This window comes from Nibrella viscosa (genome assembly GCF_039541875.1).
Taxonomy (GTDB): domain Bacteria; phylum Bacteroidota; class Bacteroidia; order Cytophagales; family Spirosomataceae; genus Nibrella; species Nibrella viscosa.
The window spans coordinates 229816-287486 of the sequence record NZ_BAABHB010000001.1; the positions used below are offsets into that span (position 1 = coordinate 229816).

The 57671-nt window shown below is 54.9% G+C and carries 50 protein-coding genes and 1 tRNA gene (1 of these 51 running past the window's edge); 30 read left to right on the forward strand and 21 right to left on the reverse strand.

Annotated elements, in window-relative coordinates:
• From ABD931_RS01015 to ABD931_RS01030, 4 genes are all read right to left on the reverse strand, one after another.
• A protein-coding gene (locus ABD931_RS01015; RefSeq protein WP_345263030.1) for a sulfatase crosses the window boundary here: on the reverse strand, positions 1 to 1336 show its 5' portion. It extends 101 nt beyond the left edge of the window; only the first 1336 of its 1437 coding nucleotides appear in the window; the start codon lies at positions 1334 to 1336; the stop codon falls past the left edge of the window.
• 110 nt (positions 1337 to 1446) lie between these two features.
• Positions 1447 to 4332, reverse strand: a complete 2886-nt coding sequence (locus ABD931_RS01020; protein WP_345263032.1) for a T9SS type B sorting domain-containing protein — start codon at positions 4330 to 4332, stop codon at positions 1447 to 1449.
• 139 nt (positions 4333 to 4471) lie between these two features.
• Positions 4472 to 5470: a glycosyltransferase family 2 protein gene (locus ABD931_RS01025; protein ID WP_345263034.1), complete on the reverse strand. Its 999-nt coding sequence runs from the start codon at positions 5468 to 5470 to the stop codon at positions 4472 to 4474.
• Between the two features lie 96 nt (positions 5471 to 5566).
• On the reverse strand, positions 5567 to 7054 hold the full coding sequence (locus tag ABD931_RS01030; protein ID WP_345263036.1) for a circularly permuted type 2 ATP-grasp protein: 1488 nt from the start codon (positions 7052 to 7054) through the stop codon (positions 5567 to 5569).
• A gap of 115 nt (positions 7055 to 7169) precedes the next feature.
• On the opposite strand from ABD931_RS01030, the gene ABD931_RS01035 reads away from it, so the two are divergent.
• Complete coding sequence (locus ABD931_RS01035; RefSeq protein ID WP_345263038.1) at positions 7170 to 8711, forward strand: DUF5723 family protein; 1542 nt, start codon at positions 7170 to 7172, stop codon at positions 8709 to 8711.
• Positions 8712 to 8762: 51 nt separating this feature from the next.
• Here the strand turns inward: ABD931_RS01035 and ABD931_RS01040 are convergent, their stop codons facing one another.
• Positions 8763 to 9836: an Ldh family oxidoreductase gene (locus tag ABD931_RS01040; protein ID WP_345263040.1), complete on the reverse strand. Its 1074-nt coding sequence runs from the start codon at positions 9834 to 9836 to the stop codon at positions 8763 to 8765.
• Between the two features lie 258 nt (positions 9837 to 10094).
• On the opposite strand from ABD931_RS01040, the gene ABD931_RS01045 reads away from it, so the two are divergent.
• From ABD931_RS01045 to ABD931_RS01135, 19 genes are all read left to right on the forward strand, one after another.
• On the forward strand, positions 10095 to 10961 hold the full coding sequence (locus tag ABD931_RS01045; protein WP_345263042.1) for a hypothetical protein: 867 nt from the start codon (positions 10095 to 10097) through the stop codon (positions 10959 to 10961).
• A 30-nt stretch (positions 10962 to 10991) separates the two neighbouring features.
• Entirely contained in the window at positions 10992 to 11876 is an 885-nt protein-coding gene (locus tag ABD931_RS01050; protein WP_345263044.1) for a hypothetical protein, read from the forward strand.
• 35 nt (positions 11877 to 11911) lie between these two features.
• On the forward strand, positions 11912 to 12745 hold the full coding sequence (locus ABD931_RS01055) for a hypothetical protein (RefSeq protein WP_345263046.1): 834 nt from the start codon (positions 11912 to 11914) through the stop codon (positions 12743 to 12745).
• Positions 12746 to 12756: 11 nt separating this feature from the next.
• Positions 12757 to 13188, forward strand: coding sequence for a GPW/gp25 family protein (locus tag ABD931_RS01060; protein WP_345263048.1), 432 nt, complete (start codon positions 12757 to 12759; stop codon positions 13186 to 13188).
• A gap of 3 nt (positions 13189 to 13191) precedes the next feature.
• Positions 13192 to 15072, forward strand: coding sequence for a hypothetical protein (locus tag ABD931_RS01065; RefSeq protein WP_345263050.1), 1881 nt, complete (start codon positions 13192 to 13194; stop codon positions 15070 to 15072).
• An 11-nt stretch (positions 15073 to 15083) separates the two neighbouring features.
• Entirely contained in the window at positions 15084 to 16022 is a 939-nt protein-coding gene (locus tag ABD931_RS01070; protein ID WP_345263053.1) for a hypothetical protein, read from the forward strand.
• A gap of 12 nt (positions 16023 to 16034) precedes the next feature.
• The gene (locus ABD931_RS01075; RefSeq protein ID WP_345263055.1) at positions 16035 to 17189 is read left to right on the forward strand and encodes a hypothetical protein; all 1155 of its coding nucleotides are present in this window, start codon (positions 16035 to 16037) and stop codon (positions 17187 to 17189) included.
• 93 nt (positions 17190 to 17282) lie between these two features.
• Positions 17283 to 18206, forward strand: a complete 924-nt coding sequence (locus ABD931_RS01080; protein WP_345263057.1) for a hypothetical protein — start codon at positions 17283 to 17285, stop codon at positions 18204 to 18206.
• Positions 18207 to 18229: 23 nt separating this feature from the next.
• Positions 18230 to 20728: an ATP-dependent Clp protease ATP-binding subunit gene (locus ABD931_RS01085; RefSeq protein WP_345263059.1), complete on the forward strand. Its 2499-nt coding sequence runs from the start codon at positions 18230 to 18232 to the stop codon at positions 20726 to 20728.
• Positions 20729 to 20735: 7 nt separating this feature from the next.
• Complete coding sequence (locus tag ABD931_RS01090) at positions 20736 to 21038, forward strand: PAAR domain-containing protein (protein ID WP_345263061.1); 303 nt, start codon at positions 20736 to 20738, stop codon at positions 21036 to 21038.
• A gap of 45 nt (positions 21039 to 21083) precedes the next feature.
• Positions 21084 to 21539, forward strand: coding sequence for a hypothetical protein (locus tag ABD931_RS01095; protein ID WP_345263063.1), 456 nt, complete (start codon positions 21084 to 21086; stop codon positions 21537 to 21539).
• 15 nt (positions 21540 to 21554) lie between these two features.
• The gene (locus ABD931_RS01100; RefSeq protein ID WP_345263065.1) at positions 21555 to 22916 is read left to right on the forward strand and encodes a DUF5458 family protein; all 1362 of its coding nucleotides are present in this window, start codon (positions 21555 to 21557) and stop codon (positions 22914 to 22916) included.
• Between the two features lie 35 nt (positions 22917 to 22951).
• Entirely contained in the window at positions 22952 to 23350 is a 399-nt protein-coding gene (gene tssD / locus ABD931_RS01105) for a type VI secretion system tube protein TssD (protein ID WP_345263067.1), read from the forward strand.
• 29 nt (positions 23351 to 23379) lie between these two features.
• Positions 23380 to 23937: a type VI secretion system tube protein TssD gene (tssD, locus tag ABD931_RS01110; protein ID WP_345263069.1), complete on the forward strand. Its 558-nt coding sequence runs from the start codon at positions 23380 to 23382 to the stop codon at positions 23935 to 23937.
• 47 nt (positions 23938 to 23984) lie between these two features.
• Positions 23985 to 24383: a type VI secretion system tube protein TssD gene (tssD, locus tag ABD931_RS01115; protein WP_345263071.1), complete on the forward strand. Its 399-nt coding sequence runs from the start codon at positions 23985 to 23987 to the stop codon at positions 24381 to 24383.
• Between the two features lie 36 nt (positions 24384 to 24419).
• Positions 24420 to 24965, forward strand: coding sequence for a type VI secretion system tube protein TssD (gene tssD, locus ABD931_RS01120; protein WP_345263073.1), 546 nt, complete (start codon positions 24420 to 24422; stop codon positions 24963 to 24965).
• 15 nt (positions 24966 to 24980) lie between these two features.
• A complete protein-coding gene (gene tssD / locus ABD931_RS01125; RefSeq protein ID WP_345263075.1) occupies positions 24981 to 25352 on the forward strand; it encodes a type VI secretion system tube protein TssD in 372 nt (123 codons plus the stop codon).
• A 28-nt stretch (positions 25353 to 25380) separates the two neighbouring features.
• Positions 25381 to 25884, forward strand: a complete 504-nt coding sequence (gene tssD, locus ABD931_RS01130) for a type VI secretion system tube protein TssD (protein ID WP_345263077.1) — start codon at positions 25381 to 25383, stop codon at positions 25882 to 25884.
• Between the two features lie 3 nt (positions 25885 to 25887).
• Positions 25888 to 27684 (forward strand): type VI secretion system Vgr family protein, encoded by a 1797-nt coding sequence (locus ABD931_RS01135; RefSeq protein WP_345263079.1) that lies wholly within the window; start codon positions 25888 to 25890, stop codon positions 27682 to 27684.
• 6 nt (positions 27685 to 27690) lie between these two features.
• Here ABD931_RS01135 and ABD931_RS01140 read toward each other — a convergent pair whose 3' ends face one another.
• The 10 genes from ABD931_RS01140 to ABD931_RS01185 all read right to left on the reverse strand — a co-directional run bounded on the left by ABD931_RS01140 (position 27691) and on the right by ABD931_RS01185 (position 39750).
• Positions 27691 to 28509 (reverse strand): TssN family type VI secretion system protein, encoded by an 819-nt coding sequence (locus ABD931_RS01140; protein WP_345263081.1) that lies wholly within the window; start codon positions 28507 to 28509, stop codon positions 27691 to 27693.
• Positions 28510 to 28588: 79 nt separating this feature from the next.
• Complete coding sequence (locus ABD931_RS01145) at positions 28589 to 29710, reverse strand: vWA domain-containing protein (RefSeq protein WP_345263083.1); 1122 nt, start codon at positions 29708 to 29710, stop codon at positions 28589 to 28591.
• Positions 29707 to 30615 (reverse strand): AAA family ATPase, encoded by a 909-nt coding sequence (locus ABD931_RS01150; RefSeq protein ID WP_345263085.1) that lies wholly within the window; start codon positions 30613 to 30615, stop codon positions 29707 to 29709. Before ABD931_RS01150 ends, ABD931_RS01145 begins: the two co-directional genes overlap by 4 nt.
• A gap of 88 nt (positions 30616 to 30703) precedes the next feature.
• Complete coding sequence (locus ABD931_RS01155) at positions 30704 to 31543, reverse strand: FAD binding domain-containing protein (protein WP_345263087.1); 840 nt, start codon at positions 31541 to 31543, stop codon at positions 30704 to 30706.
• Positions 31544 to 31579: 36 nt separating this feature from the next.
• A complete protein-coding gene (locus tag ABD931_RS01160; RefSeq protein WP_345263090.1) occupies positions 31580 to 33982 on the reverse strand; it encodes a xanthine dehydrogenase family protein molybdopterin-binding subunit in 2403 nt (800 codons plus the stop codon).
• A complete protein-coding gene (locus ABD931_RS01165) occupies positions 33979 to 34476 on the reverse strand; it encodes a (2Fe-2S)-binding protein (RefSeq protein ID WP_345263092.1) in 498 nt (165 codons plus the stop codon). The genes ABD931_RS01160 and ABD931_RS01165 overlap by 4 nt, the downstream gene beginning before the upstream one ends.
• 61 nt (positions 34477 to 34537) lie before the next feature.
• Positions 34538 to 34987: an SRPBCC family protein gene (locus tag ABD931_RS01170; protein ID WP_345263094.1), complete on the reverse strand. Its 450-nt coding sequence runs from the start codon at positions 34985 to 34987 to the stop codon at positions 34538 to 34540.
• A gap of 187 nt (positions 34988 to 35174) precedes the next feature.
• On the reverse strand, positions 35175 to 35960 hold the full coding sequence (locus ABD931_RS01175; RefSeq protein WP_345263096.1) for an SDR family NAD(P)-dependent oxidoreductase: 786 nt from the start codon (positions 35958 to 35960) through the stop codon (positions 35175 to 35177).
• A 62-nt stretch (positions 35961 to 36022) separates the two neighbouring features.
• Positions 36023 to 37120: a sugar phosphate isomerase/epimerase family protein gene (locus tag ABD931_RS01180; protein ID WP_345263098.1), complete on the reverse strand. Its 1098-nt coding sequence runs from the start codon at positions 37118 to 37120 to the stop codon at positions 36023 to 36025.
• A gap of 56 nt (positions 37121 to 37176) precedes the next feature.
• Positions 37177 to 39750: a DUF7133 domain-containing protein gene (locus tag ABD931_RS01185; RefSeq protein WP_345263100.1), complete on the reverse strand. Its 2574-nt coding sequence runs from the start codon at positions 39748 to 39750 to the stop codon at positions 37177 to 37179.
• A gap of 179 nt (positions 39751 to 39929) precedes the next feature.
• Between ABD931_RS01185 and ABD931_RS01190 the strand changes: the two genes are divergently transcribed.
• From ABD931_RS01190 to ABD931_RS01230, 9 genes are all read left to right on the forward strand, one after another.
• Entirely contained in the window at positions 39930 to 40883 is a 954-nt protein-coding gene (locus ABD931_RS01190; RefSeq protein ID WP_345263102.1) for a DUF3078 domain-containing protein, read from the forward strand.
• A 140-nt stretch (positions 40884 to 41023) separates the two neighbouring features.
• Positions 41024 to 42181 (forward strand): lycopene cyclase family protein, encoded by a 1158-nt coding sequence (locus ABD931_RS01195; RefSeq protein ID WP_345263104.1) that lies wholly within the window; start codon positions 41024 to 41026, stop codon positions 42179 to 42181.
• Entirely contained in the window at positions 42169 to 43167 is a 999-nt protein-coding gene (locus tag ABD931_RS01200; RefSeq protein ID WP_345263106.1) for a Brp/Blh family beta-carotene 15,15'-dioxygenase, read from the forward strand. The genes ABD931_RS01195 and ABD931_RS01200 overlap by 13 nt, the downstream gene beginning before the upstream one ends.
• A gap of 67 nt (positions 43168 to 43234) precedes the next feature.
• Positions 43235 to 43990 carry an SDR family NAD(P)-dependent oxidoreductase gene (locus tag ABD931_RS01205; RefSeq protein ID WP_345263110.1) on the forward strand — a complete coding sequence of 252 codons (756 nt, stop codon included), beginning with the start codon at positions 43235 to 43237 and terminating at the stop codon, positions 43988 to 43990.
• 34 nt (positions 43991 to 44024) lie between these two features.
• Positions 44025 to 44981 carry a D-erythronate dehydrogenase gene (denD, locus tag ABD931_RS01210; RefSeq protein ID WP_345263112.1) on the forward strand — a complete coding sequence of 319 codons (957 nt, stop codon included), beginning with the start codon at positions 44025 to 44027 and terminating at the stop codon, positions 44979 to 44981.
• 81 nt (positions 44982 to 45062) lie between these two features.
• A complete protein-coding gene (locus ABD931_RS01215) occupies positions 45063 to 45467 on the forward strand; it encodes a hypothetical protein (RefSeq protein WP_345263113.1) in 405 nt (134 codons plus the stop codon).
• A gap of 102 nt (positions 45468 to 45569) precedes the next feature.
• A complete protein-coding gene (locus tag ABD931_RS01220; RefSeq protein WP_345263114.1) occupies positions 45570 to 46256 on the forward strand; it encodes a YdcF family protein in 687 nt (228 codons plus the stop codon).
• A gap of 166 nt (positions 46257 to 46422) precedes the next feature.
• Complete coding sequence (locus tag ABD931_RS01225; protein WP_345263116.1) at positions 46423 to 49710, forward strand: sialate O-acetylesterase; 3288 nt, start codon at positions 46423 to 46425, stop codon at positions 49708 to 49710.
• A gap of 21 nt (positions 49711 to 49731) precedes the next feature.
• The gene (locus ABD931_RS01230; RefSeq protein WP_345263118.1) at positions 49732 to 50532 is read left to right on the forward strand and encodes a glycosyltransferase family 2 protein; all 801 of its coding nucleotides are present in this window, start codon (positions 49732 to 49734) and stop codon (positions 50530 to 50532) included.
• Positions 50533 to 50645: 113 nt separating this feature from the next.
• Here the strand turns inward: ABD931_RS01230 and ABD931_RS01235 are convergent, their stop codons facing one another.
• From ABD931_RS01235 to ABD931_RS01255, 5 genes are all read right to left on the reverse strand, one after another.
• Positions 50646 to 52199, reverse strand: coding sequence for a hypothetical protein (locus ABD931_RS01235; RefSeq protein ID WP_345263120.1), 1554 nt, complete (start codon positions 52197 to 52199; stop codon positions 50646 to 50648).
• A gap of 330 nt (positions 52200 to 52529) precedes the next feature.
• Positions 52530 to 52895, reverse strand: a complete 366-nt coding sequence (locus tag ABD931_RS01240) for a helix-turn-helix domain-containing protein (protein WP_345263122.1) — start codon at positions 52893 to 52895, stop codon at positions 52530 to 52532.
• Positions 52896 to 52931: 36 nt separating this feature from the next.
• Complete coding sequence (locus tag ABD931_RS01245) at positions 52932 to 53225, reverse strand: type II toxin-antitoxin system HigB family toxin (protein ID WP_345263124.1); 294 nt, start codon at positions 53223 to 53225, stop codon at positions 52932 to 52934.
• Positions 53226 to 53413: 188 nt separating this feature from the next.
• Positions 53414 to 53486, reverse strand: a tRNA-Thr gene (locus ABD931_RS01250).
• A gap of 208 nt (positions 53487 to 53694) precedes the next feature.
• Positions 53695 to 56142 (reverse strand): DUF349 domain-containing protein, encoded by a 2448-nt coding sequence (locus ABD931_RS01255; protein WP_345263126.1) that lies wholly within the window; start codon positions 56140 to 56142, stop codon positions 53695 to 53697.
• A gap of 89 nt (positions 56143 to 56231) precedes the next feature.
• Between ABD931_RS01255 and pdxH the strand changes: the two genes are divergently transcribed.
• The gene (gene pdxH, locus ABD931_RS01260; RefSeq protein ID WP_345263128.1) at positions 56232 to 56873 is read left to right on the forward strand and encodes a pyridoxamine 5'-phosphate oxidase; all 642 of its coding nucleotides are present in this window, start codon (positions 56232 to 56234) and stop codon (positions 56871 to 56873) included.
• 76 nt (positions 56874 to 56949) lie between these two features.
• Here the strand turns inward: pdxH and bshB1 are convergent, their stop codons facing one another.
• On the reverse strand, positions 56950 to 57669 hold the full coding sequence (gene bshB1, locus ABD931_RS01265; RefSeq protein ID WP_345263130.1) for a bacillithiol biosynthesis deacetylase BshB1: 720 nt from the start codon (positions 57667 to 57669) through the stop codon (positions 56950 to 56952).
• Between the last annotated feature and the right edge of the window lie 2 nt (positions 57670 to 57671).

Genomic DNA, 57671 nt, shown 5'->3' on the forward strand with positions numbered 1-57671 from the left:
GATCGGCTACAACCAGGTTCCGGGTCTCTCCAACATCATTTGCCAGGTTAAATAACTCCAATTGCCCGTCCTCGTAATGCTCGATCAGTTTGTAATCGCCCTGACGGATAGCTGCCGAGGGGCGTCCACCCTGGTTACTGTAGTGCGGGTAATGCCAGTACAGGGCCTCCCGCGCGGGTGCCCGGCCGTTCGACAGCGTTTTGACAAAACTAACACCATCAATTTCCGGCGAAGTTAGCGGCCGGCCGGTTAGCATTTCCGTAAACGTCGGGAAGTAGTCGATTGTGCAGAGTTGCGCATCACTCACCAGGCCGGCTTTGGTCAAACCCGGCCAGCGGATAAGCAGCGGGATCCGGATGCCGCCTTCACTCAGAAACCCTTTGCCGTCGCGCAACGGCAGATTGGACGTGGCGGGGGTGTTAGGGCCTTCTTTGACTGACAGCCCGCCGTTGTCTGAGGTAAAAACAAGTATGGTATTATCGTAAATTCTCTCCCGCTTCAGGGTTTCAATGATCTGGCCTACACCGGAGTCGATGCTCTCCATCATGGCTGCGTAGTGAGGATTGGCAAATGCCTCATCCACGAGCCGCTGTTTTTTCTGTTCATATTTGGCGAGTAACGCCTGCCGGGCCTGAAGGGGTATGTGCGGAGCATAGTGCGCCAGGTACAGAAAAAAAGGCCGTCCTTTCAATTGGGTGATCAGCCGGGACGTTTCGTCGGCGAGCCGGTCGGTCAGGTACTCGCCGGGCTGGCCGGTTTCTTTCAGGTCATCCAGCGCCCAGCGGGAGGTTGCGTACGGGTAAAAATAACCCGGAGGGCTACCCCCCGGCGCTACCCCTATCGTTTGGGTAAAGCCTTGTTTGTCGGGGTATCGGTCTTTTGACTCCCCCAGATGCCATTTGCCAACTATGGCCGTTGCGTAGCCGTTAGCCCGGAATAATTCGGCCAGTGTGGTTTCGTCCAGCGGCAGCGACTGCTGAAAGGCGGGTGTCGTTAGCTTATCATTAAAAACGGCATCGGTGCGGGCATTCCGGCCGGGAATAAAATCAGTCAGCTGAAGCCGGGCGGGGTATTTACCCGTCATGATGCTGGCGCGGGTGGGGGAGCAGACCGGACAGGCGGCATATGCCTGCGTAAACCGCATACCCGAAGCCGCCAGCTTGTCGATCTGGGGCGTCTCATTGAAGGAGTTCCCGTAGCAACCCAGATCACGCCAGCCCATATCATCCGTCAGAATAAAAACGACATTGGGCCGCTGGCGGTGCGGTGTTTTCAGGGACAGAAAGAGACTACTGCTAAAAGCAACGGCAAGGATCAGGAAGAGAAAGGGTTTCATAATAAGCCGTTAGTCGTTGATCAATAGGGTTAGGATTGCTGCAAGATTACTAAATATCTGCACAACCTCCGCTATCGGCCAACGACTAACAACTAATTCCTGAAAACTACCTACCGCATACTCACGCCGTCGCGGAGCAGTTGAATCCAGCCTTTCTGCACCAGCGGGGGCGCATTGCGGCTCACACTGGCAAAGCGCACCGTCACCTGATAGTAGTACAAACCCGAGGCCAGATCCTGACCCGCCGTAGTCTTGCCGTTCCAGTTCAGGTTGGGGTCGGTCGTCTGGAATACCTTCGCCCCCCATCGGTTATAAACCACAAACTCCACCGTCTCCACAAACCGCGGGCAGGCCAGCGGCTGAAACACGTCGTTGCGCCCATCGCCGTTGGGCGTGAAGACGTTCGGCAGCTTGTAGGCCGGACAGTTGTCGTTGCATACCCGGTTGCTGGGCGCACTCTCCAGGCCCCGGCGGTTTACGGCGGTGACGTAATAGCAGCCCGCCACCGACGTCAGGCTGCTATGCTCAAAGGTTGTGACTGGGGCTGGCACGCTGGTGAGCCGCTCCGACCGCTCGTCTTCCTGGTAGCGGCTGTAGTAGATGTTGTAGCTGGTGATGGTCTGGTCACAAAGCTGGTTGCGGGCATCCCGCTCCGGATAGCGCCAGCGCAGGTTGTTGCTGAAGCTGCTCTGGTTGCAGAAGCTCTCATCGGTCAGGGCGGCACAGTCCAGCGGGTCCAGGCTCAGCACCGGCGGGCAGGGGCGGGTGGTGTCGATGGGGCTGGCGCAGATGATCTGCGAGAAGTTGTAGAGCAGGCCCACGGGTATGCGGCTGTCGGGGTAGCGGCCCACGGTCTCTACCCGGTAGCAGTAGCTGCTGTCGGCCGACAGGGGCAGGCTGGTGTTGCCGTCGGCCAGGAAGGTGTCACTGCCCGTGTCGGTATAGACATAGGTGTTGGGTCCCTGCACGGCCACTTCGGCAATGAGGTTGAAGGGGCCGTTGGGCCCCCGGCGGCTGCGGTAGACGCGGTGGCGCTGGTTGTCGTTGCTCCAGGGGGTCTGGGCCTGCCAGCTGAGCTGGATCTGACGCAGGGCCGGGGTGGTCGATAGGCGGACACTGCTGGCGGGTTCGGTGGCATCCAGGCGGGTTAGCTGCCCGTTGGTGGCGGTGAAGTAGAACTCCAGCTGGTAGGTGTAGGCGTTCTGGGTGGTGTTCAGTCCCCGATCCACAAAGAGCGTATCGGCCACACCGGGGGTCAGGGTGGTGGTGATGGTAGCCACGGGGGTGAAGGTGGTGGTGCCCAGGCCGGTAGAGCGCAGCAGGCGGTACTGGTAGGGGGCCCCCAGGTCACCGGGGTTGAGGCCCAGGGGTCTGGTCCAGCGGACGGTAATCACACCCCGGGTTTCACTGGTGGAGTCGACCGTGACGTTGGTGAGCACGGGGGCCAGCAGGGGCAGGTTAAAGCAGACGGGCTGGGAGGCAATGCTGACGCCCCCCTGAGGCAGGGGGTACTGGGCCACAATGACGTAGCTGTACTGGATGCCCCGGCGGAGGTTGAGCGTATCAACAAAGGCGGTGGCGGTGCTGGGTACGCGCCCGACTTCGGTGTAGCCCGAGCCGGGGGGCAGGCCGGTCTGACAGGGGCTGAGTTGCAGGGGCGGACAGCCTTCCCGGCGGTAGACGAGCATCAGTGAGCCGGGGGGCGCACAGGTGTAGGGGCTCCAGGTGAGCTGCACGGCGCGGCCGCCGGTGGGGCTGGCGGTAGGCCGGGCCGCGAGGTTCTGGGGCCGGGGGCCGATGATGGTGATGCGGAAGGACTGCAGGGTAGCCAGCTGGGTGGCGTTACGGCCGGGGAAGTCGACGGCGCGGAAAACGATGTCGTAGGGTTCCTGTCGGATGTGGCTGCAGTTGGTCTGCCAGCGGAAGGTACCGGTGGCGGGGGAGTTCTGAGGCTGGTTGGGCGTGGTGAAGGTAGCGGCCTGGGGAGCCACCAGCGCATCGGGGTATGGCTGGCCGTCGGGACCGCGGTTGAAGGGACCGCCGAAGGCAGTGAGTTCCAGGCGGTGGCCGTCTGGATCAGTAGCGGTAACGGTCTGGTTGATGAGGGTACCGGCCTCAACGCAGAGGTCGGCGGGTGCCTGGAGTTGAGGCCGTCGGTTGGGGTTGTCGGTTACCACAATCTGCATGTCGCGGATGATTTCACCGATGAGCACCCCGTTTCGCCATTCTTCGATGATGAAGGCGACGTTGTACTGGCCGGCGGCCCCTGGGGCATCCCAGCAGAGGTCACCGGTGATGGGATTAATGGTAAAGGTAGCGGGGGCGTTCTGGGCCTCGGTCTGGGCATTGGGGTTGATGCCTCGGGCGGGGTCACGGTAGCCGTTGACGACCACACCGCGACAGGGGTTGCTGGGCACGCCCTGCTGGGGAATGGTGAGCCGGTAGGCGAGGCTGTCGCCGTCGGCGTCGAAGGCGGCCGGGTTGTGGCAGAAGCGCTGGCCGACGCGGGCGGAGTCCAGGGGTGGGTTGAGCAGCACTGGGGTGCTGTTGAGGCCCAGAGCCGCGTTCACCGAAATAGTTGTCGAGATATAAAAAGACGTATTAACCGGATCCAGCATATTAATAGTGCCGTTGTTCCGGTTGGTTATGGCCACTGAAATACTGAAGGTGCCGGGACCCGGATACGTATGGGTTGTGCGGTAGATATTGATAGACGTATTGGGATTACCGCGTAAAAGCGTTGGCGGCAGCCGCCGAACCTCCTGCGTGGTACCGTCGCCGAAACAGAACGTAACCGTCTCCTGTTGGCGGGCGGCATCGCGCCCCCGCGCTTCGTCAAAGTAAACGGTTAGCGTAATTTCATAGGTAAGTGAGTTGCCAGGCAAGCGACGGGTGGTAATTTCACCGGCCCGCACGTGGGTAGCATAGGAAACAGCCGGCCACAACGACCCAATCAGCAGGAAGGCGACCAGCCAGGCAGTATAGGTAAATTTCATGCGGTAGGACATTTTTTGTATCAACGGATAAGCCCGCAAAAAGTATATACTTTCTTACTGATTGCGCGAAAAAGAACCCCGGACCAATATAGGAAATGTGCAGGATTCAAAATAACACCTATTCAGCCAAAACACTGTACTAGATTTTGTACAGATAAGGCGTATTCAGCACGGTTTTCCAGAAGAAACGCAGGTAAATGCCAACCTGTTTGGCAAATTCCTGCTGATTGGACAGGTTGCTGAAAACGCGCTCCCGATTCCGCAGGTTAACCAGTATTTTCCAGCCGAAAATAATGGGAATGAGCAGCAGATAATGCAGGATCAGTAGCAGGTAGGCGCCCACACCGTACTGTTTTCGAATCCACAAAAGCTGCGAAACCTGCATCTGTGGCCTGAACCGGTTGATGTACGTGATCGACTGCTGCTGATATTCATTACTGCTGCCGTACTCCAGGTGAACAAAATAGGCATCCCGAAGCAGCAGCATCCGGCCGTGCTGCCGCAGCCGGAAACTCCACTCCACGTCTTCGCCGTACATAAAAAAGCTTTCGTCCAGTTTGCCCGCTTTGTCGATGATGCTTTTCCGTGTCATCAGAAATGACCCCGATAGCCAGTCGACTTCGTTAGGGTCGTCGTAGTGGTTATCCGGAATGAACCGGTGGAGCAGCTTCTGAAAGCCGGGGCGCTGCGGTACTATGTAGAAGTAGCGCCGTATTTTGCCGAAGGTGTCAAAGATGTCGTGGTGTACCTGGCCCTCCCGGTTGATTTGCATGGCACTGACGGCCGCTATCTCCGGCCGCTCATCGAGCAGGCAGACACAACGGGCCAGCAGATTGTCTAGTACCAGGGTGTCGGAGTTAAGTAGCAGGATATTGCGCCCCCGCGCGTGCCCGATCGCCAGGTTGTTGGCTCGTGAAAAACCGGCGTTATACCCCATGTCAAACCAGCGAACATCCGGAAATAAACGGGTAATTGCCTGCCGGCTGTTGTCGCCGGAGTCGTTATCAACAATAAGAACTTCCAGATTAACTCCTGATGTATACTGGTAAACCGACGTCAGGCTGTCAATAATAAGATGTGGTGTTTTGTAATTAACATAGATAATCGACAAATCCACGGGTAGTTTAACGGCCTGCATTCACTCTGAATAAGAAGGACCCAAGATATTACTGCAAAATAAGCAGTTTACCTGTTATCCCGTATCAAAAAATCAGAAACCTTAGTCAGTGACCGATTAATACAGCACCCAGGTATCTTTACCGCCCCCACCTTGTGAGGAGTTTACCACCAGGGAGCCTTTGCGCAGGGCCACTCTGGTGAGGCCACCCGGTATTACATTTATGCCGTCGCCGTACAGAATATATGGGCGCAGATCGACGTGACGTCCTTCGGGTTGCTCGCCTACAATACAGGGTACCCGCGATAGAGAAATCGTCGGCTGGGCAATGTAGTTGCGCGGATTGGCTTTAATTTTCTCCCGAAACAGGTCATGATCGGCTTTGGTCGCTTTAGGGCCGATCAGCATACCATAGCCCCCGGCTTCGTTGGCTTCTTTGACCACCAGCTTTCCGATGTTTTCCAGCACATAGCGGCAGTCGTCTTCTTCGCGGCAGATGTAGGTGTGTACATTCGGAATGATCGGCTCTTCGTTGAGGTAGTATTTGATGATGCGCGGCACATAGGCATAAATCACCTTATCGTCGGCCACTCCCGTGCCGGGGGCATTGGCCAGCGCTACCCGGCCTTTCTTATACACCTCCATAATGCCCGGTACGCCGATCAGCGAGTCCGGATTGAACACCTTCGGGTCGATAAAGGTATCGTCGATGCGCCGGTAAATAACATCCACCGTTTCAAACCCTTTTGTGGTCCGCATCTTTACGTACCCACCCATCACTACCAGGTCGCGGGCGTCGACTAGTTCGACGCCCATCTGCTGGGCCACGTAGGAATGCTCAAAATACGCGGAATTGTAAATGCCCGGTGTAAGCACCACTACGTTCGGATCGGGCCGGTCGGCAATATACTGCAGCATTTGCAGCAGGCGGGTAGGGTAGTCGGATACCGGCCTGACGCCCGTATGCGCCAGCACTTCCGGAAAGGTTTGCTTGGTCAGTTCCCGGTTTTCGAGCATGTAGGATACGCCCGAGGGGCAGCGTAGGTTATCTTCCAGCACCATATACTGGCCGTCGTCGCCCCGGATCAGGTCAGTGCCGGTGATATGGCACCAGATGCCTTTGGGCGGTTTCAGGCCCAGGCAGGCCGGTAGATAACATTTGCTGGATTCGATCAGGTCGCGGGGTACAATTCCGTCGTTAAGTATGTGCTGATCGTTGTAAACATCGTTGATGAATAAGTTGAGGGCGGTGATACGTTGAATGAGGCCCTGCTCCAGCCGGTTCCATTCCTGAGCCTCAATGATGCGGGGAATAATATCAACCGGCATTATCCGCTCGGTACCTTCGCCCTCGGAGTACACGTTGAAGGTAATACCCATCGACATCAGTGCCCGCTCGGCAGCATGTTGCCGGCTAATCAGTTCGTTGCGCGTGAGTTGTTCAACCCGCTGGAAAAAAGGCAGATATCCTGGTCGCACCTGGCCGTCGGCCGTGAACATTTCGTCGTAAAAACCTTCTGTCTGGTAATCGGCAAACGAAAAGTTGGCCAACGCCTGAGTTTGTGTCTGTGCGGTAAAGTCGCTGGTTTGCGATTGAATTGCCATGAGTGTTACGGAGATTTTGGAACAATATATTGGTTTTACGGCGTAAGGCCAAATTTTATGAAGTTGCTGGCGGATAACGGCCTAAGTCATTACCTTTACCAACCTTACCTTTTCTATGCAGACATCTACGGGAATTTGCTTACTGGCCGTACTACTGATGGGCTATGGCCCGGCTAAGGGGCAGCATTGGCTGGGGGTAGCCTCCGGCAATTATGCCGGAACGAATGCGCTCTACCAGCAGCCGGCTCAGGCGGCCGATTCCCGCTACCGCCTGTATGTAAACCTGGCCGGCTTCGACAGTTACGTGCATACCAACTATATGCGGTACGCGGCTCCGTTTTCGCTGCTGAGCCTGCTGACCAACACCGTACCGGCCCGGTACCGGAACGCCCGTGGGCAGCTTGTTTTTCCGTACGGGTATCTCCCCGAAACGCTGAATGGCCGGCCTAAGCGGTTGTTTATGGGCGGAGAGGTACGCGGCCCCGGCGTGCTGATTAATCTGGCCGGTGGCCGGATGGGACTGGGCTTAACATCCAGGGTCAGGGTTGGGATGAATGCCCGGCGGGTCGATGAACCCACTGCCCGCTTCATGCGCAACGGGGTGCCGCTGGAAGCTATTCTCCCCGCAACTATCTACGATAACCAGTCAGGGGCTGTCAACGTGAACGGCTATGGTGAACTGGCAGCTACGTTTGGCTATGTGTTACAGGAGGAAGGGGAGCAATTCTGGAAGCTGGGGATTACCGCCAAGCGGCTCATCGGCCTGTACAATACGCATCTGATCATTGATGATGCCAGTCACCAGCTGGTTCGGGATCGCGGGGTACCCAATATGCTGGCGCTGAACATCCGCAGCGCCGAAGCAACTTATGGCTATACTACCGAAGGCGCTTTTTCCAGGGCCAGACTAACGCCCGGCTGGCTGCTCGGCCGGCAATCGGCGGGGGGAGGCTGGGGCCTTGATCTGGGTGTGGTGTATGAATACCGACCCGAAGCCCGGCGCTATCGCTATACCGATCGGGGCGAACAGCGGTACGATGGCTCCAAAAATAAATACCAGTACCGGGTGTCGGTGGCCCTGACTGATATTGGTGCCATACAATACCGAAACCCCGCTTATGTGAACCGTTACGATGTGAATGCTACCAACAGACGGCTGACGCGCTATATGTTTGTCGGGGTGTCGGGCCTGGATGGCTATCTCTCTACGATTGACAAAACGCTGGGGCTTACCCAGGATAAGCGGCAGACATCGTTCTGGTCGGCGCTGCCTACAGCCCTGAATGTTAATGTCGATTACAAAGTTCAGGAGAACGTCTATGTAAATGCCACCTGGATACAGGGCGTTATGCCGGCAAATTCAGTTGGATTTTATACACCGTCGGTACTGGCGGTTACACCCCGCTACGAAACCCGGTGGGCTGAAATAGCTATGCCCGTTTCGCTGCAGGGAAATTATACCAACCTGACTTTTGGGCTGGCAGCCCGCCTGGGACCAGTCTACATGGGAACCGACCACCTGCCGGGCCTGCTTAGTATTGGCAAACCCAGGGGAGCCAATCTCTACGCCGGGGCTTTCATTCCCCTCTTCCGCCCCGGCCCTAAAAACCCGAACGAGTGTTACGAGCCGGGGAAGTGGAGGCTGTTCAGGAGGTAGTTTGAAGTTTGACGTTTAAGGTTTGAAGTTGGCTGACGCATTCTACAAACCTCAAACCTCAAACCGAACACCAAACCGCTCCCCCAACTCTTCTAAACTCTTAATTACCGGTTCCAGAACCGGGATGCCTTGGGCGAGTCGTTGGGCTTCCATCTCGCGTTCGGGGTCGCCGGGGATGAGAACCTGCCGGCCCTCTACGGCGCGGGCGCTGCGGAACCGCTGTATCCAGGTATCCATATGGCGTTTGAAATCCTCGGCGGGCCGGAAGGCATCAATCCGCATGGCACCAAAGAAATGCCCGGTGCCGATGCCGACGCCTTCCTGAGCCGTCATAAAACCAGCCGTGGCGAAAGGCGGTACCCACGGACCGTAATTAGCGCCCGATAATACCCCCGAAAAAATATCGACAATAGCGCCGAGGCCGTACCCCTTATGACTACCGTGTTCGCGGTCGGAGCCGAGCGGCAGCAGCGCACCCCCGTTGCGAACGGCGTTGGAGTCGGTTGTCGGCTGCCCATCGGCATCCTGCGCCCAGCCCAGCGGGGCAGGTTGTCCTTTACGCTGTAGAATCTCCAGCTTCCCGTAGGCGACGGCGGTAGACGCGAAATCGGCCAGGAACGGCGGCTCCGACAGGGCCGGAACCGCTACCGCTATTGGATTTGTACCGAGCAGCTTATCCAGCGAAAAGGTAGGCGCTACCAGCGGAGCTGCATGGGTCATGGCCTGCCCGATCATATCGTGCTCCACCGCCAGCATGGCGTGATAACCCGCAATGCCGAAGTGGTTGGAGTTCCGCACGGCAACCCAGCCGGTGCCGGCCTGCCGCGCCTTTTCAATAGCCACCTGCATGGCCCAGGGACCGACTACGAGGCCCAGCCCCCGGTCACCGTCGACGACGGCGGTGGAGGGACTTTCGTGAACAATATGCATGTTGGGTTGCGGATTCAGCCGGCCGAGGTCGTAGAGACGCACATAGCCCGGCAGCCGGGCTACACCGTGGGAGTCTACTCCCCGGAGGTCGGCGCTGACGAGTACATCGGCGGCCAGGGTAGCATCGGGCTCGGAGCAGCCGATGGACAGGAATATCTGATGCGTAAACTTGCGGAGTTGGTCTGCTGAAATCATAGCCGCAAAAATATAAGTAACAACTCGATGTTTCCCTTATTACGCTAAGGAACGACTAATATTTCTGTCGTAACCGCTTATACAATAAACCGGCGATTACCGGGCCGACAGAGCTTGTTTATTTGAAATATAGTTCTAATTTTCAGCTTTCTAACTAACCGGATTTGTGGGGAAAGAGTAGCGTACCGGCCGGCTGAGTACAACGATTTGGCTGTTGTGAAGAGTGTAACAATTGTTTACTGCTTACGCTGATACCTTATGAAACAGTCTTACTACCTGCTGCTTGGTCTGCTATTAGGCGGTACACCGCTTCAGGCGCAAATGGCGACGTCGGCTAAACAACCCTTATCCAGTACCTCGCAGGCCGTAGCCGGCCTGCACAAGCCTGCCGGCCGGCAGGTGGCAACCTCACCCGTCTACGTAAAACTGTATGGCCTTTATGGTTTGCTGACACCCGGCTCGTTGCTGATTACAGACACCAAAGGACTGGGGGCTGGGGTGCGGGCCGGAGCGGGTGTCGGCTTTATTGCCAATGATTTTATTAATGTGGGGCTGGACGCCGATTTGCTCTTTGGGGATAACCTCAAAAAAGAGACGGTAGCCGCTACCGGGATTACCACAAAAACTACTGATTTTAAAATCGTATCCGTAACGCCCAACATTACCTTCAAAGCGTTGGCGCATCCGGCGTATTACATCTATAATCGGCTCGGTATTATGGTCGGTAAGGTACTGACGTACCAGACTACGGAAGAGATCAGGTACGCAAGTACAGGTGCTTCTGTCACAACCAGAGTTTTGGAGACCGATTTCGGCGACAATAGTCTGGTGTTAGGCTATCAGGCGGCTTTGGGGGTTCAGTTTCGCCTGAGTGAAGCCCTGCGGGGATTCGTTGAGGTGGTGGCCATTAACCAGTCCTTCAAGCCAAAAGAACGGACCGATATTGTCACCAATACGAAAGACGGTAAGGTTACCAGTACCAGTAAATCGTATTATGCCTACGAAAAAGAAGGTGAACGAGGCTATACGAAATACCCCGATGGCCGGAATGTGTACCTGGGACCCACGTACAACGTACCCCTGAATAGTATTGGGGTTGGGGCTGGTTTAGTGTTTCGATTTTAAAAAGCAGAACAACTCTATAACGCTATTGCCATGATCCGGTTTTTTTACCTGCTGCTGGCCCTGCCACTGGGCTGTCTTTCGGTTCAGGCTCAGCCGGTAGCCGCTGCCAGGCCCCCGCAGAGAACAACTGCTGAACCGCCGGGCGGGCCGGTGTCGCCGATATACCTGAAAGTATATGGGTATTATGGCCCGCTGACACCAGGGTCGCTGTTAAGCTCCACCTACAGCAACAACGCTACGGGTGGGCAGACGTTCAAAACAACCCGTTTTGGGTTGGGAGCCGGTGCCCGGGCGGGGATTGGTATCGGATTTATTGCCAGTGACTTTATTAACCTGGGGCTGGATGCCGACTGGCTGTTTGCCGATAAGCTGAAACGGGAAAACGCTACCTCGTACAACAACTTCACGTATTCCAACACCATTACGACCAATCTGCAGGTAGCCTCGCTGGTTCCGAACATTACGTTTAAAGCGCTGGCTCGTCCCTCGTATTACATCTACAACCGCCTGGGTATCATGGTGGGCGCAGTACTGACGTATGAGCAGGTCATTAATGAGCTGAACACGGGGCCCAAAGTATCCCCAACGACCGGGGTCTACCGGTGGCGTTTCTCCAAAAACAGCCTGGCGCTTGGCTACCAGGCCGCTTTGGGTGTTCAGTTTCACCTGAGCGAAACACTGCGGGGGTTTGTCGAACTGGTGGCTATCAATCAGTCCTTTCGTCCGCAGGAGGGTACTTTCTCCTATGTGTCAACGCAGGATGGGAAGACACTTAGTAACGACGCTACTTCGTTTGTGTATAAATCCGGGGTTGCCGGGGTAACCACCGATGCACAGGGCAGAAATGTAGTGCCCGTTACTAATGTGGCGATGAACAGTGTTGGCGTTGGTGCCGGTTTGGTATATCGCTTCTGACTACGTGTATAACCAATAAGCAGTAAGTAGTATATATGAAAGTTTTTACCTGCGCTTGTGTGCTGGCAATAAGCATATCGATCGGTTGTTTCGGACAAAACGGAACCCAGGAGTCGCCGGTATACGTAAAGGTATCCGGGTTTTACGGTCTGCTGACGCCCGGTACAGAACGGTATACCATGGCCTCCTTTAATTCCGCCAATACCGTGTTTGAAGTGGGTAAAAAGCGGCTCGGTGCCGGACCGCGGGCCGGTGTCGGGATCGGCTACATCATTAACGACTTCATCAATGTGGGTATTGATGCTGATCTGCTCTTTGGTAGTGAACTAACCGCTGCCAACAGCAGCAATACCACAACAAACCGCTACACGCAGCAATCGACCACCAATTACCGGGTCCTGACCATCACCCCGAATATTACTTTCAAGGCCTTATCGCAACCGGGTTATTACATCTACAACCGGATTGGCGTTGGCGTGGGTATGCTGCTGACGTATGAGACGGCCATTACGACGGTAACTACGCTGCCGGCCGCCAATGCTGGGAACTACCTGCGGGTGTCGGAGATGAAAGCGCCACCGGCCGTTGGATTTCAGACCGCGCTGGGCGTTCAGTTTCGGGTCAGTGATAAATTAAGAGGGTTTGTAGAGATGGCCGCCATCATTCTGGCTTTCAAGCCGACGGAACTGAGTGATACGAAGAATCTGAAAAACGACAGCAACTTTGATAAGCTGAACATTTTCAAATTCGCCGATTTCGGGACGTATAATACGGTGGAAGCGGCAGCGTCGCGTACTGTGACGCTGCCGAGCCGGACGGTTCCGGTCAATAGCATCGGGCCGGGGGCCGGTCTGGTTTTTCGCTTTTAACCCACAGCTGTATGCCGCAACCCAACTATGCCCTGCCGCTCCGTTTTGACGAGATACTGCGCCGGAAACCGCATCCGACCTGCTCGCTGCCGCAGTCTATCGCCCAGAATCTGTTTCTTATCATCACAACCCACCTCAGCGAGTCTCGCTTCGATGAGACATTCGGCTGTAGGTTGTGGGAGGAAGACTTTAATCATCAGCTCAGTAGCCGCTGGCGTGAGGATATCCGGCAATCGATAGAGACCTCGGTGACTCAGCACGAAAAGAGGCTCGGGCAGTTGCGTATTCAGGTCGATATTGGCGATCAGGAGTTACAGATCACCAAAAACAACCGCCGGATTAAGCGCCGGCTTCTCATACGCATTGACGGTGTTATCCGCCGGACTAACGAGCGGTTTACATTCCAGCGAAGCCTTTATCTGGCACCCATATCAACCGAATAATTCATGAACGCCCAGGTACTTGAACCGAACAGTTTTTCCCGCGAGCGGGTCAAAAGCCGGATGCTGCGCCGGGCGGCTGAATTATGGGGCTACACCGAGGCCGATCTGGACAGCTTTGATCCGCTGGTAGCCTTACTGGTTGAGGCTTGTGCGGTGGAGTTTGAACACATTTCCACCGAAATCACAGATACGCAGAACCGGCTGCTCGACCGGCTGGCGCAGTTGCTGCATCCGGAGCCGGATGTGGCGCGTCCAGCCTTCGGGCTGGCGCAGGTTCGGTCGGTTGAGCCCCGTTCCATGGTGCAGCCGACCACCCAACTTCTGTTTAAACGAACGGGTGCGGGTCGCTACGATTCTGGTGGGCCGGCAGTAGGGCAGGAAATCTTTTTCTCTCCGGTTAGTTCGTTTCCGGTTGTTGATGGGGCCCTGCGGTATATAGCTACCCGTCAGGCGCTGTTTCGCCTGGAAGAAGGTAGCCAGAAGATACCAGTAGCGCAGCTAAACACGGTATCGGCGGCTATGGCGAAGCCGTATCAGTCGCTCTGGCTGGGGCTGGAACTTCACGAGGACATACCGTCGCTGGAAGGATTGATCTTCTTTCTTGACTGGCCGAATGACCCGCAGCGGGCAACCTGGCTTCAGCTGGTGCCTTTCTGCCAGTGGAAGTTAGGCGACAAGCCTCTACGCCTTCGGACTGGTCTTCCGGAAAATGCGCTATCCGGTGGTTCATCGGTCACGCTGGAGGCTGAATTTAACCCAGTGTATAAGGTTGAGAAACAGGTGCTGTCGACCTGGGACAATAGCTTTTTTACCGTCCAGCAAGCACCGGCTCTGCACGATGTTGTTGCGGCCAGGCAGCCTTATCCGCCCGAATTTGGTCAATTGTTTATGGACCGGGAGCTAAGGACGCTCAAAGAGCCGCTTTGGTGGGTAGAGGTGCAGTTTCCGCATATCATCAATCCGGAAGCGCTCTCCGGAATAGTGGGTGGATTGAATTGCTTTCCCGTTATGAACCGTCGGTTGCACCGGCTGACATACCGGCTTCAGCAAAACCTGAACATCATACCGCTCGAAACCGACCGCAGTTTCTTAGCGGTGCGTGAGGTGAGTACGAGCCAGAATGGGCGCTTGTCGGCCATTCCGCTGGGTAACCTGCTCGAACTGGATGTCCATACGTATACGGTTCAGTACGGCGTGAGCCGCTTCGACGACCGTAATGCCCGACAGGTATTAACCAATCTGCAGGACCTGGTACGGGATGAAAGCGCATCGTTTGCGGCTTTGGGTGAAGATTTTCTGTCGTCGGTGCTGCGCGAACTGAATCAGACCATTGCCCGGCTTGAGGCTAAAGTAGACCAGAAAACGCAGAAGCGCGACCCTATTCCCTACCTGATTATTAAGCCGAAACAGCCTGGCGAGAACGTCTTTATCGAATACTGGACCTGCAACGGCGAGGCTGCCAACCGATTATCTCCTGGAAGCAGACTCACTCCTTACGCCGATACGTCGCTGCGGAAAGAGAATTGCCTGCTGCTGACAACCACCGCCGGCGGTCGGGAACGCCCTAAGGATTCCGAGAAAATCAATACCTATAAACGAGCCCTGCTGAGCCGGAACCGCATTGTCACGCTCGAAGATGTGCGGGTGGCCTGTCGGGCCGAACTGGGCGCAAATATTGTGTCAGTGAAGGCTGAACGGGCTTTTCGGGTGGACGCTGTCCCGACGAACGGTTTTCAGCGGTGTATTCGAGTTAGCCTGCAGCCGGCGCTCCGGAGCAGTTACACGGTTCAAGAGTGGGCGCAACGGGCCGAGCAACTCCGGGTGAGTCTTGAATCGCAGTCCGTAGCCGGTATACCATACGAGGTTGTCGTTTTACCTGCTTAACCAAAACGCCGATGGAGACACTGGATAGCTACGCCAAACGACTGAATCGCCTGCCAATAGACCTCCGGCTGGAGGTGGTGCTGGCCGATATGCTGGAAGATGGGGTGTCGCTCGACGATCTGATCGTGAACCCGCTTGGCAGCTTCAACCGGCCGTTCGGGCGCGATATAGCGGACACCGAGTGGGTAGAAGCGCAGCATGGGCACCGGCGGTGGTTGCAGATCAACGTAAACCGGAATGGGATTTATGACTTTCTGCCGGAAGGCGTCTTTCACCAGCCTACGTCCGACGACACCCTGGCAACGCAGGAGACGATACTCCGGGAGATAAAAATCCAGCGGGAGCGTGAGGAGGCTGCCCGGCGGTTTTTTCTGCCGTTGGAGCAGGAGTTTTTCCGCCAGCGGGTTCGGATTGAGCAGGAAGAACGTACTCATCTGGCGCAGCACGATCCGTTTTCGCTGGACGATAATCTGGTCGCTCAGTTCTGGGAATTGCCGGATTTTCTGACAACTGCTCAGGCAAAACGGCTGGTGTACCTGTTGCCGGTGGTGTATCAGTTTGTGGGTGACCTGCACCGCACAGCTCTTTGTTTCGAGCAGTTGCTGGGCGAGCGGGTCAGCCTGCAACCGGAGCTGCCGGGTTTGGTAAGCTTATCGGCAGATACACCCCCGCTGGGGCAGTGGCAATTAGGCAATGATTCGCTGTTTGGCGGGTATGTTCGCGAGGAAGGGGAAGTGATCCGGCTGAGGGTTCACCTGAGCCGGGCTGACCAGGTTCCAGACTACCTGCCGGGCAGCAACGGCCGGCGGGTAATCAATCTGTTGCAGGAATACCTGTTGCCTATGGACACTACACTGGTGGTGGAACTGGATACGTCGGCCTTTGAGAATGCCTTTATACTGGATGATATCCCCGATAGTGGATTACTGGATTTTACAACATGCCTTTGATCGATTACCCGTATGACCTTACCTGAATTAACACATTACCCGGTTAACTGGGTCGACGGTATGAAAATCGCCCGGCGGCATTTTACCGAATGGGAGAATTTCATGCACGACCAGATTCGTGATAGTCAGGCGCTTGGCCTTAGCGAGTTCCGGTACGGCATACTGCCGGCCGAACAGGCGCTTGATGTGCAGATTCAATGCGATGTCAACCAGCAGATCCGGGTGCAATTGTACCGTTGCCAGGCCATCAGTCCCAACGGTGCCCGCATCAACCTGGATTTTGCCGATGCCCTGACCTGCGCCACCTCCTATCCGGCCCTGGCCGAAACCTATAGTCTGCAAACCGGCAACCCGCAGCTGCTGGATATAGTGCTGACGGTAGACCCGTTCAGCCGCATACCCACCGGGGAGCCGCTATTGCAGGAGTCCCCCCCCAGGCATCCGTATACCCGGCCCGATTACCGGCTCGACGTAGTGCCGCAGGGACAGCTGCAAAGCCGGGAACTCAGCTACCAGCTGGTGATTGGCCGCCTGCGCTACGCCGACGGAGAGGTAAAACCCGTAGCGGAGTACCTGCCGGCCTGTACGTCGGTGCGGAGTCTGCCCCGGCTATACCAGTGGTACCAGCAGTTTGGCAGACACCTCGACATGCTGGAAACGAATGCCTATAAAATTCTTCAAAAAACCCGCGACAAAGACCAGAAGAACGTCTTGCTGACCAGCACACAACTGCTGGCAGAGCGGCTTGCGTTTTCGCTGGCCGACTTCAGCACGCGGTTTAGCTGGACGGTACCCTACGAACCACCCATTCACATGGCCGAGTTGTTGCTGCGTCCGGTGCAGATCGTGCGGGCGGTGCTGACCATGCTCAGCGGGCGCGAACGGGAAGAGTTTGTCGGCTATATCAGTGAATGGGCCGACCTGACCCCCGGCGCATTTGAGTCTCAACTCAATGCCGCGCTGCAGTTGCCGTATAACCATACGGAACTGGCAACCCTGCTGGCCGGTATTGATGCCTTTTATCAGGTGCTGACAACTGTACTGTACAAACTGGCCCAACTCGACTTCATCGGCAAACGCAAAGGCCAGAACGTCTTTATCATCGAGAACGAAGTGAACCCGGCGCCCGTCGAGAAACCCCGCTCGCGCTGGAGCCCGCTGGGGTAGAATAAAGGGTTTGACGTTTGTGGTTTGACGTTCAACAGGCGAAGCCAACCTCAAACTTTAAACGTCAAACCACAAACGTCAAACCTATTGCCAATGGAGCCCCTTAACAAAACCGAACGCCGGATGGCGTTTAACCGATTTCTGGGCGTGTACTGCCTTTCACTGAGCGTACCGCTGCTGGCTGCATACCTGTTTTTCAGTATTCCCGACCGGGTGCTGAAAGAAGAAAATGTCCGGATGAGAGAAACCCTGGATGAACAAAGCCAGCGCCTGCTGCAGCGGGTAAGTGGCGTTACCACGGGCCTGAAAACGCTGGAAACAACCGATCAGGCCTATCTGAAAGCAACCGATATTGAGAAGGGAAGCCTGAAAACGCAGTTGTCGGGTCTCGAAAACGAGATTCAGGGACAGGTCAATGGCATAAAGGCTGACACGGTGCAGTTTAAACCAGTGAACAGGCAGATTTCCAAAGGGTTGATCGGCGCGTACGAAGCCGTGCTGACATACCGGAACAGCATCGGATACCTGCGCGATATGCTCGACAAGAAAGGCATTGATGCCGACCAGGTCGAGAAGCTGTCAGCTGCGCTCACCCAGGCTCGTCAGGAAAATGAGATGCTGAAGTTACTGGCGGCCCGTAACAACGCAGCCCCGGCTCCAACTCCCAGTAGTGGTGGAGGGGGCGGAGGGGGTAACCAGTATCTGGCGCAGCTTCAGGATTGTAACGGGAAGCTGACATCGGCGCAAAGCCGCATTGCGCAGCTTGAAAACCAGTTAAAGAACAGCAGTACGCCTGCCCAGGTACAGCCCGTATCAACCGGAGTTTCCAAGGCAGAAGTTGAAATGGACCTTGTGGAGCGGTGCGAACGCAAAGCCGATGATACCAAACGCCCTCCGCTCTGGCGCCGTCCTTTGTATGAATTTGCTGTAGAAACGTTGGAGCAAACCAGTCATCCGGACGCTAAGCAACGTATCACCACCATTCAGGGCAAACTCCGTCGCCTGGGGTCTGATTGAGTAATTGCTAAACCCGTACTACTATGGCCTATACCGACGAAGTAAAACGAGCCATTCAGATTGCGCAGGCGCTGTCGAAGGAACATCAGAACGAGCTGTTTACCCCAGCTCACCTGCTGATGGGATTACTGCATAACGAAGTCGGACTGGCTTCCCACCTGAACGTGCTGGGCAAAGATGTACCTTACCTGCGCGAATGGGCAGAAGTGCGCATGGAAGCGGCTCCGAAAGCAAGCCGGTTATCACCAAACCCACCCGGCGATAGTCAGGTAAAGTCGACCATGGATATGGCCGATCTGGTGGCCATGCAGTTGGGGAAGGACCAGACCGATGCCATTTCGGTGCTGGCAGCTTTGCTAAAACCCGGGCTGGCGTTTACCCCCGATCAACTGCGGAGCCTGACCCTTACCCAGGCCGAAATCATGCAGGCAGCCGCCGACGAGGCTGCCGTGCAGGATGCAGTCCGGCCGCAGGCCGCAAGCTCAAACGGCGAGCAACGTCGGGAAGGAGCTGAGCCCAAAGGCCGTTCAGGGCAGGCCTTGTTTCGGTATTGCATCGACAAAACGGCCTTAGCCGGAGAAGGGCGGCTTGACCCGATTCTGGGTCGTGATCGCGAGGTGCGGATGATGGCGGAGACGTTGGGCCGGCGCACCAAACCAAACGTGATTCTGGTGGGGGAACCCGGCGTTGGCAAAACAGCGCTCGTCGATGGATTTGCCCTGAATATCGTGGCGGGTCAGGTGCCCACCCACCTGCAAAACGCGCTGCTGCTCGAACTGGATACCGGCGCGCTGGTAGCCGGCGCTTCGTACAAAGGAGAGGTAGAAGACAGGCTGAAAAACATTCTGACCGAGCTCAAGCAACTCGGCCGGGCGGTGTTGTTTATCGACGAAATCCACCTGCTGCTCGATAGCCGGGGACCGTTAGGTACGGGCGTGGCTAACCTCCTCAAACCTGAACTGGCCAAAGGAAATCTGACGGTGGTGGGGGCCACTACCCCGGATGAATACCGCAAATACATCGAAAGTGACGAGGCCTTCAGCCGCCGGTTTGATGTTCTGCGGGTAGAAGAGCCGAACGTAGAAACCGCCATCCGGATGGTGGAGCGGCTGGTGCCCTTCTACGAAAAACACCACCAGTTAACGGTAGGGCCAGAGGCAGTGACCGAAGCCGTGACGCTGGCCAAACGGTACAGCCGCGACCGGCGCCTGCCCGATTCGGCTGTGGACCTGCTCGACCGGACGCTCTCGGCGGTGCGGATGATGGCTGAGAATACGGCTGTGGAAGTACACCGGCTCACCGAGCGGCTCGATCAGCTTGTGGCGGAGGAGTCGGCTAATCATGGGCGGGATCTGCGCTGGCTGCACCAGGAGCTGGAACACAAAATCAGTCCGATCCTGCTGGCGGCCCTGGCCGACGAAACAACCATTGATGCGTATGAGACGGCGGCTGACCTGGCCGATTACATCCGCCAAAAGCTGAACCGGCTCTCGGAGCTGACCGATACGGCTAAAACGGGCATCGACCGCCACGATGTGGCCGCTGTGATTTCGCACAAAACGGGTATCCCGCTGGGTAAAATCCAAAGCCAGGAACGGGACAAACTGCTCGCGATGGAGTCGGTGCTGAAGCGCCGGGTAATTGGGCAGGACCATGCCGTAAAGGCCGTTGCCGATGCCATTCTGGAAGCCCGTTCCGGTCTGACAAAGGCCGGGCAGCCCATCGGCTCCTTCTTTTTGCTGGGGCCTACCGGCACCGGGAAAACCGAGCTGGCCAAGTCGCTCGCCGATTTTCTCTTCAACGATGAGTCCTTCCTGATCCGGTTCGATATGTCGGAGTTTAAAGAGGAACATTCGGCCGCCCTGCTCTACGGCGCTCCCCCTGGTTATGTGGGCTATGAAGAAGGTGGCCTGCTGGTCAATAAAATCCGGGAAAAGCCGTATTCAGTCGTGCTGTTCGACGAGATCGAGAAAGCACACCCCTCCGTGTTCGATATTTTTCTGCAGATCCTGGACGAGGGTAAGCTGCACGACCGGCTGGGCAAAGAAGGCGACTTTTCGGATGCGGTCGTGCTGTTTACCTCCAACATCGGCAGCGATTACGTGATGCAGCAGTTCGGGCAGGGAAACATCCCGTCCTCCAACGAACTCATGGAAATTATGGCCCGGCACTTCCGGCCTGAATTTCTGGCCCGGCTGACGGAAATAGTGCCGTTTGCCCCGATCAGCGAAGAGAATGCTGTCCGCATTTTTGAACTGCACCTGCGCGGCCTGTTGGACCAGCTCAGCAAGCAGGGCATAACGCTGACGCTGACGCCCGAAGCCCGGCGGCATTTGGCACTATCCGGGTTTACACCTCAGTATGGTGCGCGGCCCCTCAAGGGTGTCATCCGCAACCAGCTCCGGCGGCCGCTGTCACGCATGATCATCGCCGGTGAAATTGGCAAGGAAAGTGCCGTGCAGGTGGATATCGCCAATGATGCCCTGACGTGGAATATACTGAACGAAACCGCTTTAACCTGAACGATATATGCCACAACCCGCAGCCCGACTCGGCGACATGCACGTATGTCCGCTGGTCACGCCCGGTTTACCACCCATTCCGCATGTCGGAGGACCGGTAGTTGGTCCTGGCATGCCTACCGTTCTCATTGGTGGACAGCCGGCCGCTACCATGGGCGATATGTGCGTGTGCGTAGGGCCACCCGACAGCATAGCCAAAGGCTCGGCAACGGTACTCATCGGCGGCAAACCAGCTGCCCGGATGGGCGATATGACAGCTCATGGCGGCAGCATTGTGGTCGGCTGTCCGACGGTGCTGATCGGCGGCTGACCTGACTGAAAAACAAAATAGATAACCTATAAACCAAAACTTCCCATGTTTGACTACGGTATCGGCGGACAGGAGCGAAAGCTCGACGTGAACGAGAGCATCGTTGACATCCCCCAGAATAGAACGCTTATTGTTGAAAAGCTAACGGCCGACCCGGCCTTCAGACCTGAGATTGTGGATGGACTGAAGACCGTCGGCGAAGTTTTCGAGCATTTTCGGCCCGAAGTGGAAGTAGAATTCGAAACCGAAGAAGGGTCTACCACCAGCGAAACGCTGCGGTTCCGGGCGCTGAGTGATTTCAGCAAGAAGGGAATCGTGGCTCAGAGTCCCTTTCTACAGCGGCTGAACATGACCTACGAAGACTTTAGTCGGTATGTAAAGCAATTAAAGTCGAACAAGATTCTGAAAACGGTGCTGGATAATCCGGAAGCCAAAGCGGCTTATGTAGCGGCCATACAGGCCATGATTCAGGAATTGGAAGAAGCTAAAAACGCACAGTAACCCGGAAACCTATATATGGAAGCTCAGGAAAAACCATCCGCCGAAAAGACCGCTCTCCCCTCTCAGCCACTTTCGCTCGACGCGAGCAGCACCAAACTGGCCCGGTACGGCGGCTTCGGCATAGTCGAAACCACCATTGAAGGGGCGCAGAACCTGAATCCGGAGAAGAAGGCCCGGAAGAAAATATTTCTGACCGAATCGACAAAGCAGGAAGAGCGTGAGCAGCTGCAGCAACGGCTCCAGCTCCTGCTCGACCTGATAAACAACGCCGACAGCGTTGCCGACCTGGTACAAACTGCCCAGGAAAAAGCCGAAAACGCCCAGACGCTGCTGAACGAAAACCTGAAGCGGGCGGTCGATGCCTCGCGGGACCTGGAGCGCGCCTACCGGTCGGTGGCCAATTTCTACAAGAATACCGAAGCCGACAAAGTCCGTAACGTGAGCCTGCTCAACGCCGATGCCGAACAGATTACCGACCTGGACAATACCACGTTCATTGATGCGGTGGCCGAAGAGTTTGCCAGCAAATACGACCGGCTCGATTTGCGCGAGAACTATTCGCTGCTGGTGCTGCCGGGGTACCTCGGCTCCCGAAAGGCAGTAGATACCTGGGCCCGGATCGCCCACAAGAACAAAGTGATGATGGTTACGGATTTTCAGCATCTGGATGCTCCGGAAGACGTGGTTGATTTGTTTGAGGCCGCCAACATGACCGGCAGCGATGCGTACCTGTCCAACGTCATGATGACCTGCAACTGGCTGGTCGGGCGGGGCAAACACCAGGACATCGGCGAAGAAGAAGATTTGTATGTGCCGGGATCAACGGCGCTGGCCGGAAAAGTGTACAGCACACTAATGTCGCAGGTGACCGCCGGTCGTAAGCATGGTGCCTTAAATGAAGTGGATGGCGTTCGTTTCCCCATGAAAAAATCGGAAATCGCTACGCTGGAGAAAATGGGACTGATTCCGATGGTGGCCGAATACGGAAAGGTCATGCCCTTCTCGGCCAAGACCCTCTTCAACGGCGATAATCTCGGGCTGCAGACCTACTCTGTGGTACGGGTGTTCGACTACATCACCAAAGTGCTGATCGATTTCCTGAACCGGCGGGCGTTCGAAAACTTCAATTTCAACACCAAGCAGGAAATTCAGAAGCAGATTGTGCGCTTTCTGGATAATGTAACCGGGCCGGGCAAACTAATTGAAAAGTTTAAGCTGCTGCGTTTTGAGCAGGACCCCAAGCAGAAAGACCGGATATACCTCGACATCCACATGGTGCCTTATTTCCCGGCCAAGACGTTCCTGATCAAACTGGACGGGCAGAAAGGTGAAGACCCTGATTCGGCCGAATGGAAGGCCGAGTATGACCAGCAGTAACGTACATTCTCTCAACCATAACCAAAAGCAACGCTATGGCCTCATTTCAAGCGATGTTACAGTTTTCAACCGGCGATTCTGGTGAGGGAATTATGCTGAACCGGGTTAATTTTTTTGCCGTTCGCGACCGGGACAGCAAAGGCCGACCGGTGGCCAAGGCCGCCTGGACAATGATGGTTTCCCTGTATGCGATCCGGGATAAAATGTTTACGGAATGGATGCTGGATCCTTTTAAGAAGAAGGATCTCACCATCGCCTTTTTAGCCGGTGACCAGAACGAAAAAGAAAAAGAGTGGCAGTTCAAGGATGTATACTGCATCGGATTCGAAGAGAATTTTGTAGAGGACCTGGGCATATTCGAAACGATTGTCATCCTGTCGGGCGAATCGGTTTCCAACGGAAACGCCACGCTGTCCTATAACTGGGCATCTTAGCGGTTTACTCTCTAAATCCTTTTACTACCATGGGCAATAAAGCAGCAACACTGTCGGTTTGCGGCCGCGATTTCAAGGTGCTGGAATTTAACATCAATCTAGCTCAGAAAACTGATAATCAGGGCAGACCGGCGTCCGGTGTCTTTTTAGGAGACTTTTATCTGATTTTAGAGGGCGGGAGCGATGTCTTTTTTGAATGGCTTTGTGAACCCACCCGCATGGAGAGCGGTATTCTCAAAGTCAAATACAAAAAGGCGGCTTCCCACTATGTCGAATACTCGTTTGTGCAGGCGTTTGTCACGACTATACTGGAAAACCTGTATGATGTTCCCCCGATTGGTAACTCGTTTAATCAGGTGAGTACAATAGAGGATTCAAGCGAGGAATTTGAAGTCTGGACGAACGTGACCTCCATGAAAAAGGAGTTTAAAACCGATACAGGAACCCATATTCTGGCTAATTCGGTAACGAAAACCCGCCAGTTTCAGCAGCGAACGGGTATTCCGTACGTACTTATGGTAACCCTCTCGTGCGAGCGGATCACCATCCGTGACGTTGAACACAACAACCAGTGGAGCGGCCGGTAGTACCCTAATTCAGAACACGTTTGTACCATCCTTAATCCTTCTGATGTATGGCATCGTTTCGCGTTGAGATCGAAGTAGACAATGACCTGTTTATCGTAAATCGTGTCTTTTTTACGGCTTCCCGAAAACGGGATGCCAGAGGACAGCCGGCTTCGGATATTTCCTGGCGTATTTACCTGGCCATGGATGTACTGGAACAGGCAACGTTTGCCGAATGGATGTTCAGCCCGGGTATGAAAAAAGATGTAAAAATGAAATTTTATAAAACAGAAAGTGCAGAAGGGGGAGAGTCAACCCTGAAGGAATGGAACCTGAAGGACGTCCATTGTTACGGATTAGTAGAGTTGTTTATTGCCGACGCTTCTTTTCAGACATCGAACTTCTTCTTTTCAGGAAAGTCAGTTTCTAACGGCAACGCGACCATAGACCATGAGCCGGAGGAATAACCTTTTTCTTTTTTAAGCCTATAGACCTATAGTATTATGGCACATAAAGCAATTTTATCGGTAGCCGGGCAGGAAATTAAAGCCCTCGAATTTATGGTTAGCTTCAAACAGGCCTATAGTCAAAATGGCCAGCCCGCTTCGGGCGTTTACCTGGGCGACTTTTATCTGATAGCCGACGGCGGCACAGATTTCTTTTTTGAGTGGCTGGCCGATGAAGACCGGTACGAGAACGGAACCATTAAAACGTACCGTGAAGATCAGGACTCCGTGTTTCTGACCTATGAGTTTGAAAATGCCTTTATTACGGATGTATCAGAAAGTTTTTACGATAACTCCGGCGGCATTAAAACGCAGTTCAATCAGGTAAGTTCGGCCGAAGACCTGAGCGATGATGCGTACGACTACGGCTATCTCAATGTTCGGCAAACGAAGCAGGAAAATGTGCTGGTTCGTAATATGTGGAAACGGGTTCGGCATTTTCAGGAACGCACGGGTATTCCGTATTGTGTTTTCGTGACCATCTCCTGCGAAAAAGTTAAATTAAGAGATGCCCTGCTCGACAACCAGTGGATAGACGAATAAACGAGAGACTGCAGTATGGCTTTTGAAGGAACCCTGAACGTAGACGGTAACGCCTACAACATCAACTGGATGCTTTTGCAAATTGCCCGCAACGAAGACCAGCGCGGAAAGCCTGCTTCCCGACCGGCCTGGGGTGTGCATATCAGTCTGGATGCTATGGACGATAGTACCATTAAAAACTGGATGATCGACCCCAATATGCAGAAAGAAGGTAAAATCATCCTGAGCCGGATCGACGAATCCGCCACATTTAAGGAAATTGAATTCAAGAATGCGTTTTGTCTTAACTACGCCGATGAATTTTTTTCGGATGTTGAATACCTGAATACGGTTATTTTTATAACCGGTGGTGAGGTGACGTTTAACAAAGCTACCCTGCGCGTCTAGTCATACACGTATCTAACTGCTGAATCTGATGTCATTTCAGGCTACTTTAACGGTTGAAGGCAAAACATTTGATGTGTTGCAGTGTAAGCATATCATGTCTCAGAAATATGAGCGGGGCCGGCCTACCTCGGCGGTTCGTGGGGGCGTGATAATTTTAATTTTAGACGGCACCGACGAGGATTTACTAGGCGACTGGGCATCGGGGGCAACGGTGAAAAAAGACGGAGACATTACGTTTAACCGAATCGACCAGAACTCTACCTTACAAAAACTCGAATTTCAGGAAGCCTATGCTACCCACTACTTTGAGTTTATGTCCTCCCAGTATATTGATTCAGAAGCCGTATTGGCCGCCATCGAAGGCACCATCAATATGGATTTAAAGACAGTGGATGATAATGCGGAACGACTCATTCGTAACACAAAAACCCTGGTTCGTTTTGTGGAACGGACCCGAATCAGCAACTGCATCCTGCTCCGGCTGTCGGCCGGACAAATCAAATTAGACGGCATCGAACACCGCAACTCCTGATGCATGGCAAAACTGGTTAAGGTTAAGGTAGAACTGGAAGACGGCACTGAACTGAACCAATGTGATTACCTGCTGATCGAGCAGGATCTGTTTGGGCACCATACGTTCGAACTGCACGTGCCGTTTGAGGAGTTGGAGAAGCCCGACGAACTGTTTTTTAATCAGTCGCCCCGCAATCTGTGCGGCAAGACCATCCGGTTTTCCTTCGATCCCGTGCTGGACGACGAATCGTTCTCGTTTCGCTTCAAAGGCATTGTTACCGATCTGAACCTGAAAAATACGAGCCGGCTCTCCAATCGGTTTATCATCCGGGGGTACAGCCCGACCATCCTGCTGGAAGACAGCCGCCTGCGCCGGACGTTTCTGGGCCAAAACATCCAGAGTATCGCCAATAAAGTGTTTGACCCGTATCCCAGCAACCTGATCCGGAAAACCATTCAGCCCCGCCACTCCGACAGTCTGCCTTACAGCGTTCAATACGACGAAACGAATTTTGCTTTTTTATCCCGCCTTGCGGCCCAACACGGTGAATGGTGCTATTACGACGGGCAGCAACTGGTATTCGGCGAACCCAAAGGCCAGTCGATTGATTTTCTGGTAGACGGCACCCAGACATTCGATATGTCGCTGCGGCTCATGCCGACCCGTTTTCTGTACAGCAGTTATGACTACCGCGCCGACCAGCGCTACGAGAGCCATTCCAAAGACCAGTCGGTTTCCGGCCTCGGGCAGTGGGGGGATTTTACGCTCGATGAATCCGACAAAGCCTTCAGTCAGGAATCTCAGCTGCCGGCGACCAAACCCGTACACAGCCAACAGGAACTCGACTCCCTGGCCAAAACCCGGAAGATAGCCGAGACTACGCAACTCATTGATTTCCGGGGTACCGGCGAAAATCCGGATCTGACCGTTGGCACGGTCGTCAAAGTGAAAGCGAACCGCATTACCGAGCGCGGAGAGTCGGAAGAAAATCTCGGCAATTACCGAGTTACGCACGTTACCCATCAGGTCGACAGCAGCGGCAATTATTCCAATACATTCCGGGCTGTGCCGGAATCGGTGGATGGCCCTCCGCCGAATTCCAACGTAGCCAATCCGCTGGGACAGCCCGAGATTGCCAAAGTTATCGACAACCAGGACCCCGACAAACTTGGGCGCGTGAAGGTGGAGTTTATGTGGGCGGGCGACGCCAAGGAGTCGGACTGGATACGCGTGGCCCATCCGTATACCGGTGCGGGCATGGGTATGCTCTTTGTGCCCGAAGAAGACTCGCAGGTAATGATTGGCTATGAAGGGAACCTGGCCGAACTGCCCTTTGTGTTAACCGGCCTGTACCCCAAAAACGACAATTTCTCGTATACCTCACGCGACAACACACAGAAAATCATCAAAACCAAAGGCGGCAACCAGATTGAACTAATTGACAAAGACGGCGAACAGAAAATACAGATCACCAACGACAATCAGACGGATACTCGCCTGCTGCTGTCTTTCAGTGATAACGGAAGCATCACGCTCGAAACCCAGGGGCCGGTGAAGATAGCAGGCAGGGACATTGAGGTGAAGGCATCCAATGACCTGACCCTGGAAGCCCAGAGTAATCTCGTGCTGAAGGCAACCCAAAAAATCGCCATTGAAGGCCAGATAGAGGTCACTATTAAAACGGCTCAGTTTGCCGCCAAAGCGGATGCCACGGCCGAGCTGAAAGCCAACGGGCAAACAACGGTAGAAGGCACGCAAACCTCCGTTAAAGGCAATGCACTAGTCGAAGTAAAAGGAGCCCTGGTCACGATCAACTAACCGGGCTTACGCTACCCGGTGGGCAATAATCGTGTCGTTATCGTTCAAATAATTCTGGCTGAAGTTGAGTTCCGGGTCCAGAAAACGGGGCCGCTGCCACCAGGCGGCTTTTTTCGAAAATACCCAGCCATAAGGCTGTCCCGTGTCGTGCGTAAACACAATCTGGCTAGCGGGGGTACGTTCGTTGTAATCGTTGATAAATACCAGAAACAGATCACCCAGCGACATGGCAACCGGAGCCTTCGCCTTAAAATTGGTATCGTGTCGATCTTCAGGCGTCTTCAGGAACTCAAACTGAATCACCAGGATTTTTGACAGGTCAATGAGGTCGATATCCGGCATATCGCCGTTGATGGGGTAATACCACTTCTTGTAATCGGCGGCCGGAATGGCCAGAAAATACTGATACGCCAGCACCACCAGAACCGGGATAAGAAAAGGAATCAGACTCGTCACAAACGTCCAGCGATCGGCGAGATGCCCCGTAAACTGGTACAGCACTAAGGAAACAATCATGCCGGCCAGCATCAGCAGGAAGGCGGGCAGAACATTCCGTAGAAAGAGGAGATCATACGTCAGATAGCCAAACCGTTCGCCCAGCCAGACGTGCAGAATGCCCACCCCCAGCGCCAGCGCCTGCGCCAGCAGGTAATACGTCTGAAACGAAGCCGTATCCAACGTGCCCAGCCAGCTTATCCCCCCCAGGAGGAGCACAATGCCAAGCCCATACAGAATCCACTTCGACCGGGCGACGGCCGGTAAACGGGTCATCGACTGACTATTTTTTCCACCTCCCTCTTTGGGCGTAAACAAAAACGGGTGCATAGGCAACTGGTCGGGCAGATAGCTTCTGTCAAATATAGCGAGGAAACCGGTTCCGTTGTTAACCGCTGCCTAACTCTCTTCAGAGCCATTTACCCAGTTTCCGCAACGAATCGACATTGTGAACCGGTGCAAACACGTCGATATAGGGCAGGGCTGTTTGCATGCCCGCAACAGCCGGGCGGTAGGCGGTGTAGCCGGCCAGGGGGTTCAGCCAGATTACTTTCCTGGCTTTGGCGTGAATGACTTCCATACTCTGCCGGAGCAGGGTGATATCACCGGTATCCCAGCCGTCGCTCAGGATAATGACAATGGTGCGTTTGTCGAGAAGCCGGGCCGCGTAGTCGGTTACGAACTGGTGCAGGCTTTCGCCGATGCGGGTGCCGCCACTCCAGCTCTGGTTTTGGGCGCTAATGACCTTCATAGCGTTGCTAAAGTCGTTTTGCTTCAGCAGACTGGTTATGGACTGTAGCGAGGTACTAAAAGCAAAGGTCTCGATCCGGCGAAACACCTGCTGAAATGAATACATAAACTGCAGCAGAAAGGCCGAATACAGATCCATAGACTGGCTGACATCGCACAGGACCACCAACTTGGTGCGGTTGCGCTTAGGTTTGCGAAATATGAGGTGCATCAGTTCTCCGCCATTCCGCATGTTTTTCCGCAGGGTCCGGCGCAGGTCCGGCTGGTCTTCCTTTGCCGATTTCTCGTAACGCCGGTTGCTTTGGGCCGCCAGTCGTCGGGACAGGGCCCTGATGCTTTTCATGATCTCGTCCAGGTCGTCGGCCGGAACGGCCGAAAAATCCTGCTGCGCCAGGTTTTCGTGGGTGCTGTAGGAGGCTGTCTGCTCAATCTCTTCGTTTTTGTTGCCGGTCAGCCAGGACTTCAGGGCTTTAAATGAGTCCTGGTTGACCCCCGGTTTCAGCGTTTGTTTGGGCTGCTTTTTTTCTTTCGCGTCAACGGCCTTCTCCAGTTCTTTCCAGTAGTCGGTAAACAAGGCGTCGAACTGATCCAACTGGCTGCGGCTGCGGCACAAAACGGCCTTCAGCGCCTGCCGGAACACCTCGTTGCTGTGATAGTCGATAAATTGCAGGGCGTTCAGCGCGGTTGTTTCGTCGTCTACACTCAGCGAAAAGCCCTTCTGCCGCAGGTACCGGCAAAACTGAACAATATTGCGGGAAAGGGACGTTTGACGGCTAATCAAAGACTATCTAGTTTGGAGTGGATGCCGGTTTTTTCCATCAGTTCGCTGAGGCTCATTTGTACCTGCCGGGTATCGTGCCAGTCTTTCAGCACCACGCCCAGGGTCTGCTCCACAATGTTCTTGTCGAGGTGATCGATATGCAGGGCTGATAAGGCCAGCGCCCAATCCAGCGTTTCGGCGACTCCGGGCGTTTTCTCCAGCTTCAGGGTACGAAGCTGCTGCATAAACCGGCAGATCTGCTCGCCGAGCCGGGCATCAATACCGGGTACTTTATTGCGCACAATCAGGTACTCTTTCTCAAAATCCGGATAGCCGATGTACAGGTACAGGCATCGCCGGCGCAGGGCTTCCGACAGTTCGCGGATGCGGTTGCTGGTTAGAATAACCTGCGGAATGTGGGTGGCTTTGATTGTGCCAGTTTCGGGGATGGTGATTTGCCAGTCGCTAAGGACTTCCAGCAGAAAACTTTCAAATTCTTCGTCGGAGCGGTCTACCTCATCAATGAGCAGGACGGGTTTTCGGTGGTGGGTAATGGCCTGGAGCAGGGGGCGTTTCATCAGAAAGCTATCGCTGAAGATAGTCTGTTCTTTTTCATCCACCGACTGCGGCTGGTTCTCCACCATTTTCAGGTGCAGCAGCTGACGCTGGTAATTCCACTCGTAGAGGGCGTGGGTGGCATCGAGGCCTTCATAACATTGCAGGCGGATCAGGTCTGTTTGAAGGGCACGGGCCATCACTTTAGCGATTTCGGTTTTACCAACGCCCGCCGGCCCTTCAATCAGCAGGGGTTTGCTGAGCTGAAGCGATAGAAAAAGCGACATAGACACCGATGTGTCGGTGATGTACCCCTGCTCCTGCAACAGGGTAGAGATGTCTGCTAACGTTGGTTGTTGATGATTATCCAAGCTGCTCGTCTGCTTACTTAAAAAAAACCAGTACACAGAGCGGTGCCGGAAAATGATCCCTGCACCGCTCTGTGTATTACTTAAAAAATCACGCTACGGCCTGCAGCGCCCGCTTCAGGTACACTTTTGCCAGGTGCCGCCGGTATTCTTCCGATGCAAAATTGTCGCCCATAAAGGACACGTCCTGTCCCTGTAAGGCTGCGTTTACGGCGGCATCCATAGAAGCCGCATCCAGCGTGTTACCGGCTACGGCCTGCTCCGCTCCTTTGTCCCGGAAAGCATACTCGGCTACGCCGGTAAAAGCAATGTTGATTTTACCGTCGGGGAAGCGCATGACCGCACAGCCCACAATGGCAAACCGCGAAGCCGGGTGCTCGAACTTCATATAAGCGGTACGGGTACCGGCTGGCGGCACAGGGATGCGGATGGCGGTAATCAGCTCATTCTCCCCAAGCGCTGTGGAAAACAGGCCCGTAAAGAAGTCGGTCGCGCTGATGCTCCGGCTACCATTCCGGCTGACGACATCAATCACCGCGTCGGCGGCCAGTACCAGTGCCGGCCAGTCGGCGGCCGGGTCGGCATGGGCCAGACTTCCCCCGATGGTGCCCCGGTTACGGACCTGCACATCACCGATTACACCCGCTGCCGTATGAAAGAACGGCAGCTTCTCCTGTATCAGTGCGCTGTTGAGGATCTCGGCATGGGTGGTGCCCGCCCGGATCACAATGAAGCCGTCTTCTTCCTGAATGCCTTTCAGCGAAGAGATGCTGGAGATGTCGATCAGAAATTCGGGCTGGCTTAGCCGCAGCTTCATGGAGGGAACCAGGCTGTAGCCCCCCGCCAGCAGTTTGCCGTCGCCGTTGGCCAAAGCCGCCAGGGCTTCCTCCACGGTAGTGGCTTTTTTATAGTCGAATTCTACGGTAATCATAGTTGTGTGCTTGACGATTTACGGGTGTCTGATTTGTCAGTTACTGCTGGTCTGTATGGCCCGCCATACGCGCTCCGGGGTCAGCGGCATCCGGATGTCCTTCACCTTATGCCCACCGCTCCATAGTGCATCGATCACCGCGTTGACCACCGCCGGCGTAGAGCCGATAGCACCGGCTTCACCGGCACCCTTAACACCCAGCGGGTTGTGCGGGCAGGGGGTTACCTGATGGCCGGTTTCAAACATGGGCAGGTCATCGGCACGGGGTATGCAGTAGTCCATGTAGGAGGCATTGATCAACTGCCCGTTTTCGTCGTATTCGGCCCCTTCAAACAGAGCTTGTCCAACACCCTGGGCTACACCCCCGTGAATCTGGCCTTCCACAATCATCGGGTTGATGATATTCCCTACGTCGTCGACGGCAATAAACCGTTGTAACTTAATGGCGCCCGTATCTTTATCCACTTCTACCACGGCAATGTGGCAGCCAAAGGGATAGGTAAAGTTGGCGGGGTCGTAGAAACTGCTGAAGTCGAGACCGGGTTCCAGGTCTGCCGGGTACACATGCGGTACATACGCCGTCAGAGCCACATCACCGAACGCCAGGGACTTGTCGGTTCCCTTCACCGTAAATTTACCATGGTCAAAGTCTATATCGTCGGCGCTGGCTTCCAGCTTATGGGCCGCGATCTTCTTTCCTTTTTCGACAATTTTATCTATGCTCCGCATAATGGCCGAGCCCCCTACCGCCAGGCTCCGCGAGCCGTAGGTACCCATACCAAACGCTACCGTATCACTGTCGCCATGAACGATCTCTACGTCTTCCATGGCAATACCCAGCTTATCGGCAACGACCTGCGCAAAAGTTGTTTCGTGGCCCTGACCGTGCGAATGCGAACCGGTAAAGACGCTTACTTTACCCGTTGGCTGTACCCGCACCTGGCCAACCTCAAACAGCCCGGCCCGGCAGCCCAGCGACCCGACCACCGCCGAGGGCGCAATGCCGCAGGCTTCGATATAGGTCGAGAACCCGACACCCAGCAGTTTACCGTTCTGGGCGGCTTCTTTCTGCTGCCGGCGGAAGTCCTCGTACCCCAGCATCTCCAGCCCTTTTTCCAGCACGCCGTGGTAGTTGCCGCTGTCGTATTGGAGGGCTACCTGTGTCTGGTAGCCAGGCTGGTTCACGCCGTCAAACGGCGGAATAAAGTTTTTGAGCCGGAGTTCGGCCGGGTCCATGCCCATCTCCAGCGCAGCCAGGTCAAACAGGCGCTCCAGCAGGTACGTGGCTTCGGGCCGACCGGCACCCCGATACGCATCTACCGCTGTAGTGTTGGTGAATACCCCTGTTACATCGACGTTGATTTTGGGCGTTGTGTACAACCCCTGCAACAGCGTACCGTGCAGGTAGGTAGGTACGCAGGTGGAGAACGTAGAGAGATAGGCACCCAGATTGGCGTAAGTTTTTACCCGCAGGGCCAGAATATTGCCTTCCTGATCGAAACCCATTTCGGCTTTGGTTACGTGGTCGCGGCCGTGGGCGTCCAGCAGAAAGCTTTCAGTTCGCTCGGAGGTCCACTTGATAGGCCGCCCCACCTTTTTGGCGGCCCAGGTCAGCAGAGCTTCTTCTGTATAATGGAAGATTTTACTGCCGAATCCGCCCCCTACATCCGGCCCCACAATCCGAACTTTATGCTCGGGTATACCCAGCACAAACGCACACATCAGCAGGCGGATGAGGTGCGGGTTCTGAGTGCTGGTGTACAGCGTATATTTTTCGCTGGTAGGGTCGTAAACGGCATTGTAGCTGCGGGGCTCGATGGCGTTGGGCACTACCCGCTGGTTGACAAACTCCAGGGTGGTAACGTGGGCGGCCTGCGCCATTGCCTGGTCTACCTCTTCTTTCGGATTACCCAGCTCCCAGTCGAAACAGGTATTATTGGGAGCCTCGTCGTGTACCTGGGGCGCATCCGGCTTTACAGCCTCGGCGGCATTGACAATGGCCGGTAGTTCTTCGTAGTCGACCATTACCGACAGGGCGGCATCTTTGGCCTGCTCGCGGGTTTCGGCAATGACCACGGCTACCGGATCACCCACGTGCCGGGCTTTGTCGGCTACCAGCAGCGGGTGTTTCGGCTCCTTCATGATATCGCCGTTCTTGAAGTTTACCTGCCAGCCGCAGGGAACGCCGTTGATATCGGCTACGTCGGCACCGGTGTAGATGGCAATGACGCCCGGCATATCTGTAGCCTCGCTGATATCGATATTCAGGATACGGGCGTGGGCGTAGGGGCTGCGCACAAAGTGAGCGTAGGTTTGTCCCTGGAGAATAATATCGTCGGTGTATTTACCCTTACCGGTTATAAACCGTTTGTCTTCAACCCGCTTGACGGATTTTCCGATCAGGCGGCCGTTTCCGTTACTTCCGTTCGACGCGCTCATACGGTTACCTCCTCTGTTTTGGTGGTTGGTTCGGTCTCTTTCTTCTTGTCGGCCGCGTACTGTACCGATTTTACAATGTTGTGGTAGCCGGTGCAGCGGCACAGGTGTCCTTTCAGGGCGTGGCGGATTTCGTCTTCCGAGGGGTTTTCGTTGTGATCCAGAAAATCGGCCATGGTCATGATGATGCCGGGGGTGCAGAAACCGCATTGCAGCCCGTGTTTTTCGTTGAAGCCTTCCTGCAGCGGGTGCAGCTCTTCGCCGGCGAGCCCTTCAATAGTGGTAATTTCGCAGCCATCGGCCTGTACGGCAAATACGGTGCAGCTCTTGGTGGGCTGATTGTTGAGGTGGATGGTGCAGGCCCCACAGATGCTGGTATCGCACCCGACGTGGGTACCCGTCAGGCGGAGCACATCGCGCAGGTAGTACACCAGCAGCATCCGGGGTTCAACGTCGTGGGAGTATTCCACTCCGTTGACCTTTACGTAGATTTGCATAATTGTAGAAATGGGGGTTTTAGAGTTGATTAAGAACAAATGAACTACGATCAGGCAGAAATCAGGAGCCGTTGCTGTCGAGCTCCTTTTCAAGGTTGCTAAAAAACTGTTTTGTCAGGGTATTGGCTACCCCGCCGATCACCCGCTGACCCATGCCGGCCAGGATGCCGGTGAGCTTGGCATCGCCGTCGAAGGCTACTTCGGTCTGGTTATCGTCGACGGGGGTGAGGTCCACTTTCACGGCCGCGTTGGTGTTGCCGATCTTGCTGTTCTGCTGGACTTTGAGCGTAAAGTTTTTATGCTCGGTGATGTCCTCCAACTGGAGATTGCCCGAAAAAGAGCCGTTCACGGGGCCAAGTTTAATCTGGAGTTTGGAGACGAAGGCGTTATCGCCGACCCGTTCCAGGGAGGTAATGCCGGGAATTATTTTTGCCAATGTGTCGGTATCCATCAGCATAGCCCAGACTTTGGCGGGGGGGGCATTCAGAACCTGTTTACCGGTAAGCTGCATACATCAGTTCGTTAAAGACTCTGGATAATGCGTACGAAAGGCGACCGTTTTTAGATTGCTTGTACAGGCCTGAAAGGTATGAAAAAATCTAATTTTACAGTTGAATTATTATATCAGAAAAAGCAGCTTTTAGATAATCCGGCCGTCAATTTATCTACCGCACCGGATTATCCATTTGTATGCTCTATTATCGGGCGGTCCAGCCGCCATCGACGGTCAGCATAGAACCCACCAGGTAGGTAGCGGCATCGCTGGCCAGAAAGATAGCGGCTCCCTGAATTTCGCGCATGAGTCCCCAGCGGCCCAAGGCGGTAGCACCCACCACAAACGTCTTCCCTTCTGCGGTATCGGCAATGGGTAAGTTCATTTCGGTCAGGAACGGGCCGGGGCAAATGGCGTTGACGTTGATGTTGAACGGAGCCAGTTCGAGCGCCAGAGCACGGGTCATTTGCACTACGGCACCTTTGCTGGCCGTGTAGGGGGTTCGATTAGCCAGGCCGACCAGGCCGAGGGTGCTGGCCAGGTTGATGATCTTGCCGCTATTCTGGCTTTTCATGAACGGCGTTACGGCCCGGCAGCAGAGCCAGGTACCGGTCACGTTTACGTCCATCACCTTATGAAAATCGTCCGGCGTCAGTTCGTCAATCGGCCCCCGGATGTTGATACCGGCGCTGTTAATGAGAATATCAATCTGGCCAAAGACGTCCATGGCGGCCTGCGCCATCGCTTCGGTATGCTCCCGGCTGGTAATATCGGCGGGAAAGGAAATGACTTTTGTGCCGTATTCGTCACTAAGCTGCCGGGCGGCCTGTGCGCCTTCGTCGGCGTTGCGGTTGACAAGCATGATATTGGCTCCGGCGGAGGCCAGCCCGGCAGCCATGGCCAGACCGAGGCCTTTGGAGCCGCCGGTAATGATAGCGGCCCGGCCGCTGAGATCGAATTGTTTAATACCGGGAAGAGTTTCTGTGGGCATATAGTTGGATGGTGGTTTGTGTTATTTGTCATCCCGACGCAGGCGGGATGACAAAGAGACGATTATCGAAGCGCTAACTGATTCTTACTATAAGCCAGACAGGCCAGAATATTCCGCTCCTCGGCGGCCAGTCGCTCTTCCGGACTTAGCGGGGAGGTTCTGGGCAGGGCCGTCGGGAATTTATGCTGCCGCACCATCTTTAGCGTTCGGGCCAGTTCGGTGCCGGGCAGGTCGCCGAAGGTTTCCCAGTACTCCGGTTTCAGGCAGGGAATTTCGAGCGGGTCGCGGGTAATCATTTCCAGGTTAAAGGTGACCGCCGGATTGTGCTGTTTGCACAGCGCAACCATTTTAGGCAGATCCAGCATGCCCTGACCCAGCGGAACTTCCGACAGCAGAAAGCCATCGGGGTACTCTTCCAGGCCCATGTCCTTTACGTGCGTGCTGAACACATACGGCACCAGCGTCTGAACAACGGCCATGGGGTCTTCCAGGAGCGAAATGCTGTTGCCGAAATCCAGGGTAACGCCGATCCACTCGCTGTTGAGCTGCTTCATCATAGCCGCCAGCTCGGGAGCCCGCCAGTCTTTGTGGTTTTCAACAGCGAGTTTAACCTTATGCTTACGCAGAACAGGTTCGGCCAGTTGCAGGGAGGCCAGCGCATTCTGCTTCAGTGTCTGAAAGGCTTCGACGGAGTGGTAGGTTTCGTAGCGCCGGCCGCTGGAACAGACTGTCCGCAGAATGGTCGCACCCGCTTCTTTGGCGTTCACCACGTCCTGCTCGAAGCGCGAAACATCAGCGGCTGTTTTGGGGACTCCGATGGAGCCTTCCAGGTACAAACCCAGCTTCTCCCGGCGGTCGCGAACTTTCTTTGCGAAGTCGGTTGTCCAGTTACCCACTACCACCTGCGCTCCGCCGGCCCCAATCTGCCGGCAATGCTCAAGCAGGTCGATGGCGTTGGTGAAAGCGGGGTATTGGGTACTGGGTATTTTCGAGTTCCAGCGCATGCCGTAGGAGTGGACCACAATGCCCATCGGCGTTTCTTTGACTAGTTCAGGCAGTATGGGGAAGGACAGGGCCATGGCTCCCAGGGAAGCCTTTTGCAAAAAGCCTCGCCGGTCTAGGCGGGAGTCGGTAAGAAGGCTTTGGTCAGATTGATTCATGAGTTTATCGGGTCAGGACTTTCGTAAAAAAAAGCCTTCCGGAGAAGGCGTACTAATTATTTGCCGGCACTTGCTTTTGCTTCCGACACGTATTTGTTGAGTTCTTCGGCTTTCCAGGGCATTACCCGCCCTTGCGACGAATTGCGGGTAAGACTTACTGTTCGGCGGCTAATGGGTCCGGCATTATTGCCCCATTCGTTGCGAATGTACATCAGAATGGCCGTGATGGTAGCATCGTCCATGGTCATGTGGGCCGGCATTACCGGCAGAATTTCGGGTGCGTTGTACACCTTACCCGCTACGTCGACGGGGCCTTCCATGCCGTGCAGCACAATCAGGGCCAGCCGCTTCTCGTCGCCCAGCACCCAATCGGAGCCGATGAGCGGGGGCGCAAACCGGTTCAGGCCGGCTCCGTCGGTACCGTGGCAGCCGGCGCAGGTGGTGAGGTAATGCTTCCGACCCAGCGCAAACAGTTTTAGCTCGTCTTCTGTCAGCGGGTTCTTTTTGGTGGTGCTTGGGGCTTCGGTAGCCTGACCTGTCTGGCCGGGCCAGTCAAACAGGGCGGTCAACGCTGCCAGCCGGGCCGGCTCTACCTTGCCGCCGGAACGAGTGAGAATGCCGGGAGCAGACGGCAGCCGGATGGGCTTCTGCTTGCCGGTGCTGCCCTGAATGGCCATGCCGGTCAGGACGGTTTTTTCCTGCCAGCCCAGCGTTTCTTTATCCGAATCAATCAGCGCCAGTAGCGCGGTAAGCTCACCCGGATCGCGCTTCCGTACAATAGCGGTGGTCAGCATCTCCAGGAAGATTTCTTTGGCGGGCTCATGCTGCTGCCATTGGGGGGATTGCCAAAGCCGCTGCAAAAAGGCAAATTCCCCATCCTGCAGGCCGCTCATTACGGCATCGCGAATCAGGGGCATCTCTCCGTACGTTTCGGCAATGCCGGCCAGCAGCGGATGCGATGCCGATTGGTCGAGCACATAGGCCGACAGCGCCATTTGCAGGATTTGTTCGGCCGGCGCTTTCTTCCAGGCCGCCAGCAGCGCTTCACCAAATTGACTACGTAGCTGCTTATCGGTTTTCGCCATCGGCTCCAGCAGCCGCACGGCGGTCGCCCGCACGAGCGGGTCACGATCCTGAAGCAACGGCAGGAGCAGAGCGGGGCTGCTTAGTTTTAGCCCGTCCAGGGTCCAGAGAGCGTGAAATCGCCCCAGCGGGTTATCGCCTTTCTGAGCCAGACTTGTCAGCGATTGCCGGACGGATTTGTCGTTTCGGTCGATCAGCAGGTGCTGGGCCATATCGCGGTACCAGCCATCGGGATGCGAGAGGTAACCGATCAGTTCTTCCGATGAGGCTGCGGAAAGCTTTTTGGGTTTCGATGGCTTCCATTTATCCGGCACAATCCGCCAGATACGGCCCCGGTGTACCGGCAGCACCAGCTTACGAGCCAGCGTCTGCTCCTTCAAATACGGTGTAATGTAGGCACCGTGTTGCACCAGCCCCCGGTACATATCGGCCAGGTAGAGCGCTCCGTCGGGACCGGTAGTCATGTGGACCGGCCGGAAGCGCTCGTCGGTCGAGGCCAGAAACTCCTTGCCGGGATGCGGGTCGTAGGCCGTCAGCAGCAGCCCATCTTCCCTTACCACATTGCGTTTTACCAGATTACCGGAGGGTTCGCAGACAAAGGCGTTGCCGTAATACTCACCCGAAAGGGCTTTGCCGCGGTAAACCAGCGGAGAACAGGCAGCCGTAAATTCCAGCAGCCGACCCTGCTCATCCAGCGTACCCGGTATATACCCCCGATTCACCGCCGGGTTGGGCCGGATGGGGTAGATGCGCCGGTCGACGGTCAGGCCGTGGTCGATGCCGGTGGTAGGCGTGTGATTTTTGTTGCGCGAGAGGTAGTTGGGCGGCACCAGGTCGGCGTGGAGCTGCGACCAGTTGTAGTTGTAAAACAGCCGGCCTTTATCGTCGTAGCTAATACCCCACTGACCCCGGAACTCGGTGCTGTCGCGCTGCCATTTGCCGGCTGCAAGCCGGTACCGGAAACGGGATTTTACGTTGTAATACCAGTTATCGACCCCGCGCCAGAGGCCGTTGCCGGAGTGTTCGGGCAGGCCGCTGCCGGCGTAGTCTTTATCAATGAGAACTTTGGTGTCTGCTTTCAAATCTCCGTTGAGGTCCTGCGTGAGCCAGAGCGCTTCGTTTTCGGCGACCAGTACGCCACCCGGTACAAAGGCCATCGCACGGGGCATAATCAGGCTGTCGAGGTAGATGGTGCTTATGTCCATTTTACCGTCGCCGTTGCGATCTTCCAGTACCGATACACGGCCGATCCGCTCTTTCTCGTTGGCACCATCGATGGTGTTCATAAAACCCCGCATCTCTACCACCCAGAGCCTGCCATCGGCATCGAAGGTAATGACCACTGGGTCCTGCACCATCGGTTCCGAGGCAACAAGCTGAATTTTCAGACCGGGCTCCAGTTGGAACGTGGTCAACTCTTCGGCCGGAGTTTTGGCGGGAGAAGGGCCTTCATCTAATTTGGTGTGGTTTCCCTGATTGACAACGCAGCTTATCAGCCCCCACAGACTGATACCAAGCAGGCAGAAATAATAAGCGGGTTTACCCATGAATGCTTTTCTTTGAATTGATAAAGCTAGTCTCCTGAAAAAGCGAAACAGGCGCTGTAAATACTGCTAATCCATCCTTAAATTTTACAAGACTTGCGCCTAAAAAAGCGCTCTCGTTACTTCTGAAGGGTTTATCCCGTTCTAAGACCAAGCTATCATATAACACATTCCCACTGTTCATGAAGAAGACTGCATTTCTTACCTCATTTGTTTTGTGGGCTTTCGGCGTGCTGGCGCAGGATTCCCTCATTGTTACCAAAAATGTTGCGGATACGATAAAAGTCGTGAAAGATACTACCTACTGGCAGCGATCATTTAACGGTGGTATCAATTTTAACCAGGCGGCTTTCAGTAATTGGGCAGGCGGGGGCGTTAATTCGCTGGCGCTTGGGGCGGTGGTATCCAGCCGGGCGCTTTACAGGAAAGGGCGGATCTCCTGGGATAACACCGCCGATTTTCAACTGGGATACGTAACCCAACGGGGAGAGACCCGTAAAGCCGCCGACCAGCTTTTTCTCAATTCCGTATATGGCTACCAACTAACCAACAACTGGGATATGTTCGTGTCCGGAACATTCAATTCCTTTTTTGCCCCCGGCTACCGGTACGAAAACCTGGCCGCTGATCGCACTCGCCTGCTGGTCTCGAAATTTTTTTCGCCCGCTCAGCTCACGTTTGCCTGGGGATTCGCCTACCGGCCCAACGACTGGTTTTCGGCCCGGATCAGCCCGTTTGCGCCCCGGTTTACATTTGTGACCGATGATGCCGTTCGGGTACGGCAACTGCCCAACGGAACGTATGTACCCGATCCCACCCAGGAGGCTTATGGAGTGAAGGCCGGCCGAGCGGTGCGAACCGAGTGGCTTGCGCTACAGATACAGGCTATGCTGAACCGGGATCTTACAGAGAATATCAACCTGAGTACGCGCTACCAGATGTACGCCAACTACCAGACCCTGGATGCTATTGATCACCGGCTGGACCTGACGTTAACGGCAAAAATCAGCCAGTATATCAGTACGACGCTGGGCCTGATTGCGCTGTACGACAAAGACTTTTCGTCAAAGTTTCAGATTCAGCAGACGCTGGCAATTGGCTTACTCTACAAGGTGACTACGTTTCGCAAGAAATAACAGGAGGAACCTGCGGCTTTTGAACGGCCGGTCTACTCATGTTGAACTTTTCCGTCAAAGACTTAAACATTTCTGCTGAACAGCTTATTTCTTGGGTCGAGGTGAGGCAGTTTGGAACATCTGCCGGGCCACCGTAACTCATGACAGACTTGGTCTACGACTACGCGATCGTCGGCGGAGGTTGTGCCGGCTTTCAGTTGTTGTACCAGTTGGCGCAGCAACCGGACTGGTCCAATCAGCGTGTTTTGCTTTTGGCCGATGATACGTCCCTGCAACGCACCTGGTGTTTCTGGAGCCGCGACCGGGAGCCGCTGCTGCATCATCTCATCGAGAAGTCCTGGCCGTCTATCACCTTTCGGTCGGCGGGGTTTACCCGTACCGAACCTATTGCACCCTACCAGTACCACTATCTGTCGGGGGAGGCCTTTTTCGGGTATTTCTACGAGCAGTTTCTGCCGGCTCAACCGACTATCACCCGGTTGAGCGTTACCGTGGACAACATCAGCCGGACCGGCGATGCGTTTGTGCTGACGGGAGCGGGCGAGACCTGGCGGGCGCGCCGGGTTTTCAGCAGCCGGTTGCCGGCGGTTCCGAGATCTGCCCGGTTTCGGCTGTGGCAGCATTTTGGCGGGTGGTTTGTGCGGACCGACCGCCCAATTTTTGATGCGCAGACAGCGACACTGATGGACTTTACCCTACCCCAGCAGGGCGCTATTCAGTTTGGCTACGTGCTGCCGTTTTCGGCAAATCGGGCGCTGGTCGAGGTGACGGTTTTTTCCCCGGCGGTTTACACCCAGGAGCAGTACACCGGTCTGCTGGCTGACTATATCAGGGAAAACTGGCCGGGCGTGGCATTTGAGATAGAAGCAACCGAACAGGGGCAGATTCCAATGACCGATTTTCCGTTTTCCCGCTATGGCCCGGCGGGCGAAATTCTGATTGGCACGGCGGCCGGTATGGTCAAAGCTACCACCGGTTACGCATTCCGGCGGATCGGGCTGGATAGCGTTCAACTGGCCCGCCTGCCAGTTACTGCGTCAGATCCTGCCGATTCACTGGTGTCCTGGCCGGTTACCAGTGGCCGGTTTCGCTTTTACGACCGGCTGCTGCTGGGCATTGCGGCCGAACAGCCGGCGGTTGGTGCAGCTATTTTTGCGCATTTGTTTCGGTACGGGTCTTTTCCGGATATTCTGCGCTTTCTGGACGAAGAGTCTGACCTGCTAACCGAGGCTAAACTCATCAGCCGACTGCCGTATATTCCGTTCCTAACCCAACTTGCTCGCCAATGGCTTCGCTAACATCTTCCATTCACCGATTGACCGCCACACCAACGTACCTGACCATAGCGTTGGGGGCGGGCCTGGTTACCTGGCAGGCAGCGGCCGGTACGGTACCCTGGCTGGTTCAGATACTGGTTTTTGGCATTTTGCTGTTCGGGTCCGGCATTCCGCATGGTGCCCTGGATCACCTCATCAATCAGGAAACCGCCCTTCGCAGTGGGCACCGGTTTTCGCTGGTCCGGTTTCTGGCCCGTTACCTGCTGACGATGGCGGTGTATGCCCTGGCCTGGTATCTGTTTCCGGCACTCAGCCTGTTGCTGTTTCTGGTAATGTCGGCGTTTCACTTCGGGGAAGCCGATATTGAGCGGGTGCCGGCAACGCCTGCCTGGACGCTGACACGCTTACTGGCCGGTAGCTGGGTGCTGGCGTTTATCCTGCTGACCCACGTAGTCCAGGTAACGCCTGTTCTCCAGCGCATCACCCAGGATCATGCCCTTACGCTGGCCATCTGGGCGTTGGCGGTTAACCAGGCTTCGGCGGTGCTCATCGGTGGGGGGGTATTGACCAGCCTGGCCTTTGCCGTTGCCTACGCGATTAATCCGGTCGCTATGGACTATCCCCGGCTGGTGCGGCTGGCTCTGGTGCTGGCGCTGGGGTACGGCTTGCCGCTGTTACTTGCTTTTGGTTTGTACTTTGGCGGCTGGCACGCGCTGGTTTCGTTTCAGACCATTCACGGCTATTTGCGCCAACGCCGGCCCGACACGCTGACGGCCGGGCAGATCTGGCTGAAGTCGCTGCCTTTTACGGCATTGGCGCTGGTGTCGCTGGGTTTGTTTGTCTGGTGGTGGCAGCAGTACGCCCACACCTGGGACCCGCTGCCGCTGCTGTTCGTCTTTCTGTCGCTGATTACGCTGCCCCACTTAGGCGTCATGCACGGGATGCACCAGCAGGTAGCCGGTGCCCCAAAGCGCAGCGCTACCCTGCACAAACCGACCCGGCACTGAGTAAACCCAGCGGCCGATTCGCTTATTAGTGGGAAACTCAGACCTATTCCCACTACTCACCTGCTTCATGTCAGACCGTTTTGCAAACCAGGTAGCCCTTGTTACCGGTGGTGCCGATGGGATCGGCAAGGCCATTGCCCGCCGATTAGCGTCCGAAGGCGCTACCCTCGCTTTATTCGACATCAACGAAAATGTACTGCAACGCACCGTAGCCGAACTTAGGGAACCGGGCTATAAGGCAACAGGCTATGCGGTGGATATTTCGCAGGAAGGCCCGGTCGAAGAAGCTATCCGGACGGTAGCCGAAACCTTCGGCCGGCTGGATATTATGATTAACTCCGCCGGTATTGTTGGCCCCACCAGTATCAAAATTACCGATTATACGGTGGCGGATTTTGACAGGATTTACGGCATCAATCTGCGCGGGGCCTTTCTGATGACCAAATATGCCATTAAGGTGATGGAGAAACAGAACTACGGCCGCATACTGCATCTGGCGTCCATCGCCGGGAAAGAAGGCAACCCCTTTATGGCCGGCTACTCGGCTACCAAGGCGGGCGTGATTGGCCTGGTTAAAGGCATTGGTAAAGAATACGCCGAAACAGGAATTACCGTCAACGCCATTGCGCCGGCGGTGATCCGGACGGCCATGAACGAAAATACGGCTCCGGAACAACTCGCCTACATGACCGCCAAAATACCCATGAAGCGGCTGGGAACTACCGATGAAGTTGCCGCCCTTGCCGCCTGGATCGTGTCGGCAGAGGCCAGTTTTAACACCGGTGTTGTTTTTGATCTGTCGGGTGGCCGGGCTACCTACTAGCATATTTCAGTAACTACAGCAGAGGCACATGGCTATGCAAATCATAATTACAGGTGGGGGAGGTTTTTTAGGGCAGCGGTTGGCCAAAGCCCTGCTGAACGATTCAGTGGCTTTCGATGAATTGCTGCTGGTCGATCTCGTGCAGCCTGCCAACCCTGGCTCCGATGCGCGGGTACGCTGCTTACAGGCTGATCTGACCGTGCCAGGAGCGGTCGACGCTCTGATTAACGCCGATACCAGGCTCGTATTTCACCTGGCGGCTATCGTCAGCAGCCATGCCGAAAGCGATTTTGACCTGGGCTGGCAGGTCAATCTGGATGTTACCCGCCAACTGCTGGAAGCCTGCCGCCGTAACGGGCCGGACATCCGATTTGTCTTTTCCAGTTCGGTAGCGGTCTACGGCGGTACGCTGCCCGACCTGGTAACGGATACGACGGCGGTAACCCCCCGGTCGTCGTACGGAGCGCAGAAGGCGATGGGCGAATTGTTGGTGAATGATTATGCCCGCAAAGGGTTTGTGGATGGCAGGGTCGTCCGGTTGCCGACCATCTGCGTGCGGCCCGGCCGACCTAATCAGGCGGCATCTTCGTTTGTCAGCAGCATTATTCGGGAGCCGCTGAACGGCGAGCCGGCCGTTTGCCCCGTCTCGCCCGCCCTGCCCCTTTGGCTGTCGAGTCCCGATACGGTGGTGCAGAACCTGATTCATGCCGCTAGGTTGCCGGCTACATACCTGGGCGACTGGCGCACCATCAACCTGCCCGGTATTCAGGTTACGGTGCAGCAGATGCTTGACGCCCTCGGCCGACTGACCGATGCCGACACCCTGGGGCGGGTCCGCTTTGAACCCAATGAGGCCATTAACCGCATTGTCAGCAGTTGGCCGGGGGCGATCGACAACCGCCGGGCACTAAGCCTGGGGTTTCAGGCAGATCACCGGTTCGATGAGTTCATCCGGCAATACATGGCTTCTGATCTGCACCGCAAAGTATAGCCGTTTTTCACAATAAATCTGCAAAATACACACTGGCGAACAGACAGAGTCGTTCAATTGTTTACTGGTAAATAGTTGTGTATGCGATCACTGGTTTTGTTGTGGGTAATGGTGGTACTACCATTCCTCTCGTTTGGGCCGGCCGGCCCGGTTGGTAGTGCAGATGGGTGCGAGGCCCGGTTGAACCTGCTGGTGTACGATACGCAACAGGCCACCTCGTTGAGCAGCGCCACCAAAACAACGTTGAGCCAGTACGGACGAAGTGCCCTCGACGCCTACCGGCAGGGAAAAATACAGGAGGCTTTGCAGCAGTTGAACAACTACCAGGCCGGGCTCAATCAGTTTTATTATACGCCCGCACCCAGCATCAGCGCGATGGACTTTCTCCGCCTGAGTGCCAACCTGAGCACCACCAAACACTGTTTGCAGCCGCAGCAAACCCGTGAGCCGGCCCAGCAGCTCCCGAAAGACACTATCCGCAAATAGCCGGCTTATCGGGCAGCCTTTTTTGCAAACCGGTTGATTCCATATGGTTTTACGAAGTAGCTTTGGGCGCTACCAGATACCCATGCATCTTTTCATTTTACTATGCCCCCCCCGGTACAACACCCTGCTTCCGACGCGTACATTTATGAACTAGCCCAAAAGCTTTGGGATTATCACCATATGCATCAGCCGCTCCGGAAGGCAGATGCCATTCTGGTCCTTTGCAGCCATGACACGCGGGTAGCTGAGCGGGCAGCCCAGTTGTTTCTGGAGGAATGGGCTCCTTTGCTGATCTTTTCGGGCGGCCTGGGGGTTATTACCCGCTCGATGTGGAGCGAACCCGAAGCCGACCTCTTTGCCCGTATTGCCATAGGTAGGGGAGTACCGACCGACCGGATACTGATCGAAAATCAATCGACCAATACCGGTGAGAATATACTGTTTACCAAACGTTTACTCGCCGAAAAGAAGCTTGACCCGCAGACGTTCATTGTGGTGCAAAAGCCTTATATGGAGCGTCGGAGCTACGCTACGTTCCGGAAGGTATGGCCGGAAAAACAGCTTATCGTCACCTCACCTCAGGATCCGTTCGCTGTTTACCTGAGCCAGTACACCAACCCGGAACTGTCGCCCGACGATGTAATCAGCATTATGGTCGGCGACCTACAGCGCATCCGGCTATACCCAGAAAAAGGGTTTCAGATACCCCAGGCTATTCCGGACGACGTCTGGGCTGCGTACGAAGAACTGGTTCAGGCCGGGTACAACCGGCACCTTGTGGTCGGATAACTGCCAGTATTTACCGACTGGTCCGGTTTTCTTCCCAAAGAAAAGCCTATTTTTGTGCGGCTGCGGTACGGACTAAATCCAAATTTATGTAAACTAGCCGACAACTATCCCGCGCTGAAAGGGAAGTATAAAGGCAAACACTACCATACCTATCAGATCGATAACAATGCGGCAATTCTCAAAACCCATTTTGTTAAGCGCGTTACTGGTTGTAATCTATACCCTGGTCTTTGTTTTGAAGCGGTTCCTTACCGGCGATTTCTACCAGGATGAAGTTCATTTTTATGCCACTACCCTTCAGTTTGCCCGCGAGACAATTCCATCTCTGGATCTGCTGCGTAACTACGGAGAGCTGAATACGCCCCTGCCGTTTATGATTGGCGGGGTGGTTGTCAATTTGTTCGGCGAGGCTATTCAGCCATTACGGATACTTACTTTTTTAATCAGTTTCGGTATTGCGCTCAGTTTCGTCTGGGCGGCTCCCAAATCGCCCCGGTCGGTACTGGCGCTGGCGGGTCTGCTGCTTTTTCCGAACTATTATCTGTGTTCCGTGCATTATTACACAGATATGTACGCCCAGGTGGCGGTGGTGCTGGGTGTAATAGCGTATCGTAAAGAGCAGCATGTGCTGAGCTTTCTCTGCTTTTGCCTGGCCGTTTGCAGCCGGCAGTACATGATTGCGTTTCCGGCCGGTATTGCACTGTATGAGGTGCTGCGCCGGATTGATGTCCGGCAGGGACTCTCTGAAAACGCAAAAGCCCTGTTTAGCCGGCCATTCTGGATCTGGTACGGTCTGGCCGTGCTGAGCCTGGTACCCTGGATTTTGCTCTGGGAAGGGGGAGCCCCGGCGGCCGAGATGGCGCGGCAGTATTACCACCTGGGTAAAGTATATAACCCCGGTTTTGTGCTGTATTCGGCGGCCTGTCTGGCTGTATACTGTGTTGTCCCCGAACTGATCTTTACCCGAAGCTGGCAGTACTACCGGCGTTATCCCGCGGCCCATCCCTGGCTGTTCGGGGGGCTGGTAGTATTTGTGGTATGCCTTGTGCTGTTTTTCCCGGCGCAGCAAACCTACAATCCTTATTTTACCTGGCCTTATCTGGGCTATTTCGACCGGTTACTAGTTATTCTAGGCCTGTCTGGTTTAGCCAAACAGCTCGTATTTGGGTTTTTTATGCTGATCTCCCTTATGCGCTTCATCCGGCCCCGGCTCAATGTGCTGGACTGGTTTGTGCTCTGTAACCTGGTGTTGCTGGGCAAAGCGCAGCTATCATGGGATAAATACTCGATGCCCATGATCATCATGGTGTGGTACCTGATTCAGTTCGACGACTATTTCCCGCTGAACCAGCAAACTTACCCGAACCCGCTCTCCAGGGCAGCAACGCCAACACTGGGGGGGGTAGCCTCCCGGCTTTTTGCCCGAATAAGCTCGACAATCAGCCGGTTTTCGGTTGGGCGACTCGCCAGGCCGGGCCTGCTTATACTGCTCTTCGGCGGTATGGGGCTAACGGCTGCGGGTCAGAGACGGCCGTTTGTCGGTTTTGAAAAACTGCCGCAGCGGATGCAGGTCTATGCACGGGACAATAACAACGAGGCCGTGGTACCTATATCCGGCCGGGTTTATTCGTCGGCCTGGAGTTATATGTCGCTGGTGGTCTACCGCAATGATAACCGGATCGGGTATCGGCGGAGTCAGTTGCAATATGCAGCCGGCGATACTACCGGCCGGTTTGAGTTCAGTTATCCCATTAAAGCCGAATTGGCCGATTATGCCTTTGAAGTGTTTCTTTGCCGGGGTGCCGATTCGGTGCAGATAGTTCGGCAGGAAGAAATTGTTGCCGGGGACTATTTCGTCATCAATGGGCAGTCCAATGCCTACGCCGTCCGCAATAACAACTACTTCAGCAAATATGCCCGGACCATTGGCCGGCGTCCGGACCAGGAGGGTATGCCGGAAACCGAATTTCTGGCGTATGGCTGGTCGGAGCCGCCTACCGGAACCTGGGGACTGATGCTGCAGCAACTGATTGAGGAGAAATACAAAATCCCGACCTGTGTGATCAACGGAGCGGTGCCGGGCACCAACATTGCACAGCACCTCGAACGCGGCTTTAGCCCGGAAAACGACAAATACTCTATTTATGGCCGGTTGCTCAACCGGGTCAAACAGTCGGGGGCTACCCGCATCCGGGCGTTTTTCTGGCTTCAGGGAGAAGACGATGCCCTGGGGGGAACCCCCAATTACCCGGAGCAGTTTGACCGCCTGTACAAGATGTGGCAGGCCGATTACCCCAATGTCGAGCAGTTTGTGGTTCTCCAGATCAATATTCTGTTCAATCCGTTCTACGGGGCCGGGGCGATCCGGGAGTTTCAGCGCCGGGTGCCGGCCCTTTACCCCAAAACAAAAAATTTTGCTACGCTGGGGCTGCCTAATTACGACGGTATTCACTACGAAGCTGATGGCTACCGGGTGCTGGGCCGTCAGTTGGTCAGCTTTATAGCCCCGGCGCTGTACAAAGAAGCGGATTCGGTAAATGTGGCTACTCCTAATCTACAGAAGGCTTATTACGCGTCACCGCAGAAGAATGCCATTACGCTTGTTTTTGAGGAGGGCCAGCGAATGAGGTGGGGAGCCGACACGATGGTCACGGGCCGGCTGGGGCAGCCGGTGCCGATCAGTCTGCGCAACAGTTTCTTTTTCGACGGGAAAGAAGATGCCCCCGCGCCGGTAAAATCCGGGCAGGCAGACGGCAACCGGGTCACGCTCTATTTCGATCAGCCCGTTACGGCCGGTAAACTTTCTTATACACCGGCCTATTATACCAACGGCCCCTTATGGTTTTACCAGGGCCCTTACCTGAAAAACAGCAGAGGACTGGCTGCTTTTTCCTTTCAGGAGGTAGCCATTGCCGATCCGCTGGTCATTGCCGGTTTCAAATCGCAGGTGGAGAATGGCGTTGATGTCCGGCTTTCGTGGACGCCTGCCGGGGCTATGGATTCGTATTTGCTGGAGCGGAAAGACAATCGCTCCGGCCAGTATACAACCATGGCCCGGCTACCTGGCCCCACCACCGAATACCTCGATAAAGGTCTGTCCTTAAGCACAACATATACTTACCGGCTCCGGTCGTTCCGGGGCAATATGGAGTCGGCACCGGTAGAGGTAACTGCTCAGACCGCCGTGTTATTGGCCGCCGGCCTACCCGCCGATGCTCCGCTGATTCAGCTTTATCCGACGCCGGTAGAAAACCAGTTAAATCTCCGGTTCAAACAACGGTTTACGGGTGAGGTTCAGGTGCTGAGCCTGAGCGGCAGTAAACTGGTTGCCCAGTCGCTGACCGGTGTTCTGGAACATCAGATTAATGTTACCGGCTTACCGTCCGGTATGTACCTGGTTACGCTGCTGCCGGCCGCTGCAGCCGTGTACTCGCAAAAAATAGTTAAATACTGATTTATCATTCAGCGTGTGGTCATGAAAAAAGTATCTATTGTCATTCCGGTTTATAACGAAGCGAGAACGGTTTGTCTGCTTCTGGAGAAAGTCCTGAAAGCGCCCCTGCCAGACGCGCTCAGCCGGGAAATCATTATTGTTAATGATGCTTCGCAGGACAATACTGCCGAGGTAATTCAGCGGTTTATGGAGGCTAACGCCGAAGTCGATATACGATTCAGTTCGCACACGGTCAATCAGGGAAAGGGGGCCGCTCTCCAGACCGGTATTTACCTGGCAACCGGCGATGTGGTAATCATTCAGGATGCCGACCTCGAATATGATCCCGACGAATACCCGACTCTGCTCAAGCCCATCTTCGACGGCAAGGCGGACGTGGTTTACGGCTCCCGTTTTATGGGGGGGAATACGCACCGTGTCCTGTTCTTCTGGCATTCGGTGGGCAACAAATTCCTGACCCTGCTCTCCAACATTCTCACGGATATAAACCTGACCGATATGGAAACCTGTTACAAAGTTTTCCGGACAGACATTATCCAGTCGATCCCGTTGAAAGAGAAGCGGTTTGGGTTTGAGCCGGAGGTTACGGCTAAAATTGCCCGCTATCCCGGCATCCGCATCTACGAAGTTGGTATTTCCTACTACGGCCGTACGTACGCCGAAGGCAAGAAGATAAATTGGAAGGACGGTTTCCGAGCCATCTACTGTATTCTGAAATACAACCTGTTCGACCGTTCCAGCGTAAAGCAGCCCGTCAGGCAGACACAGACGGTTGGCGGCAACGTAGAAGAGCCCGGCAGCATACCGGCTTCACTCCGGTAGAAGCATAAACGCCACTCTACCTGGGGCCGGCCTGACTTTGGCTGCCAAAACGGCCCGGGACAGGCTACGTGTATTGAGTGATCAGGTTGTTCCTGCCTATCACCCAATACAGGTTAGGGGTTGGCCGGCCGGCGTTTGGCTAAATACAACTCATAAAAAGAGTTCTTTTTGGCCAGATACTGCCGGACCTCCTCGTAGGTTCCAATTGCCAGTAAAGTTTTGTAGAAGCTCCCATATTTGTTGTAAGGGATAGGCTTATACTTCGCCGATTCGGTGACGTAACCCAGCAGTTTGTTTTTCTTCAATGGCGTTCTGATAATCAGCACCTGATAATACAGGTTCAGAAAGAAAAAGACCGCGAGTGGTACCGTTAGTGCGGGCCGTAATGACCGCCAGCCTTCGTAATGCAGCTTTTCGTAGAATGCCCGGAAGATGATTACCAGAAAAATGGTGAGAAACGGAATGTTAATTTTGGTCAGCCAGTCGTTCCACTTGCCCATGATGTAGGTGGTCATGCAAATGAATACAACGAACAGGATGGTAACCAGGCGCCTGGGGTATACACCTCCCGGCCGGTACAGTTGCCTGAAGATATAATACAGAAGTAAGGAATCAAGGAACACCCCGGTCAGGTACCGGATGATAAACGTAGTGTCGTTTCTGAACTGCCAGACAAACCCGGTGGTAGGTACATTTTCGCCGGAGGCAAAGTAAAGCAGAATAGGGAGCAGAACCAGCAACGGGAGCAGAAAAGCCCGGACAATGGTGGCTAACGACAGCCTGAGCGGGTTGATATAAAACAAAGCGTGTATTCCGAAGATAACCGAGAGGGAGAGAAACGAAAACATTGACCAGGTTACCGTCAGGGCTATCGGGAAAAAGCTCTCCTGCGTTTTTCGGGCAAGGGCCGAATCGTACACGATGATACACGCGCCAATCAGGCTGGGTATTACCTGGTTGGGCGTCCATCGGGACTGGTCGAAAAGTGACCCCAAGTTGATATTGAATGTGTGCAGTTGGGGGGCAAACGCAACAAAACGGGAAACGAGATTAAACAAAGTAGTTCCCCCACCGCCAATCAGCAAAAAAACGATAACCAGAACAAGGTTCTTCTGAACCAGGGTATACACCCAGGCGATACCCAGAAAATAGCCGGTAAACGTCCACAGGAAGATGGTTGCCGGGCTCGTTCCGCCCAGCAGTTTGAACAGCAGTGAGGGAACCAGATAATAGCTGAAGTAATACCGGATCAGCCGGTTAGTTTCGGTGAAATAGTAAGGCCATTTGGTTGAATATAAATCGTAGAACTTGGCGTTATGCCCAAAATAATCTAACTCCTGTATACTGTATCCCCCACTGCCCGACAGAAACGTCCAGATAAAAGCAACCAGGGCCAGCATCAGTACATTTGAAAACGATAGCCGTAACGCCGGTCGTGCTTCTGGTTTACGAAGCTCTTTGGCATACAGGTAAAGTACCATCACCAGAACAGGTACGGCTACGGATAGCCTGAACCAGCCCCATAGGAACAGAAGGTTAGGCAATAACAAATAGCCGATACTTACTTTACGAAGCATGGCAACACTCAGGTGTAAATAAGTGAACCGATTGTCGTTGCCAGTATCAGGCATAGGCAGGCTATCGGCAGGAGAAGATAACATATTCATACGTGAGTGTGTAAATCAGTCGTAAGGGCAGTGCCCGGTATCCTGTGCTGTAGTCCGCACGCTGACCGGCCGCTAAATTAGACCATATCGGTAGACAGAACAAACCCGTTAGGTATGTTCAAGGATTGCCTTGAAATAATGCTATGTAGAGGGAAAACCTGAACTCTTCTGTAGTACTCTTCAGGCTCGACGCTTTAAGGGGTGACCTGCCCCCAGATCTTTATCAATTTGCTTAAACTCCTGCATTTGTCTCTCCGCAAATTAAAGACCTACAGGTTTGCCTAGGAGCTTGGATTATACAACAAAAAAAGCCCTCCACGTCGGAGGGCTTCAGGCTGTTTTCAGAATAAACTCGGCTCTGATCCGCAGGTTCTCATGGAGCCGTTTGGCCAGGTCCATATTTACTTTCCGCTTTCCGGACAGCACCTCCGAGAGCCGGGTTTCGGTAATGCCCAGCAGCCGGGCTACCTCCTTCTGTTTTAACTTCTCCTGGAACATGCGGAGCCGGATCATATCCGGCAGCGTTTCCGGCTCCACCGGCATTGGGTAGTGGACATCCTCGTATTTCTCCACCAGTAGAGACAGGCGCTGGAGTTCTGCCGTCTCAGCATCACTGAGTCGGTCAAAGCCTTTGCTTAGCAATTCCTCAATGGCCTTGGTAGCCAGTTGGTATTCTTCGTTTGTATCTACATTCAAAATCATAGCATTCGCTCTGGCTATGTGCTTCCTGTTTTAAATAGTGGAGGCATCGATCTTGTCGTCCTCGGCATGAGTTCCGACGAACCGGATATACACCATATGGATCCGAAAGAGAATCATGGCAACGATCCGGTACTGATTCCCCTTGATGTTGAATACGTAGCGGTCATTACCTACGTAATCAACGGAATTGAACGTTTGTTTGATATCACTAAACGAGTGCCAGTCAGCGGTCGTGGTTTTCAGATACCTCTCGTTCAGTGCGTCAGTAGCTTGGCCATTACTCAACGCGAAAAGGTGGAGCGCCTTCCTGGTAATAACACGCATGGTTAGTATGGGGAATTAACAAGATTGTCATAGTTGTTGAATTTTCAGGTGACCAATTGGTAAAACAAAAGTAAAAGAAGGGTAGTAAGCTTAGAGGCTGCTGAGTAGGGGAAAGTAAAAGGTCAATAGGAATAGTGTTCAAAAACAAAAAAGCACTTAACATTGCTGCTAAGTGCTTGATTTTGAAGAGCCCCCAGTCGGGATCGAACCAACGACCTACTGATTACAAGTCAGTTGCTCTACCAGCTGAGCTATGGAGGCTTATTTTGTTGCCTGACTGACCTACTGGTTATAAATCAGTTGCTCTATCGTGCGACGAACCGCAGCTGAGCTATGGAGGCCTATTCGTTTCCGAATTGTGGTGCAAATATAGGCGTTTCGGCTGTATTGCGCAAACTTCCGGATAAATAAAATGGCCACCGGGGCCTGAAAAACGGGTTTTTTGCGCCGGTAGCCACTAAAGGTATTGTTACTGAGCCTGTTGAATTACTTTCAACTGATGACGTAGGTCGTCGACCTGCTTCTGGGCGGCTTCAATCTTGCGGTCGATGTCGGCGCGGAGCTTATCGGCTCCCTTTGAGCGGGCAAAAAACTCGATGTTGTTGCGGTAGGTGGCAATATCGTTCTCCAGCGATGTAATACGCCGGCGAATATCGCCTTCGCGTTTGTATAGCTCCCGGCTTCCCCCTCCCTCGCGGGCCAGTTCAGCCTCGTTTTCGAGCATCACCCGTTCTTTCTCCTTTGAGGATAGCTTACCCGTAGAGCCAACCAGGGCGTTGATTGCGTTGATATACCGCTTCTGGATCGACTGCATGTCTTTCTTAGGCACAAAGCCGATGCTGGCCCACTCCCGCTTGAATTCGTTCAGGCTCGACAGATCGACACCTTCCCGGGCGGCCGCTTCAATGCGCTCACACAGCGCGATCTTCTTCGCCAGATTCTCTTCAAACTCTTTCTCGACCGCCTGGTTCTTCGACCGCTTCCGGTTAAAGAACGCATCGCAGGCCGTTTTGAAACGATCAAAAATGCTGTTCTTCTGCTTCTCAGGAACCTGACCGACGGTTTTCCACTGGCGTTGCAGGTCAATCACCTTCTGGGTGGCCTCCGGCGATTCGTCACCCGACTCCAGAATAGCCTCTACCTGTTCGCACAGCGCCATTTTCTGCTGGAGGTTTTGCTCCCGCTTGGACTCGAGCTGCTTGAAGAACTCACCTTTGTTGTGAAAGAACGACTTCAGGGCGGCCCAGAACTTCTTGCTCAGCTCTTTGCCTTCTTCGCGGGGCATAGGGCCGCGCAGGTTGTTCCAGCGCTCCTGAATCGCCATCACCTCTTTGGTCTTGTCGTTCCAGTCGTTGATGCTATTGGACGTAAAGGAGGTAAACGGCACCAGGTCTTCGTACAGTTTAGACTTTTCTTCGTACAACTGCGCCGACTCTTTCCGCTGCTCCTCCGACTGCTCACGGCGCTTATCGTACAGCGTATCGAGGGCCTGCTTCATGCGCTGCCAGAGGACTTCCTGGTCGGCCTTCGGAGCCGGACCAATGTGCTTGTATTCCTCAAAAAGCGCGTTGGCTTCGTCGATGGTCTGGCGTGTTACCGGTTTATCGGCCATTTCTTTCGCCATGGCCTCTACTTTCTCAATTACCTCCGTCTTCAGCGTCAGGTTCTTTTTCCGGTCCAGCTCCTTCAGTTCGAAGTAGATGTTGCGGTTGCTGTAGTAGCGGTCAACCAGGGCATGATACGTCGCCCATAGCGTGGCATTATGCGGAGAGTTGATGTTCCCGGCACCTTTCCACTCTTCCTGAATCTGCTTGAACTCGTTCCAGCTCGATTTTGGGTCGCCGGCGTTGTTTTCGTCGGCTTCCACCAGTTCGCGCAGACGACGCAGCAATTCGGTCTTGGTGACAAAGTTGGCGTCCTTGGCTTTGTCGAGCTGCTGGAAGTAATTATTTTTCTGAGCTTTGATCTGCTTGTACAGATTATCGAAGCGCAGTATCGTTTCGTCATATTTAAAGTCGAAGCCTTCCTCGGAGCCGGTTTCCTCAACAAATTTCTGCTGGGCCGACTCGCGTTCCGACTGTTTAATCTGGTCAAACAACGGCCGGACTTCCTTTAGCACTTCATCGGCCTTCTTGTAATCAGATGGGGTGACCGATTCGCCTTTAAGTGATGCCAGTTGTTTTTCCAGCAGCGCAACAAAGTCTTCTTTCGAATATTGGCTGTAATCTTCCGAAGGGGGCGTGCTGCTTTCTTCCGACGCATCCATGTCGGCAGGCGCATACTCGGTTGTAATTTCTGCCGTTACAGCCGGATCAAGGGATTCGGTCGACGGTGTTTCGGCCGCGGTCTCCGCTAGGGGTTCGGCAGGTTCTTCGTTGGCTTCGGTTGGGGGCTCGTTTTCGCTCTGGGTCTCCGCCGGAGCGCTCACTGCTTCGGCTGATTCCGCCGTCGGTTCTTCAACAGCCGAAGCCGGGGCGGGCTCTTCTTGGGTAACAGCTACCGGTGCGGTACTCTCGAGTGTGGCACCTTCGGGCGCATCAACTTCCGGTATTGTACTTTCGGGCGCATCATCTTCCGGCGCAGCACTATCTGGTGTGGCACTGGTCATGTCAGCCTCGTCAGTTGTACCGGATTCTGCGGTTATTGAGGTATTCTCGTCGGCCCCCGCCGGCCCCTCCACCTCTGCACCAGAGATGTCTGCCGGCGTAAGTTCCTCAGATTGAGTAGTATCGGTTTTGGGTTGGGGTGGTTGCATAGTGGTGTCATGCCCTGCTTCCACGTCTGTCGAATCGGCGGGTGTTTCCCCAGCCTCGGCAGATGCGTCAGCAGCGTCCTCTGTTGCATTCGGATCCAGCATGTCGGTTGGCGGTGGTGTCAGATCCTCCTGCTGGTTAATTTCCTTTTCTTCGTTTGCCATGTGGTAGCGTACCAATTACTTTTGCAAAAGTAATAAAAAAGCCGATTTTCTGGTAGGTTTATGCCTGAATGGCACTTAAATAGAATATTATGTCAACCGTACTTGCTGATCTACGGAAGGAATATACATTAAACGGATTCGATATAGCAGATGTTTTACCCGATCCGATCCCTCAGTTTACCCAGTGGTTTGAGGCTGCTTTGCAGGCGGGTATACCCGAACCCAATGCCATGCACCTAAGTACGGTATCGGCCGAAGGGCGGCCCGCCGGGCGTATTGTGCTGCTGAAAGACCTGAGCGGAGGAGGATTTGTTTTCTACTCCAACTACGAGAGCCGTAAAGGCCATGAATTGGCCCGGCATCCGTTTGCGGCTCTGACATTTTTCTGGCCGGGACTGGAGCGGCAGGTGCGCATTGAAGGATGGGTTGAACCCGTTAGTGCAGATGAATCCGATGCGTATTTCCGGGTGCGGCCGCGAGGCAGTCAGCTTGGGGCCTGGGTGTCGCAGCAGAGCGAAGTAATTGCCGGCCGGCAGGTGCTGGAAGACAACTGGCGCGAACTGGAAGAGCGCTTTGCCGGCCAGGAGGTGCCCCGGCCTCCGCATTGGGGTGGTTTCCGGCTCGTGCCCGATGCCGTCGAGTTCTGGCAGGGCCGCCCCAGCCGCCTGCACGACCGCATCCGCTACCGGCGCGACGGCGAGGGGTGGGTAATTGAGCGGCTGGCACCGTAGGGGAAATAGCAGGGGGCGTGGGGCTTGGGGCAGGGGGTAAAATCAGCAACGCTTACCCCAAGCCCCGCGCCCCTTGCTAATATAGGTCAAACAAATTCCTAACCCCCAGCATCCGCCGGCTGATGTAGCCTTCGCCGAACTTAACACCGATCTGGTGGCCGAATTCGCGGGCGCGGGCTTCCAGAAAATCCCAGAAATCTTTGCTGGATATATAGCTCTCCGGTTCGTGGCTGTTGGGGTCGTAAAACTGGCTGCGGTAGGCCCGGATCGACGCTAACTTGTCTTCCCAATACTCCGAAATATCAACCACAAAACTGGGTTTCAGGGAGCGATCCTGGATGAAATGGTAAATAAACTTTGGTCGCCAGGCCTCCTGCGGCCGGCCATCGCGTCCGGTTGTTTGTATACGTCGTAATCCGGCGTAAAAACAGGCATCATAAACCAGTTCGGCGGCCCTGCCGTGGTCAGGGTGGCGGTCGTCGACGGTATTGGTCAGGACAATATCAGGGCGGTAATGGCGGATGATGGGGAGCAGGGCCATCTGGTGGTCTTCGTCGTTGCGGAAAAAGCCGTCGCGGAAGCCCAGGTTTTCGCGGGCGGCCAGCTTCAGGATTTTACTGGCCTCGGCCGCTTCCTGCAACCGGATCTTGGGAGTACCCCTGGTTCCGAGCTCGCCCTGGGTCAGGTCTACGGCCGCAATAGTTTTACCCTGGGCAATGAGTGATAAGATTGTTCCGCCACAACTCATCTCGGTATCATCGGGGTGGGCGGCAATCGCCAGTACGTCTACCTTCATTA

Bases quoted from the DNA above. Each gene is read 5' to 3' on its own strand.
- ABD931_RS01225 (WP_345263116.1), top strand. From the start codon at position 46,423: ATGCGGCAATTCTCAAAACCCATTTTGTTAAGCGCGTTACTGGTTGTA.
- tssD (WP_345263071.1), top strand. From the start codon at position 23,985: ATGGCATCGTTTCGCGTTGAGATCGAAGTAGACAATGACCTGTTTATC.
- denD (WP_345263112.1), top strand. From the start codon at position 44,025: ATGCAAATCATAATTACAGGTGGGGGAGGTTTTTTAGGGCAGCGGTTG.
- ABD931_RS01220 (WP_345263114.1), top strand. From the start codon at position 45,570: ATGCCCCCCCCGGTACAACACCCTGCTTCCGACGCGTACATTTATGAA.
- ABD931_RS01205 (WP_345263110.1), top strand. From the start codon at position 43,235: ATGTCAGACCGTTTTGCAAACCAGGTAGCCCTTGTTACCGGTGGTGCC.
- ABD931_RS01140 (WP_345263081.1), bottom strand. From the start codon at position 28,509: ATGCACCCGTTTTTGTTTACGCCCAAAGAGGGAGGTGGAAAAAATAGT.
- ABD931_RS01190 (WP_345263102.1), top strand. From the start codon at position 39,930: ATGAAGAAGACTGCATTTCTTACCTCATTTGTTTTGTGGGCTTTCGGC.
- ABD931_RS01230 (WP_345263118.1), top strand. From the start codon at position 49,732: ATGAAAAAAGTATCTATTGTCATTCCGGTTTATAACGAAGCGAGAACG.
- tssD (WP_345263067.1), top strand. From the start codon at position 22,952: ATGGCCTCATTTCAAGCGATGTTACAGTTTTCAACCGGCGATTCTGGT.
- ABD931_RS01165 (WP_345263092.1), bottom strand. From the start codon at position 34,476: ATGCAAATCTACGTAAAGGTCAACGGAGTGGAATACTCCCACGACGTT.
- ABD931_RS01035 (WP_345263038.1), top strand. From the start codon at position 7,170: ATGCAGACATCTACGGGAATTTGCTTACTGGCCGTACTACTGATGGGC.
- ABD931_RS01065 (WP_345263050.1), top strand. From the start codon at position 13,192: ATGAACGCCCAGGTACTTGAACCGAACAGTTTTTCCCGCGAGCGGGTC.
- ABD931_RS01170 (WP_345263094.1), bottom strand. From the start codon at position 34,987: ATGCAGCTTACCGGTAAACAGGTTCTGAATGCCCCCCCCGCCAAAGTC.
- ABD931_RS01175 (WP_345263096.1), bottom strand. From the start codon at position 35,960: ATGCCCACAGAAACTCTTCCCGGTATTAAACAATTCGATCTCAGCGGC.
- tssD (WP_345263069.1), top strand. From the start codon at position 23,380: ATGGGCAATAAAGCAGCAACACTGTCGGTTTGCGGCCGCGATTTCAAG.
- ABD931_RS01020 (WP_345263032.1), bottom strand. From the start codon at position 4,332: ATGAAATTTACCTATACTGCCTGGCTGGTCGCCTTCCTGCTGATTGGG.
- tssD (WP_345263077.1), top strand. From the start codon at position 25,381: ATGTCATTTCAGGCTACTTTAACGGTTGAAGGCAAAACATTTGATGTG.
- ABD931_RS01135 (WP_345263079.1), top strand. From the start codon at position 25,888: ATGGCAAAACTGGTTAAGGTTAAGGTAGAACTGGAAGACGGCACTGAA.
- ABD931_RS01045 (WP_345263042.1), top strand. From the start codon at position 10,095: ATGAAACAGTCTTACTACCTGCTGCTTGGTCTGCTATTAGGCGGTACA.
- ABD931_RS01070 (WP_345263053.1), top strand. From the start codon at position 15,084: ATGGAGACACTGGATAGCTACGCCAAACGACTGAATCGCCTGCCAATA.
- ABD931_RS01195 (WP_345263104.1), top strand. From the start codon at position 41,024: ATGACAGACTTGGTCTACGACTACGCGATCGTCGGCGGAGGTTGTGCC.
- ABD931_RS01245 (WP_345263124.1), bottom strand. From the start codon at position 53,225: ATGCGTGTTATTACCAGGAAGGCGCTCCACCTTTTCGCGTTGAGTAAT.
- tssD (WP_345263075.1), top strand. From the start codon at position 24,981: ATGGCTTTTGAAGGAACCCTGAACGTAGACGGTAACGCCTACAACATC.
- ABD931_RS01060 (WP_345263048.1), top strand. From the start codon at position 12,757: ATGCCGCAACCCAACTATGCCCTGCCGCTCCGTTTTGACGAGATACTG.
- ABD931_RS01100 (WP_345263065.1), top strand. From the start codon at position 21,555: ATGGAAGCTCAGGAAAAACCATCCGCCGAAAAGACCGCTCTCCCCTCT.
- ABD931_RS01155 (WP_345263087.1), bottom strand. From the start codon at position 31,543: ATGATTACCGTAGAATTCGACTATAAAAAAGCCACTACCGTGGAGGAA.
- ABD931_RS01200 (WP_345263106.1), top strand. From the start codon at position 42,169: ATGGCTTCGCTAACATCTTCCATTCACCGATTGACCGCCACACCAACG.
- ABD931_RS01090 (WP_345263061.1), top strand. From the start codon at position 20,736: ATGCCACAACCCGCAGCCCGACTCGGCGACATGCACGTATGTCCGCTG.
- ABD931_RS01185 (WP_345263100.1), bottom strand. From the start codon at position 39,750: ATGGGTAAACCCGCTTATTATTTCTGCCTGCTTGGTATCAGTCTGTGG.
- ABD931_RS01030 (WP_345263036.1), bottom strand. From the start codon at position 7,054: ATGGCAATTCAATCGCAAACCAGCGACTTTACCGCACAGACACAAACT.
- ABD931_RS01025 (WP_345263034.1), bottom strand. From the start codon at position 5,470: ATGCAGGCCGTTAAACTACCCGTGGATTTGTCGATTATCTATGTTAAT.
- ABD931_RS01050 (WP_345263044.1), top strand. From the start codon at position 10,992: ATGATCCGGTTTTTTTACCTGCTGCTGGCCCTGCCACTGGGCTGTCTT.
- ABD931_RS01055 (WP_345263046.1), top strand. From the start codon at position 11,912: ATGAAAGTTTTTACCTGCGCTTGTGTGCTGGCAATAAGCATATCGATC.
- ABD931_RS01215 (WP_345263113.1), top strand. From the start codon at position 45,063: ATGCGATCACTGGTTTTGTTGTGGGTAATGGTGGTACTACCATTCCTC.
- ABD931_RS01080 (WP_345263057.1), top strand. From the start codon at position 17,283: ATGGAGCCCCTTAACAAAACCGAACGCCGGATGGCGTTTAACCGATTT.
- ABD931_RS01075 (WP_345263055.1), top strand. From the start codon at position 16,035: ATGACCTTACCTGAATTAACACATTACCCGGTTAACTGGGTCGACGGT.
- ABD931_RS01160 (WP_345263090.1), bottom strand. From the start codon at position 33,982: ATGAGCGCGTCGAACGGAAGTAACGGAAACGGCCGCCTGATCGGAAAA.
- bshB1 (WP_345263130.1), bottom strand. From the start codon at position 57,669: ATGAAGGTAGACGTACTGGCGATTGCCGCCCACCCCGATGATACCGAG.
- pdxH (WP_345263128.1), top strand. From the start codon at position 56,232: ATGTCAACCGTACTTGCTGATCTACGGAAGGAATATACATTAAACGGA.
- ABD931_RS01095 (WP_345263063.1), top strand. From the start codon at position 21,084: ATGTTTGACTACGGTATCGGCGGACAGGAGCGAAAGCTCGACGTGAAC.
- ABD931_RS01040 (WP_345263040.1), bottom strand. From the start codon at position 9,836: ATGATTTCAGCAGACCAACTCCGCAAGTTTACGCATCAGATATTCCTG.
- ABD931_RS01235 (WP_345263120.1), bottom strand. From the start codon at position 52,199: ATGAATATGTTATCTTCTCCTGCCGATAGCCTGCCTATGCCTGATACT.
- tssD (WP_345263073.1), top strand. From the start codon at position 24,420: ATGGCACATAAAGCAATTTTATCGGTAGCCGGGCAGGAAATTAAAGCC.
- ABD931_RS01180 (WP_345263098.1), bottom strand. From the start codon at position 37,120: ATGAATCAATCTGACCAAAGCCTTCTTACCGACTCCCGCCTAGACCGG.
- ABD931_RS01255 (WP_345263126.1), bottom strand. From the start codon at position 56,142: ATGGCAAACGAAGAAAAGGAAATTAACCAGCAGGAGGATCTGACACCA.
- ABD931_RS01085 (WP_345263059.1), top strand. From the start codon at position 18,230: ATGGCCTATACCGACGAAGTAAAACGAGCCATTCAGATTGCGCAGGCG.